Source organism: Flavobacterium microcysteis, assembly GCF_006385255.1.
In the GTDB taxonomy this organism is placed as follows: Bacteria; Bacteroidota; Bacteroidia; order Flavobacteriales; family Flavobacteriaceae; genus Flavobacterium; species Flavobacterium microcysteis.
In genome coordinates this window covers 230,686-288,356 of the sequence record NZ_VFJE01000054.1, presented here as the reverse complement: position 1 = coordinate 288,356, position 57,671 = coordinate 230,686, and the positions used below count along the sequence as shown (strand labels likewise).

The following is a 57,671-nucleotide window of genomic DNA, read 5'->3' as shown; positions in this document are numbered from 1 at the left end:
TTGTAAATTACCTGTAAAATCCAACTGTGCTATCTGATTGAAAAAATTTGCGTTCATTGTTCTGAAATTTTAATGTGTTGTTACTTGTTCTTTGATTGCTTTTAGTTTCTCGTACATATCCGTCCAATAGGCTTTTTGCCGTTTATCGAACTCGGAAAAACTTTTGTCCTTGTGCCTGTACTCCTTGTAATCTGCCGTTATTCTTATGGCTTCGTCAAGGTCTGTAACTTCAATTAGGCAACCGTTTAAATCTGTTATATACATTGCTGTTCGTTTTTAATTTGTGATTTCTGCTATCTTGTCAATCCTGCCGTAGATAAAATTCCGTAGGCTCGTTTTATCGGGTGCGTTGTATTCGTGCCAACTTCCGTACTGTTTCACTACATAGGTTTTTAAAATATCCTCAAACCCAAACCGATAACCCATTAGAGGAATTGCTTTTCTGAAATAGGCGTTTCGGTTTACCGCTTCCGCAATCCAATTTTTATCGGCTCGGCTCAATTTCTCGCCCTTGTTCAGTTTTTCCCTTAACTGATAAGCCTTTGCGGTTTTCAGCGTTTCCAATTCGGGTATCTCGTGGCTGACAAATTTTGTTGCTATTGCTTTCGTTTCCATTGTAACTGCTTTTAAATGTTATGCGTTTATTCTTTGGTATAAACTCCGTTTACATAGTAGCCAAATGACTTTTCCCAAAGACGTACTAAACCGTCCGTGTCTATATAAAAATGCTCTGTACGATTGCAGTAAATAATAAATACGCTTTCGTCTTTGTACTTCTTTTCAAGGCTCTTGGCTCTTGCCAAATTTTTGGCTTCCTCTATGGTTGTCGCTTTCATAATTCAATTTTTTAGTAGGCTACCACCGATTAAGGCGGTAGCCTGTTGTTATTTAATTAAGGTTTAAGATTTCCGCACCGTCCAACGCAAAGGCGGTACATAATTCAAATGCTTTCTGCGATTTCAGTTGAGCTGTTCCGCCCATTACGATACTCTGTAACTTGGCTTCGCTATCCCTGTAATTGCGAACATTCTGAAAGTAGCCTGTAACGGCATTGTACGCTCCGAACAGTGTACCTTTTGTAGTTTCCATTTGCTGTGTGTCGCTCATCATAGCGTAGCCAAATGCGTCATCTACGGTGTTTTTGAACACGGTGGAAACTTCATCTTCCGCACCTTTTTGGAGTAAATCAAGGGTTTCTTTATTCGGGCAAAGTGCCAACTGTATCAACTTTTTAACTTCTCGGTCTGATACTCTGACCTTTGCCCAATCGTTGAAAATGCCCTGTAATTGGTCGCTCAAAGTGTTGGCTAATCCCATAATCTTGTGAGCATTCTCGATACGTTGTTTTGCTCCCGAAGTGTGTTTGATACGCACTACATTGGTCATATTCCGCAAACTTGCGTTTAAGGTATTTTGGCATACGATACGGATAGGCGTAAATGCTGCTGTAATACTTCCGCTTCCGTCGTGGCTTGTGGTTAGGAAGATGTATTTTTCCGTAACATCATCGCCATTACCTACACGGATATAATCGGGTAATTTAGCTGTAATGAAAATCCGTTCCCCTTTGCCCAATGCTCCTGCGGTTTCGTATAAAATACCGTCCCCACCGCCTACGATAGCATCAAAGAAATTAAATGCTTCTCTGTTCTGTACGATGTGGTAATCTTTACCGACTACGCCCAAAACTGCATTGTTATCGGTGCGTATGTTGGCGAAATAGTTAGGTACTTCCAATTCGGTACTGCCTAACTCAATGCCCTGTGCGGTTTCGATAAATCCCGAACCTTTGGTAAATAGTGGGGATTTTACAACTTCGTAATCCAAACCTGCGTGTTTTATAGCTTCCTCGCTTGTCGGGTATTGCTCCACGATTTGCCCCAAACCGTGCCACGCTTTTTGCTGTACTGTGAAAAAACTGTACTTTCCTGTTCTCTCGTTGAAATTTAGATTGTGTGCCATTTTGATAAAATTTTGATGTTAAAAAATGATTGAATACTTGTTTTAGAATGGTAGGTCGTCCTCTGTTCCCTCTGCTGTAAATCCGTCGTTTTCAGATTGTGCAGTAGCTTGTACGGTTTCGGCTCTGTTACTACCTCCGTGCAATTTGATTTGTGAGGTATGGAAATTCAAACCTGCTCTCGCTTCTCCGTCTTTGCCTGTCCACGCCCTTGTGCTTACTCGCCCTGTGAGTTCTACCAAAGTGCCTTTTGTCAGTAGCCTTGCCACGTTTGCACTAATCCAATAGGCACAATCGAAGTAAGCCGTTTGCTCTACCCATTCGCCCTGCCTGTTTTTGTAGCCGTCATTTACCGCTACGGAAAAGTTTACTACCTGTTTTTCGTTCGACAATGTGCGTACTTCCGCATTTCTTGTCAGTCTGCCTGTGATGTTCATTTTTTCTGATTTTTAGTGATTGATATTTGATTTAATTTTTTTTGATTTATTCGGTAATGAGAGGAGGTGCTGTTTCGTTTCATTACCATTTTCAATGCTTATAATTTTCATAACTGACATTTTTTTTATTCGTCCAAAGAGCCGGAGTATGCTATGTTTCGTTTCACGAGCATAAAAGGTTCGTGTTTAGGCGACACAAGGTTTTGGAAAACAAATACTACCCAACGGGTGGAGATTTTTTTCCAAACTTGCTTGACCTTTTGGCGGCGTTAAGAACACGGAAATACCTTTGCTCTTGAAATGGGACAATAGTGCATACAGGCTTCTTTGAATAAAAGAGAATGTGGAAGCCAGGAAAATTGCATTAGAAAATGGTCTGTCTTGAATTGAAATAATACTTTCTATTTCCCTGAATAGATAAATGTTTTAGTGGTTGTAGTGTGGCTCTCAAAGCCACACCTAACAGGTATTTTAAAAATGCCGGAAAGTGGAATGAGCGGAGGGGCGTTTTTCAAATTTCTGTTTCAGAAATAGCCGAAAGCTCTTTTACAGCGAGGGATTGGAAAGGGAGGTAAATGTGCTTTGGCTATAAAAAGTTAGGGCAAAAAAAAACAGAGCCGTCAAGCTCTGTTAAAAAAAATGTTTATGAATTTAATTAGATAGCCATTAAAAATGCTTCTTCCATTGCTTTAAATTTCGGAGTTACCAAATCCATATCCTTACTGATTTTTTGGCTGGTAATCTTCGCATAAATCTGTGTCGTAGATATATTTTTATGCCCCATCATTTTGCTAAGACTTTCGAGAGGTACGCCCTCGGTCAAAAACATTGTTCCGAAAGTATGCCTTGCCGTGTGGAAAGTTACTTTTTGCTCCGTAATAATTTCTGCATTTTCAATCAGCTTAGCGACGTGCTTATTACAAGTAGCATTGGTTGGGATAGGGAATATAAACTCATTACGGGTTGTGCCGATATACTTCTCAATGATACGTTTTGGAATATCCATTAACCGAACATTGGAAGAAACATCTGATTTCTTTCTCCGACTGATAATCCATTGATGCCCGTCAAAGAATGATTGTATATTGCTTCTTTTTAATTTCTTAATATCTGCATAGGCAAGCCCTGTAAAACAACTGAAAATAAACAGGTCTTTTACAACTTCATACCGTTTGTGCGGAGGCTTACTAAGCATTAGTTTCTCAACGTCCTCTTTCAATATGTAACCTCGGTCGGTTTCCTCCATACTGATTTCGTAATCCTCAAAAGGATAATCACGTATCAGCCCTTTTTTAATGGCTAACTCCGCCAAAGCCAAAACAGGCATTGTGTACACCCAAATAGTATTATGGCTTAATTGTAAATCGTAGCGGAGGTAAAAATCAAACTCACGGATAAAATCGTTATTCAATTCACGAAAAGCCATATCTTCCCGATGATAGCGTAATTGTATAAAGTTTGAAAGATGATTGTAGACATAAAGGTACTTATCGTAGGTACTTTGCGAACGTTCTCCTTTATCAACTAACTTTTTAAACTCATCGTTTTGGTCGTTGAAAACTTTTAGTATAGCATCGTCCATTACACCAACGCCCAAAAAGGCGAGCTTCACTTTTTGCGAAGTGGCAAAGCCCTCGTGTTTGAGCATATCTTCGTAAATCGTATCAATACGACCTCGAATGTTGTCTAATTTCTTGTTTACTTTTAATGCTTCTGCACTTTTGCCTAAAACTCTACCGAATTTTAAATCCCAATTTTCTGCGTTAATTTCTAACTTTGTTCCGAAAGTTTTAGCTACTCCGTCAATGGTAATACGTGCCATAATCGGAGCATTACCGTTCTTTTTTGGTTCGTTCTTTTTCAGGTAGAAAAGCAATTTAAACGTTGACCTTTTTGTCTGTTCCATAACCACAATGTTTAATGTTTAAAATTAAATTACATTGAGTTACAAGGAAACATAAAAATGAGTGCAAAAGACTGAAATATAAACAGTTAGATTTGGGTAGTTACCAACTGAATTGGTAACGATTTAGGAACCTAACTTTGTATTTTCAAGCCCAAAACCTATCGGACAGAGAGTTCTCAAAAAGGACTACACTTTTATAAAGCATTGTATAATAACGGGTTTAACCGTTTTGCTTATCTTTGCATTTTAATAATCTTTTTTGTCTAAAAAATTTGACAAGGCGGAACTCGGCGAACTTCAAAAAGAATTTGTAAAAAATAAATATCTGCAAGATGGCAAGCTTCTTATTCGTCAGGACAGTACGGACAAGCTCTCAGCTCTCAAGGGTGATATACTTAACCAAATACGAAGCAGTGAAAATGAAGTGGATGGCAAGGATGCTAAAATTATGAAGCTTGAAAAAGAGCTCGCAGATATGCGTTTTGATAATGTGCAAATCCTAAAAGAAACCAATGCGCTTTTTCCCTCGGTTACTTCCATAGGTGTATATAAAAATAACATTGCGATTCAAAAAGACAGTGTCATTCCAATAACGGCAGTTGTTTATGAAACTTCCGCTAAGCTGGACAAGGAGAATAAAGAAAGGTTTAGGAAATGGCTGAAAGAAAGGCTTTCGGTAAATAATTTGAACCTCTACAGTAAAGACGGTAATTGATTGTCTGATAATTTTAGAGTATTTGTACAACTGAACACTTTATTGAAAGTAGATAGGAATTTAAAACAAAAAGTTTAAATGACTATATACCGGTAGGTTATATAAATGTTCAAATTCTTTTTTGTCTTCAAAAATGCTGGTCTAAAAGTTGTCTTTTTTTATTACTTTTATTTGCACAACAGTCCTATCTATGAAAAAGTACTTCAGCATCTTTATACTCTTTATTTCTTTAAGCGCTTTTGCCCAGGATCCGGTGAAAGATAAGCAGATCAAGCAGGCGCAGGAGAGAGAAGAACAGGAGCGTATCAAGGAAGTTTTAAGCAATGATAAAACTACCAATATCCGTAAAGTGGAAGAAGATCAAAGAAAAAAAGATTCCATAAACGCTACGGTAACGGTAATCGACTCCTTATACAGGGAAGATCAGTTTTATATTGGATTGACTTATGATTTGTTACAGAAGAGGCCAGATGGCGTAAGTCAGAACTCATTTTCTTCCGGACTTCATATCGGTTTTTTAAGAGATTTCCCATTGAACAAAAGAAGAAATGTTGCCATAGGTATTGGTTTGGGCTATTCGATGAACGATTACAGGCAGAATATAAAAATCACTGAAGTTGACGGAAAACCTTTTTATGAGGTGGTTAACGAAAATGATGTGAATTTTGATAAGAATAAATTTGCACTCCATTATATAGACCTGCCAATCGAATTCCGATGGAGGACTTCAACAATTCAAAGCCACCGTTTTTGGAGGATATACACAGGATTTAAGCTCAGCTGCCTAGTGCTTAACAAATCAAAATATGTTCAAGGAAACGAAAAAATCAGAATTTTTGGCAATGATGATTTTAATAAACTGCAATATGGAGCCTATATCTCCTTCGGTTATAATACGTGGAACTTCCATGCGTATTATGGCCTGAATTCGCTGTTTAAATCGGATGCTAAAATCGATGGAAAATCAATCGATATGAATACCGTGAATGTTGGACTGATGTTCTATATCCTATAACCAGAAATAAAGAAGCGCTATCTGAGGTAGTGTCCCTGACAAAAAGCCCGCAATCAATTCTTTGGTATCATGAGCCTTCATCGACAATCTTGATGTGGCCACAACTCCGTTTAACAACACAAAAAATGCAACGAGATAGAGATGGTTGGTCTGCGTATGAAGGCTAAATCCTATCGTAAAAACGGTAATCGCACTAATAGCAATCATGTGAATGCTTGCCTTCAGGTTGATAAAAATAAAAAGAAAAGCCAGAATCGTACTGACCAAAGCTCCAAAGAAAAAGTAATAAAGCTCAGGAATAAGCTCAATTCGGATGCTTTGCGTTATCAGGATATAAAGCAGTATTGTATTTACAACCAAAGGAATTCTACGCTGCGAAATTTCCGAAAGCATAAAAGAATTGGCTTTGCCCAATGTCATCAGAAAATAAAATATTGAAATCGGAATCAGTATTGTCAGGATGATGACCTGTATCGTAATCAAAAAGACTTCCTGATAGGGATGGTATCGATCTGTCAGGAAAAAATAGAGCAGGACTGCATATACCGAAATAAACATCGGATGGAACACATAGGAAACTATAGAAAGCAGTTTTTTCACTAGCTATATTTTCTTCCTCATTCGGGCAACAGGAATATCCAATTGCTCTCTATATTTTGCAATCGTCCTTCTGGCAATCGGATAGCCTTTTTCTTTTAATATGTCGGCCAATTGATCGTCAGGAAGCGGTTTCTGCTTGTCTTCTTCTTCAATGACATTCTGCAATATTTTCTTGATTTCCAATGTAGAGACATCTTCACCCTGGTCATTTTTCATAGCTTCGGAAAAGAATTCCTTAATCAGTTTTGTACCATAGGGAGTTTCTACATATTTGCTGTTTGCCACACGCGAAACCGTAGAAATATCAAGACCAATCATGTCGGCAATATCTTTTAGAATCATCGGTTTCAGCTTGGTTTCATCGCCATCAAGGAAATATTCCTCCTGATAATGCATGATGGCATTCATCGTCACAAATAAAGTTTCCTGACGCTGACGAATAGCATCAATAAACCATTTGGCAGAATCCAATTTTTGCTTGATGAACTGCACCGCTTCTTTCTGTTGGTTTGATTTGTCACGTGATGCTTTGTAGGTCTGCATCATTTCCTGATAATCTTTAGAAACGTGTAGCTCTGGAGCATTTCGTCCGTTTAAGGTTAATTCCAGTTCGCCATCGACAATACGGATCGTAAAATCAGGAACAATGTGTTCAATCATTTTGTTGTTTCCAGTAAAAGCACCGCCCGGTTTTGGGTTTAACTTTTCAATCTCATCGATTGCTTTTTTCAGCTGGTCTTGGGAAATACCATATTTTTGGAGTAATTTATCGTAATGCTTTTTGGTAAAAGATTCGAACTGATTTTCCAAAATATCAATAGCCAAATCAACAGATTCGGTAGGTGTTTTATGTTTTAGTTGCAGTAAAAGACATTCTTGCAGGTCACGGGCACCCACTCCGGAAGGCTCTAATTCGTGGATAATATGCAGGATTCTTTCCACGTTTTTCTCATCGGTATAAATACCTTGAGTAAAAGCCATATCGTCAACAATATCAGGAACACTTCTTCGAATGTAGCCCATATCGTCAATGCTTCCCACTAAAAATTCTGCAATTTCACGCTCCTCATCATTCAGTATAAAAGTATTCAACTGATTGATAAGGTCCTGATGGAAACTCACAGGTGCTGCAAAAGGCATGCTGCGGTCTTCATCATCATCACTATAATTATTTGCCTGTAGTTTATAATCAGGCGTTTCGTCATTACTTAAATATTCGTCGATGTTGATATCTTCAGCATCAATTCTATCATTGTCGAATTCATCATAATCGTCATAATCCTCGTTTTCGAATTCGTCTCTTTCATATTCATCCTCTTCCTTTCCAGCTTCCAATGCCGGATTTTCAACCATTTCTTCTTTTAATCGTTGTTCAAAAGCTTGCGTAGGCAATTGGATTAGCTTCATCAGCTGGATTTGCTGTGGAGATAATTTCTGGGACAATTTAAGTTGTAAAAACTGCTTAAGCATCTATTGAGTTATTTGGTATTTATAGTTCAAATTTAAACATTTTCAACTAAAAATGGCACACGTTAAGATAAACTTGTGCCATTTTTGGTAGGGTTGTGATAATGCATTGATTTTTAAAAAACTCAGCATTTTAAATGCCGCTTTTAATCTATAATATAAGGGTCTACTTCAGATGGATTAACACAATAAGGAGTTAAAGCATATTTTCTTCCAGGGTTCTTAGGATAAGAAGTATTAGGATCTAAAGTTCCAATATTGGTAAAGTAAGGTGAAATAAATACATTTTTCCATACGCCGGAATTATTTCCATAGTTGGTTATATTATACCTGACCTTCCCATCAATATTCAGACTTGCTAAACCAGGGTTATATGTTTTTGTAAATGTAGGCGAAATGAAAGTGTTGTTAGCGCAATTTTGATTTACGACTAGATCGTCATATCGGCCAACAGTTTTCAAGCTGTTGTTAGTGAAACGCTCTCCATGAAAATTACATTGAAACATATTGTATAATTCAAGGCCTGTACTCATGCTTAATTCGTATCGGTTTCCGGATAAATAATTAAAACCGCCGTCCATAAAAAATGCGGCGAGATCTCCATTTTCAAAAACATTGCCATTTACAACTGATGCCTCCATACCTTTGATAAAAACAGCTACACCTTTTCTGTTTGGATCTTTAAAGTCCAGATAAGTACTTGTTGCTCCAATTTCATTATTTATAATCCATCCGTCAACAAAGCTTTGTAAATGTAAGGAACCTAAAAAACCTCTGTCAGTTGAGGAATCATTTCCATAACCAGTTGCTGCTTTTAGGCCATGTAGATTGTTGTTTTCTATCCTTGAAGCCCAAGGAGATCCAAAAACGGCATGTTTAGCACAGTTGACAATATTATTGTTTATCAAAGAGCAGAATTTTCCGCTAAAAATTACCGCTGCATAAAGCCCGGAGCCTGCAGGATTCTCGTAATCACCGTCTATATATAAATTTTCAAGGCTAGCGTTTTCTGTATCGTTTGTAAAATTAAAAATACAATCGTTTAGGCCAGGACTGGCGGTATAAGTCGGACGTATTAATACTGGCATATTAGCAATCCAATTATTTCTTGCGGTCTGTTCTCCAACCAAAGTAAAGCCTGATGGAATAGTTACATTTCTGAATCGATAATAACCTCGTGGAAACATGATTTGAACGCCCGTAACCTTTTCACTTGTGGTAAATGCTACTATTAGTTTGTTTAATTCAGTAGAATAATCTGCGTCTGATTCTCTTCCAAGAATTCCAAACCATCTGACATTAATTGTGGTTCCCTCAATATTTCGTACCCATCTTCCATTTGTTGGATTAGCACCACCTGGAACTATAATTGTGCCGCCATTATCTGTTGCGGTTGTAAAACCGGCTATTCTCCAGACAAAATGACCTCCACCACCATCGTTATTTCCAATGTAGTCTGTGACATAACAAACATCACCATCGTTAGCTCCAATTACTCCCCTTAAATCGTCAATATTCTTAATTACTTGCATTTTCTATGTTTTTAAATTATTTTATATTATTATTTATTTCTTAGATACATTGTAAGTGTATTCTTAAATACTAAGATATAAAATATAGTGAATCAATAAGTTAAAATGAAGTTGTTTAATGGTGCTGGATTTGTTAATTGTTCTGGAGTTGCAAAAAAAATCCCGCTTCTTTCGAAAGCGGGATATAATATATAATATTTTAAGTTTTAAAACTCAGCATTTCCAGGAGTCCTTGGAAAAGGAATTACGTCTCTGATATTTGTCATTCCGGTTACAAACAGTACCAGTCTTTCAAAACCAAGACCAAAACCGCTATGAACTGCTGTTCCAAAACGTCTGGTATCTAAATACCACCAAAGTTCTTCTTCGTCTATACCTAATGTTTTCATTTTTTCAACCAAAACATCGTAACGTTCTTCTCTTTGTGATCCACCTACAATTTCTCCAATGCCTGGGAAAAGGATGTCCATTGCACGTACTGTTTTTCCGTCCTCGTTCAGGCGCATGTAAAAAGCCTTAATGTTTGCAGGATAATCATAAAGGATTACCGGACATTTAAAGTGCTTTTCAACTAAGAAACGCTCGTGTTCAGACTGTAAGTCAGCTCCCCATTCCTCAATAATATATTGGAATTTCTTCTTTTTATTAGGAGTTGAGTTCTTTAAAATATCGATAGCTTCCGTATATGAAACACGTTTAAAATTGTTTTCTAAAACAAAGTTCAATTTTTCAAGCAAAGTCATTTCACTTCTTTCCGCTTGTGGCTTAGATTTTTCTTCTTCCAATAAACGGCCTTCCAAGAATTTCAAGTCGTCAGCACATTTATCCATAGTGTATTTGATTACATATTGGATAAAATCTTCCGCTAAATCCATGTTGTCATCCAAATCGTTGAATGCTACTTCTGGTTCAATCATCCAAAATTCCGCTAAGTGACGGGAAGTATTTGAGTTTTCAGCTCTGAATGTAGGTCCGAAAGTGTAAATCTGTCCTAATGCCATGGCAAAAGTTTCTCCTTCTAACTGTCCGGAAACGGTTAGGTTGGTATGCTTCCCAAAGAAATCTTTTTTATAATCGATATGACCTTCTTCTGTTCTTGGCAGATTGTCTAATGGCAAAGAAGTCACCTGGAACATTTCACCAGCACCTTCTGCATCAGCACCTGTAATTACCGGAGTATTTACATATACGAATCCTTTTTCCTGGAAATATTGGTGTACGGCAAAAGACAATACGGAACGCACTCTCATGATAGCGCCAAAAGCATTGGTTCTTACACGCAAGTGAGCGTTGGCACGCAAAAATTCAAGCGTATGTTTTTTAGGCTGCATTGGAAATTTTTCAGGATCAGAATCACCTAAAATTTCTAAGCTGCGTACCTGAATTTCATATTTCTGACCAGCACCTTTGCTTTCAGTCAAAGAACCTTTTAATGCAACGGCAGCACCAGTAGTAATACGTTTTAACGTATCTGCTGGAGTATTTTCAAAATCAACCACACATTGGATATTATTTATAGTCGAGCCATCATTCAAAGCAATAAATTGATTATTTCTGAATGTTCTTACCCAGCCTTTTACATAAACTTCCTGCAATGTTTGAGCACTATTCAATAGCTCCTTAACTTTTGTGTGTTTCATTTTTAATGTTATAAAATAGTTTTTGATTTATTCCTGCGAGCCAAAAGATAGGCTTTTCGCTCTGAAAAACAGAAGGCAAAGATAGTAAAAAAATCAGTCAACAGCTGCCTATTACGTTACCAAGTCTGTATTCCGTTTTTTTATCTAATTTTACAAAAAAATAAAAATGAAAACCAATATTTTGGTCTCAGATACGCTGTATGTCATCGGGATTGTGTTTGTCATAATTCTCGTGGTTCTCGTATTTTTTCTTATTTACAAATTAAAAAAGGCGAAAGCCCAAAGAAGAGAGTTTGAGGAAAAATACAATACGCTTGAAGTGAAAGTCAATGGACTGAAGCTTGAAACTTTGGAATCGAAACTAAATCCGCATCTTTTTAAAAATATATTGAATTCGATCCAATCGCATGCGTACCAGACGTATCATGCGCTTGACAAACTGGCAAATGTCCTGGATTATATCTTGTATGAAAGCCAGAAAAAATTTGTCTCTCCAAGAGAAGAAATCGAATTTGCGTTAAACCTGATTGAAATCAACAAAATCAAAGTCAGCCCGCTTTTTGAATTGAAAGTAAAAACTAAAATCAAAGAAGCAGAATTGCTATATGAGCAGCCAATTTTAGCGCCTATGATTTCTATCGATTTGATTGAAAATGCATTTAAACATGCCGACTTAAAAAGTCCAGATGCTTTTATTTCTATCGTATTTGAATTTCGTGACAGCTGTTTTTACCTTACCGTTTCCAATAAGATATCAGACCACCGATCCTTAAAAAAAGACAACAGCGGATTAGGTTCAAACACTTTAGACCAGCGTCTTAGAATAATTTACAATAATAATTACAAGCTTGATAAATTTATCGAGGATGATGTTTATATTGCTCACTTAAAAATAGACTTACTTGAATACAAAGCTCAAATGCTTGCTGCTGGACGATGAATTGCCGGGATTGACGTATCTCAAAATGCTTTGCGAACAGATTCCGGAATTGGAAGTCGTAAAAGCTTTTGACAATCCTGAAAAATTGCTTGCCGAAATGGGAGGCCTTGATTTTGACCTGTGCATCACAGATATCGAAATGCCCGGAATTGATGGCCTCAGCGTTGCCAATCTGCTGAAAGATAAGATGGTGATTTTTACGACAGCTTATAAAGAATATGCTGCTGATGCTTTTGATATAGAAGCCATCGACTATATCACCAAGCCGGTAAAGAAAGAACGACTGCAAAAAGCAGTGGCTAAGGCTTTGGAAAAAATCAATAAAAAAGCGACTAACAAGAAATTTGTCCAATTGAATACGGATAAAGGAAAAGCATTGCTGTTTTTTGACCAGATTTTATACATACAGCCTTCGGAAACAGATAGCCGCGACAAGGAAGTATTGATGAAAGACGGAAATGTGATTCTGTTGAAGAACATCACTTTTGCCAAATTGCTTTCTCATTTGCCAAAAGCTGATTTTTGCAGAATCAATAAGAAAGAAATTATTGCTATGAAGGTGGTTAAGTTTTTTGCACATGACGAAATTACGGCTACAATTTTGGACAAAAACGGAAAGAATCTGGTGTTGTTTTTAAGCGATATTTACCGTTCTGATTTCTTGTGTAAAGTCAATATTTGAGTTTTATTACAAAATTTTTCCATCTTGTTACAATAGCCCCAAAGTATTTTACAAAATCAATTTGTAAGAGATTTTCAATACAGATATTTGCAACAACAAATTACTTACCTCATGCAAAAGCACAAAAATTCTATTTTTTATGTTCTTCTGATAGCTGTTTTTTCTGTGATAATCTATTGGTTCCTGGATCAAGGAAAACATTTGGAACATGGAAGGACGATTATTGAAAAAACTTCAGACAAAACGCAGTGGGAAGAATTTATCCTTTCCATGCAGCACAGTTTGCAGCATCCCCTGGCGATTTTATTAGCCCAAATACTTACCATCATTTTAGTAGCCCGATTTTTTGGGTGGATTTGCAGAAAGATTGGCCAACCATCAGTCGTTGGTGAAATTATTGCCGGTATTGTTTTAGGGCCTTCTTTGTTGGGATTGTACTTCCCAGAATTTAAAGAAACGATTTTTCCAGTAGCTTCTCTTGGAAATTTGCAGTTCCTAAGCCAGATCGGATTGATTTTTTTTATGTTTGTTATCGGGATGGAACTGGATTTGAAAGTTCTAAGAAATAAAGCGCATGATGCCGTAGTAATTAGCCATGCCAGTATTATTTTCCCTTTTACGTTGGGAATCGGGTTGGCTTATTTTATGTATGATTCTTTTGCTCCGGAAGGTATCGAGTTTTTGTCGTTTGCGCTTTTCTGCGGTATTGCGATGAGTATCACGGCATTTCCAGTTTTGGCGAGAATCGTTCAGGAACGAGGTATCCATAAGACAAAACTAGGAAGCATCGTAATCACTTGTGCGGCTGCAGACGATATCACGGCCTGGTGTATTCTGGCTGCTGTTATTGCCATCGTAAAAGCAGGATCTTTTGTAAGCTCCTTGTATATCATTGCTATGGCAGTTGCTTATGTTTTCCTGATGATTATAGTAGTAAAACCATTCTTGAAAAGAGTAGGTGACCTGTATTCTTCGAGAAAGACATTAAGCAAACCAGTAGTTGCTATTTTCTTTTTGACTTTGATTATCTCGGCATATGTGACAGAAGTTATCGGAATCCATGCTTTGTTTGGAGCTTTTATGGCGGGCGTGATTATGCCGGAAAGTGGCAAATTTAGAAGCATCTTTATTGAAAAAGTAGAAGATGTTGCCTTGATTGTATTGCTTCCGTTATTCTTTGTTTTTACCGGATTAAGAACAGAAATTGGTCTTTTGGACGACCCGTATTTATGGAAAATAACAGGATTGATTATAGCCGTAGCCGTAGCAGGTAAATTTTTGGGAAGCACATTAGCGGCAAAATTTGTCGGACAAAACTGGAGAGACAGCTTGTATATAGGTGCGTTGATGAATACCCGTGGATTGATGGAGTTAATCGTTCTTAATATCGGATATGAATTGGGCGTACTTTCACCTATGATTTTTACAATGATGGTCATCATGGCTTTGGTAACGACTTTTATGACAGGTCCTGCCTTAGACTTGATTAACTTTATTTTTAAGACCAAAAATTCAATCATTCCTGAAACCATAAGCAACAAGATAAAATATAAAATATTGCTTTCTTTTGCCATTCCGGATAGAGGAATCTCTTTATTGAAAGTAGCCAATAGCTTAGTAAGAAAACAAAATGGCAATGCTATAGTTACAGCAATGCATTTGTCATCCAGTAACGAATTGCACGGATTTGATGCCAGTCATTATGAGCAGGAAGTTTTCAAGCCTATGGTAAATGAAGCAGAAAATCTGGACCAAAAAATCATTACGCTTTTTAAAGCATCGGTAGATATTGATTCGGATATAACCGAGATTGCCAACCAAGGCGAATTTGATTTATTGCTAATAGGGTTGGGGCAGTCTATTTTTGAAGGAACCTTGCTGGGAAGAGTACTAGGATACACTACAAGAATTATAAACCCGGACAGGCTTATTGATAAATTTACAGGTAAAGAAGGATTGTTTGAAAATTCTCCTTTTGATGAGAGAACACGCCATATTATTGCCTACAGCAAGATGCCGGTTGGTATTCTGGTTGATAAAAATCTTGATGAAATTGATCAGGTTTTTATGCCACTTTTCTCTGCAGAAGATCGATTCCTGATAGAATATGCGCAGAAATTGATTCACAATAACGGTTCACAGGTAACAGTGTTGGATCCAACCGGAGAAATAAAAAACAATTCAGAAATTAAGGAGAGCATACGAGCTATTGAACAAATTGCTCCAAACCATATCACCATGTCGGGAGAAAAAACCATGACAAAAGAATTTTTAGAGAAACAAGACCTGATGATTATTAGCCTTGACAGCTGGAAAAAACTGGTTGACTCGCAAAGTGTTTGGTTAAATAATACACCATCTGTGTTAATTATTAAGCCATAAAAGTTTTAAAGTTTTATTTTTGCGTTTGGATTATACTTATAAAGATTACGTTATTATTAATTCTAAAAACCTGCTATGTTGTTCATAGCAGGTTTTATATTTTAAAACGGTCTCTAAAGTCCTAGGTTCAATATTACAGTCAATTTGATAGAAAGGTTGTCTTCAAATCGTGCCAGTTGGTTAGGCCCATATCTGTAAAATCCGGACAAACCAAAAGCTTTATAAATCTGGTTCAATTCGATACCTGATTCAAAATACCCGTCTCGTAGAGTTTTGTAGTTAAGCCCAATATGTTGCTCCGGTTTTTCCATATCACCCCAAGCCATTCTGGAAACCAAAACCAATGAAGGCTTGATTCCTTTAAAAACAGTCACTCTTTTAAAGCCATGCTTTAATTGGAACATCACATATTTGCTTGAGAAAAACTCATTAAAATACATGGTCTCGAAACTGTTTTTTCCGGCAATCGTAATTCTTTCAATCAGATTTTCCTTTGTAAGGCTGTTAGGAGAGGTGTTATAAAGATGCGAGATAGGAACATCGCCTAATGCATAGCCGGCTTCCATTAACAATGCCGTTCTTTGTCCGTTCAGGTAACGCTTTTCATATTCTGCCCTTAAATCGATTTTAGAGAAACCAAAATCGTTCTCAAAAACTTTTGGCAAGGATTGCGTAAACTGGAATGTAAATTTTGGGTATCGCTTTTCAATCTCTAATTTTCCGGTAGGAGTCTGCATATAATCACTAAACGGATTCCATTGTAATGAAACCATTGCCGTTGTCATGTCGTAGTTAGTGTATGATTTGCCATCAACCATGTAGATATAATTGAATTTTGGCTCAATTCTGCTATGGGTAAGCTGCCAGATACTTTCTGTTTTAGGAAGGATTTTGGTTTCAATATACCCTCGCCAGGTCTTATGATTATAGAAAGTACTTAAGTTGATTGGTCGCGGATCATAAATTTTAAAAACCCTTTTGTCGATGGCAAAAGAAGTACTCGCAATTTCTCGTACATCATCCGTATAACCTCCGCCAATCCATGAATTTGAAAAAATACCAACACGCACTGCACCGCCTATACTGTATTTGAAATCACCATCTTTGGTTCCATAGGCTGTATAGCCGTCCAAACGATATTTATTGGAAAACTTTTCATTGGTAATACCTCCCAAACCTACACGGAAACCTTCATAATTATTATAGCTCAATAGATATCGAAGATCCATATCTACAGGACCGATAGGCACATAGCCATTTAGTATTTTTCTTCCCAGGCGAAGCTTTTTTTCAAGTCGCTCTTTTTGGGCAATACTGTCTAAAGCAAAATAGGTTCTTTCGCTACGGACATCCAGGCTGTCTTTTCGGAAACTGTTCCAAAAATCATCGTCTTTTTTGACAGCGTCATCTTTAATTTCAATAGCAATGGCGGCATGTCTTATTTTTACTGGAGTATTGAGTTCTTTTTCAAAGTTGTATGATTTTGAAAGCAAGTAGGTAAAGTCGGAAGCATCTTTTTTTCGATGCGTGTTGTTGTTGTCGAAATCACCTTCAAATTTGATGGTACCGCCCAGAATTCGAATGTCGTCGTCGTTCTTTCCTTTGACAATTTTGAATTCTTTTTGTGTCGGGAACCAGATGTCTTGGTCTGCAAGATATTCAAATTCGTGTGTAGCAGAAATATCCAAAACACCACGGATTCGCATAATTGCTTTTGCAATAGCGTAATTTTCTTTGTCGATATAAACTACACCTTCCAATCCGGAGGACTTCCGTTTTTTCTTGGGTTTGAAATAGATCATATACGTATCCCGATTATCGAGCTTTACCGTATCTAATATTCTAAATCGGTAATCTTTAAACGCATCGGGTGCAATAGGACTATTGTATTTTGTTTCAAACAGTTCATATTTCGAATCATACACTGAAAAAGATTGCAGATTGAAAGCAATAATCTCGTAGATAGGATTTTTGAATCCGGCCATTTTTGTACCCAGAATTGTCTCCTTTAGTTTTTTGCCATTGAATTGGAACTGCGATACTTTTTCCGTCTGGAATAAATGCTGACGGTCTATAATTTTCTTGAACTTATAACTTGTAGAATCGATATTCTTGAATTCTTTTCCCCAATAGCGTTCTACAAATACAGAATCAATACTTCCGTCAATTGAATCCGGATTCGCTGAAACAATCAGTTTGTTATAAGACTTGAATTGGAAACTTAGTAGTTTTTGCTGAGGATCGTTCTTCTTTTTGTTTTTGATGGCTTTGCTTATAATGGCGTTAGCCGGATTTTCATCTGAAGAAAGCAGTATTTCATTTAAGTTTTCTGCTTTGGGCGCAAGCAATACATCATAATATTTTTTATGCCCAACAACAGTTATGGTTTTTGGGCTATAACCAATATAAGATATGGTAAAAGAATTGGTCTGATTTTCATTCAAGAACAGAAACTTTCCGTCTACATCTGTTACCGTTGAAATGTTATTACCGGTTATAGTAGCAAAAGGGAGTGGATTTTTTGTGTTTTCATCCCGCACGATTCCAGAAATCTGAAATTGTGCCTGTACCGAAATCGAAAGAAGAAAAAATAAAAACGTCAGGTGCTTCATAAAGTTATGTAACAGACGAATAGATGGTAGTTTTGTTACACTATGCAAAAGTAATCGACTTCAATAAAAAAAATCCACTATTTAAGTGGATTTTAATATTTAGTAATACAAATAGTGTTATATCGTATTAAACTTTCATGATTTCAGCTTCTTTAGCAGCTAAAAGTTCCTCTATTTTTTTGATAAATGAATTAGTCAGGTTTTGAACTTCATCTTCAGCACTTTTGCAAATGTCTTCTGAAGTTCCTTCTTTTTCTAATTTTTTAATATCAGTATTGGCATCTTTACGCACATTTCTGATTCCGATTTTTGCATCTTCTGCTTCTGATTTAGCCTGTTTAACCAAATCACGACGACGCTCTTCAGTTAATGGTGGTACGCTGATGATAATCACATCACCATTGTTCATCGGGTTAAATCCGATATTTGCTACCTGAATAGCTTTTTCAATCGGTTGAAGCATGCTTTTTTCGTAAGGCTGGATTGTAATAGTTCTTGCATCTGGCACATTGATGTTTGATACCTGGCTTAGCGGTGTAGCTGCACCATAATAATCAACAAATACGCTGCCTAACATAGCAGGACTTGCTTTTCCGGCACGGATGTTTAAAAATTCTTTTTCAAGGTGCGCAATTGAACCTGACATCGATTCTTCAGCACTATCTAATATAAAATCAATTTCTTCAGTCATTTTATCTAGAATTTCAGATTTCAGATTCAGATTTCAGTCTTCCGACAGTTATCCTGATTCTGCTCTCTAATTATACATTAACTACAGTTCCTACGTTTTCGCCTTCGCAGATTTTCAAAAGGTTTCCTTTTTTATTCATGTCAAAAACAACAATTGGCAAGGCATTTTCCTGACTTAGCGTGAATGCTGTCGTATCCATAACATTTAGACCTTTTTTCAAGACATCGTCAAATGTAATGGTATCAAATTTTACAGCATCAGGATTTTTTTCCGGATCAGCCGTGTAAACACCATCCACTCGGGTTCCTTTTAGGATAACGTCTGCATTAACTTCAACACCTCGCAAAACAGCTGCTGTATCTGTCGTGAAATAAGGATTTCCGGTTCCTGCTCCAAAAATTACAATTCGTCCTTTTTCAAGGTGGCGAACTGCTCTTCTTTTGATATACGGTTCAGCTATCGCCTCAATCTTTAAGGCAGTCTGTAAACGTGTCAGCATTCCTTTGTCTTCAAGAGCTCCCTGAAGTGCCATCCCGTTAATCACGGTTGCTAACATTCCCATATAATCACCTTGAACTCTATCCATTCCGTTGCTTGCTCCGGCAACACCACGAAAAATATTTCCTCCTCCAATTACAATTGCAATTTCAACGCCTTTGTCATGAATTTCCTTGATTTCATCTGCATATTCAGCCAATCTTTTTGGATCGATGCCGTACTGTCTGTCGCCCATCAAGGCTTCTCCGCTCAATTTCAGGAGTATTCTTTTGTATTTCATCCGTTGATTTTGTTTTCGCTTAAGTTGTGCAAATATAGTCATAATCTGTTTTTTTGGAATAAGTTGACGAAAAAAAAGTAATTCGTAATTTTGAGCTTATTTTCATGCCGTTAAATTGAGATTATGAAAGAAATTATTAAGAACAGTTTAGAAAAAAGCAATACTTATTTAGAATATAGAAAAGTAGTTGCCGACTTGCTTTTAAATGGGAAATCAACGGGTGATATCCAATCGGATGATTTGTTGCATTATAGCAAATTGAATGAAACAAGAATGAACCGTTTGGAAAAAACGATTACAGTTTCTCCTGAAATTGAAGAAAGACTGAAGCTATTAAGAAAGCACTATATCTGGCTCGTGATTTCTGAAGGTTGGTGTGGTGATGCGGCGCAGCTGCTTCCAATTATGCATAAAATGGAAGTGCTTACAGATCATATCGATTTTAAGATTGTATTCCGTGATGAAAATGAGGCCCTGATGAATAAGTTTCTGACTAATGGTGGGAAATCGATTCCGAAATTAATTGTTCTGGATAAAGAAACTTTGGAAGTTTTAGCAGATTGGGGACCAAGACCCAAAGAAGCATTTGATATGGTCAGAAATTATAAAGAAAAACATGGTGTTCTGGACGAAACAATCAAAACAGAATTGCAGATGTGGTATCTTCATGATAAAGGAATAAGTACTCAAAATGAGCTTTTGGAAATGATGCGACTAATCGAAATTCAGGAATAATGGCAGGCTATCAAGAACAAGGATATGTATATCTTGAAAATTTCTTTTCTGAAACTGAAATTGAGGCGATTGAAAAAATCCTGAGAAAATTTCATGAAAAGTGGCTGGAAGACAATGTGGCCTATTATGAAAAAGGACTATTGAATAGCCATAGTCTTACATCTGGCAATTATCTTAATCAAGAAGAGAAGACGGCACTTTTTCAGTTTATTAGTCAAGACAAGCTACAGGCAATTCTAAAAACGGTTTTTCCAAAAACTCCAATTTTCCTGAATACACAGCTTTTCTTTGATCCTAAAAATAGTGAACAGAAAAACTACTGGCATCGGGATATCCAATATACCGGAATGTCGGTTGAAGAACAAAAAACTGCCATTCAAAATCAAAACGTTGTTCATTTCAGGATTCCAATGAAAAAGGAATCTGGAATCGAGCTTGTTCCTAAAACGCATCGTGAATGGGATTTGCTAGAAGAATTTGAGGTGAGAAATTCCTTGAATGGAGCTGTTCCGAGTGATAATTTAAAACGAGGAAAAGTTATCGGATTGAATCGGGGCGATGTATTGGTTTTTTCTGCCAATATGATTCATAGGGGGATTTATGGGCAGGATCGATTTTCGTTAGATGTACTTTTTTGTGATGATATTCCTCAAATGAGAAATTTCATCGACCGAAATAATTATCCGTCAAAAGAAATTTTAGAAAATCTGAACAATACGGAATTGTTCGAACTTTAAAGTTTATTTAAAGTACCCAGAATATAAATCTTATCCGATGTCGACATGCCACCTGGATTACATCCTGGTTTTCCTTCAGGAATTTCACTTCCTATCTGTTTGTAATACTCCACCCATGCAGGGAAGAACTCATTAGTTCCCGGCTCTTTATAAGTCATTGGAGACAATTCGAAAAAAGGCTTATCGTTGTTGGCCTTTTTAAAAGCATCATAAATCAGTTCTGAACAATAATATTTTCCGTTATCATACACATAGTCGTCATCATAAGGAACGCCAATTTGTTTTAAGGAAAAAGAGATTGCTTCAGGAATCAAACCGATGTGTTTCTTTTTGATACGGCCTATATACATTGGTTTGGATGTGTTTTTTGAAAATTTCTTCAAGGTGTTCAATCGCACTTCCGTTCCGGCTGCTTCAATAATATAAATCGTTTTGTCTTTTATGTATACCAATCCCATATGGCTGAAATCGTGGCCTTGGTAACCTTCTGTTACGGCTTCAATCGCATCACATAAAGGACCGCAATCCATATCCTGAAAAATAAAATCGCCCGTTTTTAAATCGGATGAATTTATTTGGGCATATGAAAAACTAGAATAAAAGAATAGCAGTAAGAGGATCGTTTTTTTCATGGTTATTCTGTTTTTTTAGGAAGAGAATCTACAAAAGCTTCCAGGTCATAACCGTCCTTTACATCATAATTGCCGATTTTTGTCCTGCGTAAAGCGGTAAGATGCCCTCCGGAGTTTAAAGCTTTTCCGAAATCGAAAGCCAGTGAACGAATATAGGTTCCTTTACTGCAGACTACCCTGAAATCAATTTCGGGAAGAGCAATTCGGGTAATTTCAAATTCGTGAATAACAGTTTTTCGTGTTGGAATTTCAACTTCTTCACCATTTCGGGCATGTTCGTACAAGCGGACACCATCTTTTTTCAGGGCTGAGAAAATAGGAGGACGCTGGTCGATTTCACCAATAAACTGTTTTATGGTTTCATGGATCAGTTCTTCTGTGATATGGTCAGTAGGGAATGTTTCGTTGATTTCCGTTTCCAAATCATAAGAAGGCGTTGTTGCGCCAACCGTAATGGTTCCGGTATATTCTTTTTCCTGTCCTTGTAACTCGGAAATCCTTTTTGTGAATTTTCCTGTACAGACCAAAAGCAGTCCGGTAGCCAGCGGATCAAGAGTTCCGGCATGGCCAATCTTGATTTTTTTTAATCCCAGCTTGCTTTTCAAGGCCCATTTTAACTTGTTAACCGCTTGAAAAGAGGTCCAGTTCAAAGGCTTGTCTATCTGTAAAACCTGTCCGTCTTGAAAATCTTGTGCTGTCACTGGGAAGTTATTTTATGTAGATGAAATAAATTAGGAGCAATGTTCCGGCTACTATTCTGTAATAGCCCCACGGTTTGAAACCGTATTTTTTGATAACTCCTATAAAGAATTTGATGGCAATAATCGCAACGATAAAGGCGATGATATTTCCAATAACAAATAATTTCATATTGTCGCCAGATTGTGTCAACAACTCATAACCTTTTAATCCTGAAACCTTGTAGGTTTTCAAAAATACAGAATAGCAGGTCACGGCAAGCATTGTTGGAACGGCCAAAAAGAATGAAAACTCGGCAGCAACCTGTCGTGTCAGTCCTTGTTGCATGCCGCCGATGATTGAAGCAGCTGAGCGGCTTGTTCCCGGCATCATTGCCAGACATTGCCAAAAACCAATAGTGACTGCTTTTTTTATCGAAATGTCTTCTTCTTCAGCAACAACAGGGTTTTTGAAATAGTTGTCAATAAAAAGCAAGATAAAACCTCCAACAATCAATACGATTGCAATCGGGATAGGATTACCTAATACGGCATCGATATAATCGTCAAAAAGATAACCTAAAATTAGCGCTGGAACTACTGCCAAGGCTAATTTGATATAAAAGTTCAGCTTGCTGAAATTGAAAAATTTTCTCCAGTATAAAACTACAACAGCCAGAATGGCGCCAAATTGTATAGAAACCTGAAATAGTTTTGTGAAATCGTCTTCTTGGATTCCAAAATAGGAACTTGTGAAAATCATGTGTCCAGTAGAAGAAACAGGCAGGTATTCTGTTAGGCCTTCAACGATGGCGATTAAAATTGCTTCGATTAAATCCATTCTGTTAGGTAAGATTGTCAATTATCAGATTGTTATTCCGCTGGACGAAATAAGAAATCCAATCTATTTTTTAGGATTTTTTAAAATGGCGTAAATCGTAATTCCAAAACCAATCAGTACGGTTGTAGGAGCCAGACGGATTCTTCTGAAATCAAAAATCTTATCGCTAAAAACAGCTGGGTCATGGCTTCCACCTCCCGACATCAGGATAAATCCAAGCGCAATAACACCAATCCCTATCAATAAAAATTTATAGTTTACCTTGTCGAAAAGGAACTCGTTTTTTTGTGTATTTGTTTCTTTAGTACTCATAATTTTAAGTCAAAAGTTAATAGCCAGAAGCCAAAGTTTTTATGCGGAAATCCAAAATCCAAAATCCAAAATCTCAAATCAAAGATCAAAAATCAGAAATCTCAAATCAAAAAACCAATATTAATACAAATCGTCTGTACGCAAATTCAAGAATCGCTGTGTTGCAAAAAAAGTACTGAACCATGTAATCAGGATTCCGACAACCAAAACGCCAACCAAAACCAAACCTATCATCATTTGGTCTTCCATGATTTTCAGATTCGGGAAATTAGTTTCTACATAATACAATACGCCCATTAAAGCGAAAATGGCCAAAAGAGAACCTATAATTCCCAATTTGATGCTTCGCCAGATAAAAGGCTTGCGGATAAATGATTTTGTTGCTCCAACCATCTGCATCGTTTTAATAATGAAACGGTTTGAATAAATGGACAAACGCATTGAGCTGTTAATTAGCAAAACCGCAACCAAAGCCAAAAATCCGCTGGCAATCAAAATCCAAAAACTGATTCTTTGGATGTTGTCATTTACCAGATTTACTAAGACTTTATCATAAACAATGTCAGAAACCATTGGATTGTTAACAATCTTTGATTCAAATTTCTTGATACTGTCTGTTACTATATAATCTGCTTTTAAGTGAATATCGAATGAATTCTCCAAAGGGTTTTCACCCAAAAATGCCATAAAATCTTCCCCAATAATATCCGTATGCTGCTTGGCCGCTTTGTCTTTGGTTACAAATTCGTAAGATTTTACAAATTTTGATGTCTTTAATTGAGTATCAAACGCATTGATAATGCTATCGTTAGCCTCATTTTTAAAATAAACCGACATGGCGATTTCTTCCTTAAAGTCATCCGACAATTTCTTTGAATTGATTACAAATAACCCTAAAATTCCCAGTAAAAAGAGTACCAGGAAAACGCTCAATACCACGGAAAAATAAGAAGAAATAAGTCGTCGCTTTTGAAATTTTTCAAATGATGAAGCCATAGTTTTGATTTAATGCTGTAAAAATAATAAAGATTTCTTTAAACACAGTTTATAACGCTCAAAGTTTTGACTTTCGTACAATAAACGTAAATTTGCTACCTTGAATTGATTTTTTTTGTATATAGCAAAATAACTCTCTGAACATTAACCTTAAACCTAAAGATCTTAGCGACTTAGAATCTGATACGATGAAATACAATCCTAACGAAATTGAAGCCAGATGGCAAAAATACTGGGCAGAAAACGGAACCTTCCACGCAGAAAATAATTCTGATAAACCAAAATACTATGTTTTGGATATGTTTCCTTATCCTTCTGGGGCAGGTCTCCATGTAGGGCATCCGCTCGGATATATTGCATCTGATATTTATGCAAGATTTAAAAGACACCAGGGATTTAATGTTCTGCATCCGCAAGGCTATGATAGTTTTGGTCTTCCGGCTGAGCAGTATGCTATCCAGACAGGGCAGCATCCAGACAAGACAACCAAAGAAAATATTGCCCGTTATAGAGAGCAGTTAGATAAGATTGGTTTTTCTTTTGACTGGAGCAGAGAAGTAAGAACATCCAGTCCGGAATATTATAAATGGACTCAGTGGATTTTTATTCAGCTGTTCAATTCTTGGTATGATAAAGATGCGAATGAGGCAAGAGATATAAGAACCCTTATTCTTGAATTTGAGGAAAATGGTAATGAAAAGGTAAATGCTGTTGCTGATGATGCTATTCCTGCTTTTTCTGCCAAAGAATGGAAATCCTATTCCAAAGAAGATCAAGAAAGAATTTTATTGAAATACCGTCTTACGTTTTTGGCAGAAACAGAAGTAAACTGGTGCCCGGCATTGGGAACTGTTTTGGCAAATGACGAAATTATAAATGGCGTTTCTGAAAGAGGTGGACATCCGGTGATCCGTAAAAAAATGACGCAATGGAGCATGAGGATTTCAGCTTATGCAGAACGTTTGCTTACAGGTTTGGAAACCATCGATTGGACAGAATCTTTGAAAGAAAGCCAAAGAAACTGGATAGGAAAATCAGTTGGAGCTTCTGTAACTTTTAAAGTAAAAGACTCTCAATTTGAAAGAAATGCAGTAGATTATATTTTGAGCGGCGACGAAACAAACAATCATGCGATTGAAGTTTTTACAACCCGTCCTGATACGATTTTTGGTGTAACCTTTATGACTTTGGCTCCAGAACATGATTTGGTAGCAAAAATCACTACGCCGGAACAAAAGAAAGCTGTTGAAGCGTATGTTGAAGCGACTTCCAAACGTAGTGAACGTGATAGAATGGCCGATGTAAAGACTATTTCAGGTGTTTTCACAGGAGCTTATGCAGAGCATCCGTTTACAAAAGAAGCCGTTCCGGTTTGGATTGGTGACTATGTGTTGGCGGGATATGGAACTGGAGCTGTTATGGCTGTTCCTTGTGGTGATGAGCGTGATTATGCCTTTGCCAAACATTTTAATATTCCAATTAAAAATATTTTTGCAGGAGCTGATATTTCAGAAGAAGCCTATACTTCAAAAGATAATGTAGTGATTGGCAATTCAGATTTCCTAAACGGACTGGATTACAAAAAGGCTACTAAAAAAGCAATTGAAGCACTGGAAGAATTAGGGCAAGGAAAAGGAAAAACCAATTATCGTTTGCGTGATGCTGTTTTTTCACGCCAGAGATATTGGGGTGAGCCTTTCCCGGTTTATTATGTGAACGGATTGCCACAGATGATTGAAGCGCAGCATTTGCCGATTCGTCTTCCGGAAGTAGAAAAATATTTGCCAACAGAAGACGGACAACCACCTTTAGGAAATGCATCAGAATGGGCATGGGATACAAAAAATGCTACAGTTGTTAGCAATGAATTGATAGACGATGTGACTGTTTTTCCTTTAGAATTAAATACGATGCCGGGCTGGGCAGGAAGCTCTTGGTACTGGCTTCGTTATATGGACGCACATAATGAAGAGGAGTTTGTTTCTGAAGAAGCTCAAAATTATTGGCAAAATGTCGATTTATATATAGGAGGTAGCGAGCATGCTACTGGCCACTTGTTGTACTCCCGTTTCTGGAACAAATTTTTGAAAGACAGAGGTTTTGTTAACCAAGAAGAACCGTTCAAGAAATTAATCAATCAGGGAATGATTTTGGGAATGAGTGCTTTGGTTTACAGAATTTCCGGAACCAATACTTATGTTTCTAAAAATATCAAAAATAATTACGAAACGGAAGGACTTCATATAGATGTAAGTCTTGTGAATGCTTCTGATGAAATTGATATCGAGAAATTGAGACAATGGCAGCCTCAATTCAATGATGCAGAATTTGTAACAGAAAACGGAAGATTTTTTGTAGGCAGAGAAGTAGAGAAAATGTCCAAACGTTGGTATAATGTTGTCAATCCGGATGACATTTGTAATGAATACGGAGCTGATACATTGCGTCTATATGAAATGTTCTTGGGGCCGTTAGAGCAAGCCAAGCCATGGAATACTGCCGGAATAACAGGTGTTTTCGGATTCTTGAAAAAGCTTTGGAAGTTGTATTTTGATGATAATGGTTTGATTGTAAATTCAAATCCTGCTTCACCGGAAGCATTGAAAACGTTGCATAAGACAATCAAAAAAGTACAGGAAGATATCGAGAACTTCTCGTTCAACACTTCGGTAAGTTCTTTTATGATTGCTGTAAATGAATTGACGGCAATGAACTGCCATGAGCGTTCTATATTGGAGCCGTTAGCCGTTGTAATTTCGCCTTATGCGCCTCACATCGCTGAAGAATTATGGGAAAGATTAGGACATAAAGAAAGTATTTCTGCAGTTCCTTTTCCACGATTCAATCCGGAATACCTGATAGAAAACAATAAAGAATATCCGGTGTCGTTTAACGGAAAAATGCGTTTTACAATTAACCTTCCATTGAATTTGACTGTAAAGGAAATTGAAGACATTGTAATGGCTGATGAAAGGACCATCAAACAATTGAATGGCAAAACGCCTAACAAGATTATCATCGTTCCAGGAAAAATCATCAATCTTGTAGGTTGATTTTAAGAGAATATTAGCACTGACAAAGTTTCAGTATTGACAAAACCTCGCTATATTGGCGAGGTTTTTGTTTATAATTAGATATCAAAAAACAAAAAAAATGATTGGATATTATATCTTAATAGGTGTTATCGCATTGGTCAGTTGGGCTGTTAGTGCCAAGCTGCAAAGCAAATTTGAGTTTTATTCGAAAGTACATTTACGCAACGGAATGAGCGGTGCGGAAATTGCTGAAAAAATGTTGCAAGATCATGGCATCACAGGAGTACGAGTAATTTCAACTCCCGGTAGATTGACAGACCATTATAATCCTGCAGACAAAACGGTAAACCTGAGCGAAGCAGTATATAATCAAAGAAATGCTGCGGCTGCGGCTGTTGCTGCTCACGAAGTAGGACATGCCGTACAGCATGCCCAGGCTTATGAGTGGTTGAATATGCGTTCTAAGTTAGTTCCGATTGTGAACGTAACTTCTGGAATGTCGCAATGGGTGGTGATTGGAGGATTGATTCTTGGGGCAGCTACCGGTTTTGTGGGAGGCTTCTATATCGCAGTAGCGGGTCTGGTTATGATGGCATTTGCCACTCTCTTCAGTTTTATTACGCTTCCGGTGGAATATGATGCTAGTAACAGAGCTTTGGCTTGGTTAAAAAATAAAAATATGTTGAGCCAACAAGAATATGCGGGTGCTGAAGATTCATTGAAGTGGGCCGCACGAACTTACCTTGTAGCTGCGATTGGTTCATTAGCTTCGCTACTGTATTGGGCACTTCAGGTTTTTGGAGGCAGAAGAGACTAATGAATTTAAGATTTAATGATTTAAGATTTTAGGTCTTGTGGAATAATTAAAATGATCCGTGTTTAACAAAGCACGGATTTTTTTGTTTGTAGTTCTCATGTCTGTAAAAATTAAAGGTATTCTGAACTAGTAGCTTAAACTTGGTATTTAACTTACCCGCAAATCACCTATGACTACACACCAAAAATCCCAAATCTAAAATCATAAATCTAAACTCTCCAATCATAAATCCCAAATCAAAAATCTCCAAATCTACAACTGTATCTGTCTCTCTATCTGCTGGTCTAAAGAGATAAAGGTTTCTGTTCTGGAAACGCCTTCTATAACCTGTATTTTGGTGTTTAATAATTGCATCAGATGTTCGTTATCACGACAGATGATCTTGATAAGAATTGACCAGTTTCCTGTAGTATAATGACATTCCAAAACTTCAGGGATTTTTCGTAATTCACGAACCGCTTCCGGATTTCGGGCTGCTTTGTCCAAATAGATTCCAACAAAAGCCATCGTGCTATAACCCAGGACTTTTGCATTGACTACAAATTTTGACCCTGAAATAACCCCAGATTGTTCTAGTTTTCGAAGACGCTGATGGATAGCAGCTCCGGAAATACCTATTTTATTCGCAATCTGAAGTATTGGCTTTCGGGCATCTTCCATTAGGTCACGAAGGATTTCTTTGTCGATACCGTCAATTTCTATTTGTAAGGAATTAATCTTCATGAGTTTTGATTTGTAACTGAATTGAGGAATTTCAGTTTTAGTTTAATCAAAAATATGAATTTATGTTTGAATTTTGGAAGATTAATGCCGCAGATTGCACAGATTTCTGTTGGTTAATCAGTGGAAATCTGTGTAATCAGTGGCTAAATATTTTTTTATCCGGCTACATGCATCGGATTATAACCCATATAAGGAACTTCTTTTTCATTGAAAGTAACGCCGTAGTTTTCCAGTTCTTTCAAAATCGGAAGATAAACTTCTCTGCGTATTGGTAATTGAACACCTGGAGTTTTGATGTTTCCGTTCAAAATCTGCAAAGTAGCTATGGCTACAGGAAGACCTACAGTCTTTGCCATAGCGGTATAAGTCTGGTCATCGCCTATGCAAACCATAGTGGAATCAATCTGTTTTTCTTTGCCGTCAAGCACGTAGCCAAATTTGTGATACATCACAATCATGTCTTTGTCATGTTTTTCCAACGACCAGCTTTCGCTTAATATTTTTTCAAGAATTTGTGCCGGAGTAGCATTTTTCAAGCCGACAATTTTTTTGTTATTGAACAAGTCGAGTTCTAATAATTTGTCCCATTTGATATCGTCCTGATCTATCTTTAAAATCAATCGTAATTTGATTTCTACAGAATCGGTTGGATGGTAAGGCAAGAAAGAGTTTGTGAACTCACGATAAGTCATGTTTTCGGAATTTTCCATAACATAGCTATCGTCCGTCATTCCAAGCTGCACGAACATATTCCACGCTTTTGAAAAACCTACACGACGAATCGTTCCTCTATACAAAGTTAGGGCGTCATCAAGACCGTATACACTTCTATATTTTAAGGAGTCGCGATTGGCATAACCTTCAAATCGGCCATAGCCTTCAACTTCCATAAACTCAGTTCTTCTAAATAATTTATGATATGGGATATACTTATAAGTACCTTCCTGAATAAATTTAGCGGTACCGCCTTGTCCGGCCAATACCACGTTTCTTGGATTCCAGGTGAATTTATAATTCCAAAGATTATTATCAGATTCTGGAGCCACAAGTCCACCACAAAAAGATTCAAAAAGAATAATTTTGCCTCCCTTATCACGAATTTCGTCTATCACTTTCATGGCACTCATATGGTCTATCCCCGGATCGAGTCCTATTTCGTTCATGAAAACCAAATTATTCTCTTTGGCTTGGGCATCCAAACTTTGCATGGCTTCACTGATATAGGAAGCCGTAACCATGTGTTTTTTGTAAGTGATGCAATCTTTTGCCACTTCAATATGCATGTGTGCAGGAAGCATCGAAATGACGATATCTGCTTTTTGGATTTCTTCTTTTCTCTGACTTTCATTAAAGATGTCGAAAGCAATTGCAGTAGCATTTTTATGGTTTTTGGTTTTTCTCTGAGCCAGTTCTAGTGAAAGGTCGCCAATAGTTAAGTGTAGGTTTTCTTCTTCTGATTTGTTTAGAAGATATTGTATTAGTGAAGAAGCAGACCTTCCGGCCCCAATAATTAGGATATGTCTCATAAAAAACCGTAAAATTTTAATAATAACACAAAAGTAGGTATTTGTTATATTTTAAAAAACTTAATGTCGGTTTGATTGTCATAAAGTTTTCAAGATGCTTAACTTTGTGGTAAATTTAAATCAACAATGGATAGGAAGATTATTTCTGCAGCGGCAATTTTAGGTTTTGTCGCTATCATATTAGGTGCATTTGGTGCGCATGCTTTGAAAAAAGTTCTTGATGTTGAGCAATTGGTTTCTTTTGAAACCGGAGTACGATATCAAATGTACCACGCCTTATTTCTGCTATTTCTTGGAAGCACTAAGTTGGTGTCTGACAAGACCAAAAAAAATATTTACTACTTAGTCCTATCAGGCGTTTTGTTGTTTTCTGGTTCTATTTATCTTTTGGCTACCAGAAATATAACAAACGTAGATTTTAGCGTTATAGGATTTATAACACCAATAGGTGGATTGCTTATGATTATAGCTTGGGCTTTACTTTTTTTAAATATCCTAAAGGGAAAAGCATAAAGTTTTATCAAATATATTCAATCTGAAATTTAATTTTTACTTTTGCCAAATAATTTTAAACACAACTCAATTAGAATTCTATGGATAATTACACCCAGTTTACGAAAACGATTTCGCTAGAGAAATATGGAATCAAGAATGTTGAAGAAGTAATTTACAATCCTTCTTATGAAATGCTGTATGCGGAAGAGTTAAATTCAAACCTTAAAGGGTTTGAAAAAGGGCAGTTGACAGAGTTAGGAGCAGTAAATGTAATGACGGGTGATTTTACAGGACGTTCTCCAAAAGATAAATATATTGTTCAGGATGATGTTACTAAAGATACCATTTGGTGGACATCGGATAAGGCTGTTAATGATAACAAGCCAATCAGCCAACAAACTTGGGAGGCTTTAAAAAAGACGACTGTAGATCAGCTTTCAGGCAAAAAACTATATGTGGTTGATGCATTTTGCGGAGCCAATGAAAATACAAGACTAAAAGTAAGATTTATTGTTGAGGTAGCATGGCAGGCACATTTTGTAAAAAATATGTTTATCCGCCCAACAGAAGAAGAGCTTGAAAATTATGGAGAGCCTGATTTTGTGGTAATGAATGCTTCAAAAACTGAATTTTCAGATTATAAGGCACATGGCTTGAACTCAGAAGTATACATTGCTTTCAACCTTACTGAAAAAGTTCAGGTTATTGGAGGTACGTGGTACGGAGGAGAAATGAAAAAAGGACTTTTCGCCATGATGAACTATTACCTTCCATTGCAAGGAATCGCTTCAATGCACTGTTCTGCTAACAAAGGAAAAGATGGCGATGTTGCTGTTTTCTTCGGATTGTCCGGAACTGGAAAAACGACGCTTTCAACAGATCCAAAACGTGAATTGATTGGTGATGATGAGCATGGATGGGATAATGATGGTGTTTTCAATTTTGAAGGCGGATGTTATGCAAAAACAATCGACTTAAGCAAAGAAAACGAGCCGGATATCTATAATGCTATCAAAAAAGATGCATTGCTTGAAAACGTAACCGTTGATGCAGACGGCAAAATTGATTTCAAAGACGGTTCTGTAACTCAAAACACAAGAGTTTCATATCCTATTTACCATATTGATAATATTGTGAAGCCAGTTTCTAAAGCTGGACATGCTTCAAAAGTAATTTTCCTTACGGCAGATGCATTTGGAGTTATGCCTCCGGTAGCGAAACTTTCGCCAGAGCAGACTAAATATCACTTCCTTTCTGGATTTACGGCAAAATTAGCAGGTACTGAAAGAGGAGTAACTAAGCCAGAACCTACTTTCTCAGCTTGTTTTGGAAAAGCATTCCTTTCGCTTCACCCAACGCAATACGGTCAGGAATTGGTGAAAAAGATGGAAGAGCACAATGCTACAGCTTATTTGGTAAATACGGGCTGGAATGGTACAGGAAAAAGAATTTCTATCAAAAATACAAGAGCGATTATCGACAGAATTTTAGATGGTTCGCTTGAAAAAGCGGAGACTGCTACGTTGCCGATTTTCAATTTTGAAATCCCAACTGCTTTAGAAGGAGTTGACTCTGATATTCTTGATCCAAGAAAAACGTATGCTGATGCGTCAGAATGGGAAACTAAAGCTCTTGATTTAGGAAAGCTGTTCGTAAAGAACTTTGCACAATATGCTACTAATGAAGAAGGTCAAAATCTGGTAAAAGCGGGCCCTCAGGTTGACTAATCCTGGATTATAAGATACTAAAAAACCCTGCATTCGCAGGGTTTTTTTGGTTAAAATCTCTCCCTTTAAGTTTTATTCTTTAATTATTTTCAAAGTTTTTACTCCAACACCTGAAATAACTTTAATTAAATATGTTCCTGAAGTTAAGTGTGAAACATCAATAGAGTTTTCATTGTTGTTGATGTTTTTAGTTGCCACTTTTTGCCCTAATAAATTATAAATTGATACAGCAGTAATTTCTTTATCAAATGAAAGATTTAATAAATCTCTAACTGGGTTTGGATATACTTTTAATTCATTAATTGCAAAATCTTCAGTGGAAAGTGTTGAGGAATAACATAAAATAGAATTGAATGAGTTTTTATCAACATTGGTTTCGTCTCCAAGTTGACCATAATTATTTCTACCCGTTGACTTTATAAAATTAGCGGTATTTTTCACCAAAACATGGTCTGTTCCTGCTGATACATCAGCATTGTCTGAAGATGTTCCTACTTGTGCCGGTCTGCTTTTTATTTGTGCAGAAATACCATTTCCTAGCTCTCCATATAAGCCCTCTCCCCAACTCCAAAGTGTACCGTCTGTTTTAATTGCATAAGTAAAAGAACGTCCTGCTGCTATTTTTTGCCAATCAGTTGATACGCCTATTTGTTCAGGACTAGTTCTGTCTGTTGTGGTACCATTTCCCAGCTGACTCCCGGAATTTGCTCCCCATGCCCAAAGTGTACCGTCTGTTTTTATGGCTACAGAATGATATCCATTGGAAGAAATTTTTTGCCAATTAGTATCAGTTCCAACTTGAGTAATGCTATTAAGAGAAACTATAACATAACCTAAGCCCAACTCTCCGTTTGCATTATAACCCCAACTCCAAAGTGTACCATCTGTTTTGATGGCTAAATTATGGTCATTTTTAGTAGCTATTTCTTGCCAATTAGCTGTGCCTAATTGTATTGGTGTTGATTTATTTACTGAAGTATTATCGCCTAATTGCCCATAATGATTTCTACCACTACCCCATAAAGTACCATCTGTTTTTAATGCTATAAAATGTTCTTCTCCGGCATTAATATTTTGCCAATTAGTTGCAGTGCCCACTTGTGTTGGGGTAGTTACAGTAGTTGCTGCTCCTTGTCCTAATTGCCCATATTGATTTCTTCCCCAAGACCAAAGTGTGCCATCAGCCTTAATGGCATAAGATGTTCTTAAGCTTGTAGCTATTTTAACCCAATTGTTTGCTGTACCAATTTGTGTTGGAGTGTTTTTATTTACCGTAGTGCCATCGCCTAATTGAGAATAATCATTTCTTCCCCATGCCCAAAGCGTTCCATCATTTTTAATTGCTAAAGAGTGATCGTAACCAGCACTCATACTTTGCCAGCATTGTGCAGACATTTGTAATGATAAAAATAATAATAGAATTGTAATTGTTCTTTTCATTGTTTTTCTGTTTTCATCTGAATTCATTTCAGATGTTGTTATGTGATTGTTTGTAGATTTGGTTTTAAAATATTTTTGATTCGCTTAGTGTGATTGTTTTTAAAATTCAAAAATCTGGCAAATGTAAAAATATCCTTCTGTGCTTTGAAGTTGATTCATTTGGCAAATCTAATTAATAAAAAAAGTAAATTTTAAGCGATGAACATTCGTTGAGAATTGTAGGACATTCGTTTGTGATTTTCGTTTTCCCGAAAAATAAAACCCTAAATTCAGTAGAATTTAGGGTTTTATATATATTGAAATTTTATTTTTATTTTGCTTCTTTATTTGCTTTTGCAATATACTTCTCTAAAGCCATAGTCATAGATGGAGCTTCAGGAGACGGAGCCATGATATCGACTCTTAGTCCGTGATCCAAAGCTTCTTTTTGCGTAGTGCTTCCAAAAACAGCAATCCTGGTGTTGTTTTGTTCAAAATCAGGGAAGTTCATGAACAAAGACTTTATTCCTGTTGGGCTGAAAAATGCCAAAACATCATAATAAACATCGGCTAAGTCTGACAAGTCACTCATTACTGTTTTGTAAAAAGTAGCTTGTGTCCAGTTAACTTTTAAGTTGTTTAGTGTTTGTGGTGCATCTGCATTCAGCTGATCTGAAGCTGGCAAAAGAAACTTCTCGTCTTTGTATTTCTTAATTAGCGGAGATAAATCTGCGAAATCTTTCTGTCCTACATAAATCTTTCGCTTTCTGTAGATTACATATTTTTGAAGGTAAAAAGCAATGGCCTCTGACTGGCAAAAATATTTCAAATCTTCAGGAATCTTATATCTCATCTCTTCTGCTACTCTGAAAAAATGATCGATGGAATTTTTGCTAGTTAAGATGATGGCTGTAAAATTGTTCAAGTCAATTTTTTGCTGTCTCACGTCTTTTGCGCTAACGCCCTCAACGTGGATAAAAGGCCTGAAATCAATTTTGACTTTGTGCTTTTGTTGCAACTCAAAATATGGAGAGTTTTCTACTTTAGGCTCTGGCTGCGAAACCAAAATTGTTTTCACTTTCATAGTTGACGTTTTCTTGTGTACTACCTTTTTGTAAACCAATAATACATGAAATAATAAGGTGCTATTTCAAGTGCGCAAAGATACAAAATAAAATAAAACAACTTGCCGATAATCAAATTTTGATAAATTTTTAAAGAAAGAAGATAAGTAAGTATGTTTATTAACAAAATGATAGCAATAAGGAAATATATTAATAAATCTATTGGTGTATCGTTATAGAACAAAATTACATTTAAAGGAAGGATGCAAAGTCCTATATAAGTTCTGTAACTAACTTTTTGCAAATTAAACTGTTCACTAAATTCTTCAATATTAAAAGAAGTAGCTATAATCTTCTCTATGAGGTATTTAGAGAGTATGAAAATGCTCAATAACGTAACGATTTGAACATAAGTTATCCAGTCTGTTTTTGAAGTATATCCAAAATAGCTCAGGATAATCTGAATAAAAAACGCAAAGGAAATGACTTGCACTACAAACAGCGAAATCGTAAACCAGTTCATAAGGTTGCCGCTGTCTCTGTAAATCTTGATGTATTTGTCGCTGTATGCCAATCTTGAAAAATCAGAAAAACGACCTTCGAAAACGCCTTTTGTGGCAGCAATAAGTACAAAGCAAAGCACAAATAGGACAGTTGCCCAATCTCTGCTTTCCAAAATCCTCGGCTGTAAAACGATTTCTAACATGGCGTAAAATTAGTGATTTTTATTACTTTCTTTTTTTATTTTTTTTCGGAAATGCCTCTTCAATTATTATCAAGAAATTGGAGTGTAAGAAGCGAAAAAAAGGAACAGGCCAAAAGCGAATAAACCCCATGAAATTTAAGAAAAGCAGAGATTATTATAATTTTATTATGAATCAGCAACCATAAAAAGTTTACTTTTGTCATGAAATTATGCAAATATGAATGACGGCATTGTTATAATTCCTACTTATAACGAAATTGAAAATATCGAAAGTATCATCAGGACTGTATTTTCTTTGCAGAAGCCATTTCATGTTTTGATTATTGATGATAATTCTCCAGATCATACCGCACAAAAAGTAATTGCGCTTCAGGAAGAATATCCTGGACGTCTTTTTTTAGAACAACGAAGTAAAAAGTCGGGCTTAGGTACTGCTTATGTGCATGGTTTTAAATGGGCACTTGAGCGTGAATACGAATACATTTTTGAAATGGATGCTGATTTCTCGCACAATCCGCACGATTTAGAAAAGTTGTACGATTCCTGCCGTTTTGGTATTTATGATGTCGCTATCGGTTCTCGATATGTTACAGGAGTAAATGTTGTAAATTGGCCTTTAAGTCGTGTTTTGCTTTCCTATTTTGCTTCGGTATATGTTAGATTGATTACCGGAATGGAAATTCGTGATACGACAGCCGGATTTGTATGTTACAAAAAAAATGTCTTGAAAAGCATTAACCTGGATAAGATAAAATTTATAGGTTATGCGTTCCAGATTGAAATGAAATATAGGGCGTATGCCAGAAAATTTAAAATTGTTGAAGTGCCAATTATTTTCACTGACAGGACAAAAGGGCAATCGAAAATGAGTAATTCTATTATTAAAGAAGCCATTTTTGGAGTTATCGTCTTACGAATAAAGAAAATGTTCAACAATCTGTAAGGAATTTTCCATACAGTTTTAATGCGCAAAAAAAACAAAGAAAAGAAAGATGAAAAGTGTTTTGATTAAGAATGCCAAAATAGTAAATGAGGGGACTATTTTTGAAGGAGACGTTTTAATTGAAAACGAATTTATTGTTGAAATTGCGGAAACTATCAGCGCAAAATCATCATCAACAAAAATCATCAATGCCGAAGGGAATTATTTGATTCCGGGAGCCATTGACGATCAGGTGCATTTTCGTGAGCCTGGCCTAACACATAAAGGGGATATTGCTTCGGAATCGCGTGCAGCTGTTGCAGGAGGGATTACCTCTTTTATCGAAATGCCCAATACAAATCCTCAGGCATCAACTATTGAGTTACTTGAAGATAAATTTAAGATTGCTTCCGAAAAATCGGTAGCAAACTATTCTTTTATGTTTGGTGGGACCAATGATAATTTGGACGAAATACTGAAAGTAAACCCAAAAACAGTAGCCGGACTAAAAATATTTTTAGGGTCTTCTACAGGAAACATGCTTGTGGATAATGAAGAGGTTTTGGAAAAAATCTTTTCTAGTACTCCTTTGCTGATTGCTGTACATTGCGAAGATGAGACTACAATTAAAAATAATCTTGCAAAATACAAAGAAGAGTACGGTGATGACATTCCTATGAAATTTCATCATCTGATTCGAAGTGAAGAAGCGTGTTATTTATCGTCTTCCAAAGCGATAGAATTGGCTAAAAAAACAGGAGCAAGACTGCATGTTTTCCATCTTTCGACTGCGAAAGAAATGAAGCTTTTTACCAATAAGATTCCTTTAGAAGAGAAAAAGATTACTGCTGAAGCTTGTATACATCATCTTTGGTTTACCAATGAGGATTATGACAAAAAAGGCAGCCTGATTAAGTGGAATCCTGCCGTAAAGACCCAAGCGGATAAAGATGCGCTTTGGGAAGCTTTGCTTGATGACAGAATTGATGTCATTGCTACTGACCATGCTCCACATACTTTAGAAGAAAAGAAAAATCCATATACATCAGCACCTTCTGGTGGGCCTCTTGTGCAGCATGCGGTTGTCGCCATGTTTGAAGCTTTTCATCAGGGAAAAATTTCTGTTGAGAAAATCGTAGAAAAAATGGCCCATAATCCTGCAAAAATTTTCAAAATCGAAAAGAGAGGTTTTGTTAAGGTAGGCTATTATGCTGATTTGGCGATTGTCAATGCCGGTTTGCCATGGAGCGTTAAAAAAGAAAATATCCTATACAAATGTGGCTGGTCGCCATTTGAAGGATATACCTTTAAGTCGAGAATAACCCATACATTTGTAAATGGAGAACTGGTCTATAATAATTTCAAGGTGAAAGATGTACATCCGGGAATGCGATTGGAATTTGACCGTTAATAAAAGGGTATGAAAAAGTATTTTTTATTGTTGGTTTTGCTAAGTATGGCATCCTGTCAGCAAAAGGCAATTGAAGAACCTGCTAATCTTATTCCGAGAGATAAGATGAAGCAGATTATCTACGATCTTTCCTTGCTTCAAGGAATTAAAGGCGTCAGTCCGGCAGCTTTGGATTCCAATGGCATCAATCCGGCAACCTATGTTTATAAAAAATATAAAATCGACAGTCTTCAGTTTGCAAAAAGCGACCAGTATTATGCTGTCGAAAACATCAAGGAATACGCGAAAATGTATGAAGATATCAGCAAGTTGGTAGGAGAAGAAAAGATGCGTATTGACAGCCAGCTAAGCAAAGAAGCGGATACAACTAAAACCATAGAAAGGAGTAATATGGTTAAGGCAAATAAAGATAGCGCTAAACAGTAACGGAGACTTTAGAGATATAATTAGGAATGTCCTCAAATTCAAAATTGAGGGCATTTTTTATTTTAGAGTTGTCAAATTCAGATTGCGTGTGCAGTGAGATGGCAGTTGCTTTCGATAACATTCTCTTTTTGAAAAAAAGTGTAGAAATCAGCCAATCGATTCTCCATGCCAGTCCTGTTACCCAAGGTTTTAAATATACGGATGGTTTTTTTTTGCCCAATGCTGTTGCAATAAGATCTGAGAGTCTATGGTAAGTAATGCTTTCCGTAACCAGGATAAAGCGTTCTTTCTGGATATTGCTTTTCATGAGCTGATACATGGATCTTGTCACATCTTCTACGGTTACAAATCCTGTAGAACCTTCTGTATAATATTTCAACCCTTTTTTTATTCGCTGGAATATTTCGGCACTTCCACTGTTCCAAAAACCGGGTCCGAGTATAATGCCTGGATTCACAATAGCAACAGGAAGTCCTTCTTGCTGTCCGCGCCATACTTCCATTTCAGCGCCAAATTTGGATATGGCATAATCACTTCGGGGTATTTCCGGATTCCATTCGGTTTCTTCCGTAATAACAGTCTCGTGTCCCTGAAGGTCGCCCAATGCTGCAATAGAACTCACATAGCAAAGTTTTTTGACCTGATAAGCCAGACACAGGTTAACGATATTTGCCGTGCCTTCAATGTTTGTCTTGCGTAGCTGTTCTTCATCGTCCGGATTAAAAGAAATAAACGCAGCACAATGGTATACATAATCAATACTCTCAAATGCTTTTTCAAGGGAAGGAATGTCGGTAAGGCAACCTTGTATCCAGTTTATTTTCTCAAAAAGAGCCAACCGGTCTTTCCATTCAAAAAGCGCCTTTGTTTGCTGTATGTTTTTTTCATTCCTGTAGAGTGCCCTCACTTCTTCTCCATTCTCAAGAAGAAGGAGCAAAAGATGTGAACCTACTAATCCGGTAGCGCCTGTTACTAAAACCATAGTTGCAAATATAAGGAGATTGTTCAATAATGTGCCAGAATGATAAAGCTACAATTTCTTTTGGATTGTGTGCAAATAAATTAGAAATGAGAGTCATTCGGATTTTCTAATTACTTCAATACCCTTATCTTTGCGCAAATTAATAGAAAAATGAAAAATTTAGTTGAAGAATTAAAGTGGAGAGGGCTGTATCATGATAGCATGCCCGGAACAGAAGAACAATTGCTTAAAGAAGCAACGGCTGCCTATATCGGATTTGACCCTACAGCAGACTCATTGCATATTGGAAGCATGGTTCAAATCATTCTCCTTGTTCATCTAAAGAATTTCGGGCACCAGCCAATTGCTTTGGTAGGCGGTGCTACAGGAATGATTGGAGATCCATCTGGAAAATCTGATGAAAGAAACCTGTTAAATGAAGAAACATTGGCCAAAAATGTAGCCGGAATCAAAAGCGTATTGTCGCGTTTTCTGGATTTTGGTACTGAAGGTAAAAATGCTCCTCTCATGGTTAATAACTATGATTGGATGAAAGAGTTTTCATTTATTGATTTTGCCCGCGAAGTAGGAAAACGTATCACGGTAAACTACATGATGGCAAAAGATTCTGTAAAAAAGAGATTCAGTGGAGAAGGAGAAGGTATGTCGTTTACAGAATTTACCTATCAATTAATCCAAGGATACGATTTCTATCATTTATATAAAAACTACAACTGTCTGTTGCAAATGGGCGGTTCTGACCAATGGGGTAATATTACAACCGGGACAGAATTGGTACGAAGAATGGGTGGTGAAAATGCAAAAGCGTATGCTCTGACGACTCCGCTGATTACAAAAGCTGACGGTTCAAAGTTTGGTAAATCAGAAGGCGGAAATATCTGGTTGGATGCAGACAAGACTTCGGTATATAAATTCTACCAATTCTGGGTTAATGCAACCGATGCAGATGCAGAAAAATACATCAAGATTTTCACATTCCTGGATAAAGATACTATTGAGGCTTTGATTGAAGAGCACAGACAGGCGCCACATTTGCGTATTCTTCAGAAAAAACTAGCAGAAGAAATCACGGTTTTTGTTCATAGCAGAGAAGAATTGGAAAAAGCAATCCAGGCATCAAACATTTTGTTTGGAAATGCAACTTCAGAAGATTTAAAGCAACTGGATGGAGCTACTTTCCTTGAAGTTTTTGATGGAGTTCCACAGGCAGAAGTTGCAAAAGGAGACATCGAAAACGGAATCGATATTGTTTCATTACTGAATGAAAAGACAGGATTTTTAAAATCGAATGGAGAGGCGAGAAGAGCCTTATCTGAAAACTCAATATCTGTAAATAGAGAAAAGGTAACCGAAGAATCTCAGGTTTCATCAAAAGATCTGATTAACGGTCAATTTATCCTTTTACAACGAGGAAAGAAAAATTATTTTGTGATAAGAGCTGTCTAAGCGTTTCATATAACTTAATTAAAGGAGACTTCACGGTCTCCTTTTTTTATTTATAAATGTTAAATATATCAGAATATTTCTTAAATTTGAGAAAAGGATTACAAACGATGTTTGTAATACAATAGTCAATAGTTGGATTTCAAAGAGATCCCCAAAAATTATCTTGTTTCAGCTAATTCAAAGACTATGGATATATCTAGACATTTTCAAAATACTATTTTGAAAGCCAGTTTTCTTTTTTGTCTGCTAGCATCGGACGGTGTTTTCTCGCAAACTTCTCAGGTGGATGAAAACGAAAAAAAAGAAGCCACAACCTATCCTAAGTTCTCAGTTAAAGGACTTTTTCAAGGGCAATATGCTGCTAGCCTGAATACCGATGTGGATATTAATGGACTGCATCATTCTGATGGAGAAGAAGTGAGTAATTCATTTCTTGTCAAACGGGGCCGTTTACAGGTAAAGGCAATCATTAGTGATCGTACTGATGTAACGATGTCGGTCAATCTCGCAGACTTTAAATCCGACCCCAAAAACAAGGTGTTGGAAAATGCTTATATTTCCTATAAGCTGAGTGATAAGATAAGTTTGACGGCTGGGCAGTTCAGACCCTTTTTCGGACTTGAAAATACCTACCCGATTGATATTGTCAAATCTATTGATTTTTCAAACCAATATTATGAATTCGGGAATAATGGTTGGGAGAGTTTCCAGATTGGAGCTTCTGTTTCGGTAAGAGATTCTATTGGAAGGATGCCTATTCAATACGGTCTTACCGTATTTAACGGAAATGGAAGAAACCAAAACAATGATAAAGACAACGGTAAGCAATATGCTGGTCGGTTTCTTTTTCGATTGTCTGAGAAAAATAATGTCAATCTGGGTTTAAACGGAGGATTAGGACAGGTTTTCCATAAAGATGTCTATGCCGTGGGTTTTGATGTTACTTCCGATTTCCACTTGTCAGAGAAATTTTTGTTAGAGTTGCAACTTGAAGCGAAACAGGGTACAAACCATAATCTGTTTTTCAATATGCTGCCTGCAGAAAGGTTATATGCTCTGAATAGATATCAGACAAGAGGGTTTTATTTTCTTCCAAATTTGAGGTATGAAATTCAATACAGAAGATTAAGTTCTATAGAATTTTCCTGCCGCTATGAATATCTGGATTCCAGTTATAGGGTCAATTCCAATCTAAGACAAACATGGTTGCCTATGCTGAGCTTTGAATTTTTAAAAAGCTACAATGCCCGTATACAGCTGGCCATGCAGATAGACGATTATAAAAGGAATGTTCCAGATACTCCTACCTATGATAACAAGCTGTTTATTCTTCAAGTCCAAAGTCGTTTTTAGCTAAAATATATTTATCATGAAAGAAATAAAACTCTCCCGTTTGGCCATTACCGTGCTATTTGGTGCGGCGATTTGGCTTTCTCCTGTTCCGGAAGGAGTAAAACCGGAAGCATGGCATTTACTGGCAATTTTTCTTGCTACAATTTTGGGAATAATTCTCAAGGCTGCTAGTATGGGAACGATGTGTATGATGGCTATAGCTGCTGTTGCATTGAGCGGTGTTTTGGCTCCCGGCAATCCTTCAAAATCAATTTCCCTTGCGCTTCGAAGCTTTGGCGATAAGGTAATCTGGCTGATTGGAATTTCATTTTTTATTGCAAGAGGATTTATCAAAACCGGACTCGGTAATAGGATTGCCTATCTTTTCGTAAGGGTTTTTGGGAAAAGTTCTTTAGGACTCGCCTACGGATTGGGTTTGGCTGATTTGGCTTTGGCACCTGCAATTCCAAGTAATACGGCCCGTGGAGGCGGAATTATTTATCCAATTATGAAATCCATGTCCATAAGTTTTGATTCGGTTCCTGACAAGCCTGAAACACATAGAAAACTAGGCTCGTTTCTTACGCTGAATAGTTATAATATGAACCTGATTGCTTCTTCTATGTTTCTGACCGGAACAGCAAGTAACCCAATGTGTCAAAAATTTGCTGCAGATTTGGGCATTCGTATTACATGGATGTCTTGGGCAATTGCCGGAATTGTACCAGGCCTTGTTGCTTTTTTTGTGATTCCTTTGGTTTTATATAAAGTATATCCTCCTGAGTTGAAAAAGACAGGAGATGCGCCAGCGCTTGCCAAACAAAAGTTAGCAGAAATGGGGCCGGTTACAAAAAACGAATGGCTGATGCTTTTGGCTTTTGCAGTATTACTGTTTTTATGGATTACCGGAGATTTATTCGGTATTGATGCCACTACGACAGCTTTTCTTGGGTTGGTGCTTTTGCTATTGACATCTGTGCTTACATGGGAAGATGTCAAAGCAGAAAAAGGAGCCTGGGATACCATCGTGTGGTTTGCAGTTTTGGTAATGATGGCCAGTTCTCTCAATGAGCTGGGTTTTATAGGTTGGTTTAGTGAATTGATAAAGACTAAAATCGGAGACCTGAGTTGGCAGATTGCCTTTCCGGTCATTATGATTGTCTATTTCCTGAGCCATTATCTTTTTGCGAGTGCTACGGCTCATGTTGCTGCGATGTATGCTGCATTATTAGGAGTTGGAGTTTCCATAGGAATTCCGGGACTGCTGTTGGCATTTATGTTAGGATTCTGCGGATCGTTTTATGGAACGCTGACACACTACGGACATGGCCCGGCACCGGTTTTCTTCGGAAGCGGATTTGTAGATATCAAGAATTGGTGGACAAAAGGTCTGATTACTGGCGTAATCATGCTCATAATTTATATGGTAGTTGGAGGCCTGTGGATGAAAGTTATCGGTTATTATTAAACCGCTAGAGTACCATAAGGTTGCATCCACGAATATCTGAATTATCAAAACGACCCAATACTTCAAATGAATTGTTGGGTTGTTTTTTACCCAGATCTTGCGTGGCAATAAAAGAACAGGAGTTGATATTGGCGAGATCAATTACATTTATTCCACCGGTTTTTCCATCTTCAATATACGATAGTGCATCTTCGGTATCGCGAATAAGTACTTGCATCCAGTTTGGGCATTCAAAGATTCCGTTACCAAGAGAATAGGCTTGTGACAGCAGTTCTGTCATTCCATATTCAGAATGGATGGCATCGACTCCAAATCCTTTACAAAGCAGTTCGTGAAGTTCTTCCCGAATCATTTCCTTGCGTTTTCCTTTCATGCCTCCGGTTTCCATAATGATTGTATTTTTCAATTGGAAATTTTGCTTCTCAATCAGGTCGAGAAGGGCGTAGGTCACACCGATTAGGATTATGTTTTCTCCGGCTTCATCAAGCTGAAGCAGTTTTTGAATCAGGTCATCATAATTGCTGAGGTAAAAACCGCTTTCCGGATGGTTGGACAGCTTAATCAGGTCGTCAACCATATAAATAAGCGAAGAGCCTTCTCTTTCCAAATAGGATGGAAGCAAGGCAAGCACTGCATAATTTTCAATATTCCCATAAAATTGCGAGAACCCTTTCCGATAGCTTTCTTCGTATAAAGTGATATCGGTAACAAGATGCCTGCTTGTTGACATTCCCGTTGTTCCAGAACTTGTAAAAGTTTCCTGAATTTTTTCTTGAGATGATAAAACCTCGTGACTTTTAAAAAATTGTATTGGCAAAAAAGGAATCTGCTCTAATGATTTTACCTGCTGCTTTTCAACATTCAAAAACTGGCAGAATTCACGATATACGCTATTGTTGTCGTATTGGAATCGGAATACTTTCAGGGCTATTTTTTCAAACTGCTTATTGTTGGAAATACTGAATATGTCTGACGCTGGAATCAATGGGAATTGTTTTTGACAAAGGTAATTATTTTAAAAACAAACCCCGATAGGATTTTATTCCATATCGGGGTGAAAAATAATACAGTTTTGTTTTAAACTATTTTTTGACCAGCTTGGATGTAATTGTTCTTCCGTCTCCGGTTTGTACGGTAACGATATACATTCCGTTTTTATAATTGGAAAGGTCAATATCAAAAGAGTTTGCATCTAGCTCTTTTGATAGCATGGTTTTTCCATCAATAGAAGTAACCAGAATGTTTCGGATAGGCTGGTCGTATTCTATCGTTGCTTTTTGCGTAGCAGGGTTTGGATACAAAAGCAATTTTTGTGGGACTTTGGTGTCTGTTATTAGCTTTTGGACATCTTTGGTGTCTGCCGATGCTGGTTGCCTTCCCACAAATGTGCCTGAGCAACCTTGTATATAGCCTCTAAATCTTGAGCCATTTGCAGAATAAAAGCCTTTTTTAAGCGTAATGGAATTTTTCGCATGATATATTCCTACAGCTCCCGAATTAATCGTATTGTGAGCCGTAATCGTATTTGATGTTTCCCTATTGTCCTGATTTCCGAAAGCAACATCATCACCTGGTGAGGTTAATGTTATGTCTGGAACACAACAGTTTTGTTGTCCGGAAGGCAATACGGTAACGTCTATTGATACGGGACATTGAATAGTCTGTCCGGGATTTGGCGTAAAGAAATATTGTGTTGTTCCCACTACGCTCGTATTGATAGTAGCCGGACTCCAAGTGCCTTGGATATTATTGCCTAAAGTTGCCGGAAGTGCAGGAGGAATACTGTTATAGCATAATGTTCCTATTGACGGTAGCCGTAGGACTTCCATTGTGTAAAACAGATAAGCATGAGTTGTTCCGTTAGTATTGGCGTAATTTATTGTAAAGTTGTCTATCGGATTAGAGCACAACCAATGAACATCCGTATTGGGTGGCGTACCGGCCGATACTGTAACGCCACTTGTCGTAGCGCAGCATCCGGCAGATGCAGTCACTCCACTGAATGTAATGTTTGAAAAGCTAAAGGAGTCGTTCCAGTTTCCGTAATTGATGTCATATACACGAAAGCGGGTTATTATTACTTTTTCCGGGAAAGTGAATGTCAAATCCTTTGATGGAGCATTATTCCATGCGCCTGTTGTCTGAAATACGGTAGGATTGGTAGGAATGCTGTAGAACACCATGTTCAATCCTGATCCGGTAGCCATTACATTTAAGGTTCCGCCAGAATACGTTGCAGTAATGCCCGTCGTATTTACCGGCACATTATCCCATATAATCTGTTCTTGAGAATGTAGCTCTGAATGAAAAGAGCCTGCTAAAAAACAAAAGAGGATAATCTGCCATATTTTTGGTTTTTTGTATAGATTTTCCACATTTATTGTTTTAAGTTTTTCACCATCTCTTTTAATTCCTTAATTTCTTTGTTCTGTTGAATCAGATACAACGTAAGTTCTTCAATCTTTTCTTGTTGGATTTTTGCAATTTCTCCCAATTCAATTCCTTCCTCTTTTACTTGTTTGGCAGAAGGAACGTTTGGCAAATGGCCATTGCTTTCAATGTATTTTTCTACTTCTTCCAATGATTTCAGTTTATAGTCTTCAGTGAAAACGTAATCAGCCCAGTCAGATTGCAGGTTGATTCTCACCTCTTCAGTAAGGATACCGCCTTCTACAATCAGTCTGTAATGCGAAATGTTTAATCCTCCTGCGAAATTTGGGAATGCTCCGAAATCATTTCCAATACCTACTTTCCCATTTAATTTGATGAGGTATTTTGAGAAATCACCCCAAATTAATGGCGTTACATTATAAGCATTATTGATATGGAGCTTATTGCTGTCTGTTTCACCATAACCCGCATAGCTTCCAATTAAAACATTGCCTTCTCCTGTCGCTTTTGCACCCGAGTAGGCTCCAATGAAAGTATTGGTATTTCCTTGATTTGACGTTCCGCTGGCATATCCTACATAAACGTTATGCCTTCCTTCATAATTATAAGATCCGGCGCTGGCACCTATAAAGGTATTCGAACTACCTATGCCATTATTGATTCCGGCCTGATGTCCAAAAAAGGAGTTAGTATCTCCTGAGACATTTTTAGCGCCTGCCAAATGCCCAAAAAATGAATTGTAAGCATTTTCGGTAAAGCGTCCGGCCTGATAGCCGTAAAAAGCATTTTCTTTTTCAACGGTTCCTGCATCGAGGCCTCCGCTGGTTAATAAGTTAGTCGAAGCGACATTTTGCGAATTTGCAGAAAAGATTCCGCCAAGCAGGAATCCTGCACATAGGGTTTTTGTTAAGTTCATAATACTAGTGATTTAAGGTTTAACCTAAAATTAACACTATTTGTATTATAAAAAAATATTTAATATGCTGTAAATGAGATAATTTGTTATTTAAATTTAAAAACTTGGTTTAAAATAATATTGGAAAGTTTTGAGAGAGAAATTTTAACGTTTGGTTGTATTTGTTCAAAATGCCATTGAAAATTAGATTGATGATTTCATTTTGCGATTATTGAAATAAAAAGGCATCTCGAATGAGATGCCTTTTTTATTTTGTGAGAAAGGATTAATTATTTAATAACTAATTTTCTTGTAGCAGTTTTTCCTTCTTCTGTTATCTTAACGATATAAACACCACCTTTTAGATTAGAAACATTTACTTGATCAGTAGCTGTAGTGTTTATTACTTGTTTTCCTAAAATATCGTAGATGGCAACTGTTTTTTCAATGTTAGCATCTGAAGTGATGAATAGTTTTCCGTCTGTTACAGGGTTTGGATAAACTTTAAGCCCAGCGATATTGTTTTCTTTAACACCTAATGCATTTCCTGTTAGCTTAACATCATCAATCCTAAATCCGATATTTGAGATAGGGTTTTCAAATTTTATTCTCAGATTGGATGTAGCTGGAATTGTGCCAGAAGCCGTAATTAAAGTCCAGACTGAGGTTCCGCTTCCGGTTGGTCGTGTATAAGTTAGAGGTGTCCATGTTGTTCCGTCTGTACTTACGTTTACTGTCAATTCATTGCTTCCTGCATTGGTGCCTTTTTGATGACCAAAGGATAAAACCATATCAGAATAATTAAGAGTGTTTATTCCTTCAATGATAAAAGTTTTTGCAGGAGTAGTTCCTCCTAGAAAAACACATCCGTTCCCAGAAGCGCCTGCATAGGTGTCAGAAGGAGTCGAATTTCTCATGTCTGCCGTTCCTGAAAAAAGTATCGGGCTGCTATTTTGAAAGGTATGTGCTGCTATGGCTGTCGTTGTTGTTGGGGCTCCCATATTTTCTGTAAATATGGTTGTTTGTGAATAGCCATTTCCAAAAGAAACCGCCAGTAATAAAATGTAAAATTTCCTCATGTTTTTGTTATATTTTTAGATTAAGAGGCAATAATACAAAAAAAAAGCATCCCAATTGGGATGCTCTATATTATTTTGAAAGAAACTAATTACTTGATAACTAATTTTCTTGTAGCAGTTTTTCCTTCTTCAGTGATTTTAACGATATAAACACCACCTTTTAGGTTAGAAACACTTACAAAATCTGTAGCTTTAGTGTTTACTACTTGTTTTCCTAATACATCATAGATAGCAACTGTTTTTTCAACATTTGAATCTGTAGTGATGAATAATTTTCCGTTTGTTACAGGGTTTGGATAAACTTTAAGTCCAGCGATGTCGTTATCTTTAACTCCTAAGCTACAAGTGTTAGCAGCTGTTGCAGAGTTTCTAGGAGCTGGTGCAGCAACTGTGAAATCAGCAGCATTATCATTTGTGTCTGCACAACCATTGTTGTTTCTGATTGCAGCTGTAGAGTTTGTTAATACAGCAGTCGCAGCAGATCCTTCAAAACCATTTGCACTACCGTATCCTACTTTGTCAATTATTTGAGAACCAGTTGGATTAGCAGTAGCTTCAGCAACAGTTGTGTTTACTAAGATAACTTTACCGTTAGTACCAGCCATTGCAAAGCCAGGTATTGGAGCTGGGCTTGCTCCACCAGAAACTGTACAACCACATGTTACACCATCTAAATCCGGAGTTGGCAAAGCTAAAACTGGAGTTGTTCCAGCTGCTTGCTGAATTAAATAATATTTTCCAGGTTGTATTGTAACGTTTGGAAGAGTTTGAACAGCCCATGATGTACCTGCAGCCGAAGCATACTGAACAGACCAGCCATTTAAACTTTGAGGAGCCGTTCCTCTATTGTATAATTCAATAAAGTCGTTCGTGTATACTGCTCCATTATTTCCACCACCACCATAAACTTGGCTAATAACTACTTGTGCAGAAGCCGAAACTGATACAAAAGCAACAGATAATAAAATGTAAAGTTTTTTCATGTTAACTTGTTTTTTGTTATAAAAATGTACTGCAAAGATAGGAACTATTTGTCAGAGACAAAAATATCTGTGTAAATTTATGGTTAAATGTAAAATTTAAGCTGGATTGCAACTATTTGACTATTAGCTTTCTAGTAGCAGTTGCGTCACCTTCTTTAATTTTTATGATATAAACGCCTGGTGAAAGAGAGGAAACATTAAGCTCTTTTGAGGTCACAACAGACTGTAAAACTTTTTTGCCAAGTACGTCATAAATGGCGATTTCCTTGTCTAAAGTTGATTTTGAAGTAATATAAATCTTACCATTACTGACAGGATTTGGGTAAAAACTCAATCCTTCAATGGTACTTTCCTGCGTTTTTCCGTTAGTAGCCGGCCTTGACTCTTGAGCAGAAACTCTTGCAGAGAAAAGGAACAGGAAGAAAAAGATAGTATAAAAGTATTTTTTAGCCATCGCCTAGATTTGGTATTGTAAATATATAAAAGATATTTCAATAATTATACCAAAAAAAATGCCTTTCAAACGAAAGGCATTTTTGTCAGATTTAAATCTTTATATTATAGACCCATCCAGTTCATCCAACTTGGCTTAGTAGCTCCGTTTCCGGCTCCTGTAGCTGTAGTTGTAGCGTTGAATCCGGCAGCCATATTACTTGCTGTAGTTACACCAGTGATTGTGATGTTGCTTAATGGATGTGCTGTGAAGTAATTTTGAGAATCAGTTCCATCAAAGTTAATTCCAAAACCTGATCCAGAAGCTGTACTGCTGAAGTTAGCAATGTAAACATTAGAGATAGTAGCATAAGTTCCTCTTCTCAACCACATTCCACCTTCTTTAGGTACATTTGCAAGTCCTCTTCCAATAAGGGTTACATTGCTCAATGTTGGGTTAGAAATTGGAGCCAAAAGTGGGTTAGTTTGGTTGTTGTCAGCTTCTATACCACGGCTGTCAGCAGAAAGACCTGTTGCAGACGATTGATCAGAATATAAGTAAGAAACAGTTCCGTTCCATCCTTCAGTCCAGTCAAAAGAATCATCCTGACATCCGATAGCAGCCAAGTTAGTAGCGTTTACAGAACCACCAAACCATTCGAAACCGTCATCAGAACCTTGATAAACTAAAATGTTGTTTACAGTTGTTCCTGAACCTACAGCGTAGAAAGTAACTCCATTGAATTCTGCATCCTCATTGATTAGGTTACCAGAATATTTTACAATGATGTGAGAAAGTATACCTGAGTTATCAGCTGGATTAGTACCACCATAAGTCAATCCTGTAACCTCTGCAGTTACGTTTGTTCCTAAGTTTGTTATTGCGTTACCACAAATTACAAGTCCTCCCCAATCTTGTGGAGCTGGGTTAGCGCTGTTAGATGTGAATACGATTGGATTAGCAGCAGTTCCCTGAGCGATAATCTTAGCTCCTTTTTCAACTGCTAAGAAAGCAACTTCTTCAAATGAAGCATCAGCTTCGATCTTTGTTCCTGCAGGTATTGTTAATGTAACTCCTGGCTTAACATAAGTAGAACCTCTCAAAGTGTAAAGTGTTCCTGCATTAAGCGTCATGTTCTGTGTAATGTTACCACTCAAGATGCCTGTTTCTGGAACAGTTGGACCGTCGTTACTGTCGTCACTTGAACAACCTGTAAAAAGTGTACCTAAGATAGCTAGGCTAAATACTAGTTTTTTCATTTTCTAAAATATTATGTTGTTTATTTAGTTGTGCAAATATGGCGAGAGGGATTGTCAATGCAGTTAAGCAAGTATTATCTAATCTTTATTTTAAAATAGAATAATTGTAAATTTAATGTTACTCTGATTTAGGTCTTTAGCTTGCGCAAATTAAAAAAGGCTGTCTCATAACAAGACAGCCTTTTTTAATTGCAATGTGTATTTTTTAAAATAGATTGTATTTGATTCCTAAGCTAAAATCAAGTCCTGTTTTAAAGGAATAAGTAGTAGCATCTCCCTGTGCATTCTCCTGGTATCTTTCAATTTTGCTATCCAAAAGGTTTTTAACATTGAAACTGATGTTTAGACGATCACCAATTGCAGCGCTTGAAATAAGGTTAAGAGTAGGGATTCCTTTTTCCATTACGTTTCCACCAGTTTGGATGTTACCAAGAGAGTAGATTCTGTCATGAAAATAGTTTCCAACTAATGAAATGGTTGGCTTAAATGTTCCGCTTTCAATTCTATACGTAATATCAGCATTTACTAAAAGAGGAGATGCTCCTTGCAATCCGTCTTTTTTGTCGTTAAAACTTACGCTGACAGTGTTGTTAGTTTCAGAAGCAACTTTTTCAGAATCTAGTTTTTGCTCAGAATACATATAGGTAAAGTTGAAACCTGCTGATAAATTTTGCTTGTCTTCAACATTCCAGATGTTTTTACGAACCTCAAATTCAGCTCCAACAACAAAAGCATTATCTCCTGCATTTACGAAAGTGTTATCGTTCAAAGCAGAATTCAAACGTGCTTTACTGATTGGGTCAACGATGTATTTTCCAAAACCGGTAATAGAGATCAATTCTTCCTTGTTAGGGAACATTTCCCATTTGATGTCAACATTATAATTGTCTGATGGATTCAAAAAGGCATTACCAACAGTACTTTCTCCAACTACTTCAAATCTAAAAGGTGCTTTTTCAATGAACTGAGGCAATGTGTATGTTTTACTAACGGCTGCACGAAGATTTTGTTTGTCGTTTAAGCTGTACTTTAAAGTAGCTACTGGAAGAATGTACAATTCATCAATTTTTGCATCATCAAAGTTTACATTTGGTAATGAAATGTTTGTATCCCATTTCATTGTTTGCAATACTTTTTCAGCTCTAACACCAACAGTGTACGTCAATTTTTCTGATGGAGAATATTCAAAATTAACCAATCCAGAGTGTACGTCTAAATCTGCTGAATAAGTAAACGGTTTAAGACTTCCAGCATTTCTTGAAGTTAGGATTTTGAACGTATTGTCGATGTTAGTTGAGTTTGACTGATTAGTGCCATTCAAGAAATCATCGATTGTGCTTTCTGATGTATTAACACTTCCGTTGATTCTGAAGTTGAATTGTGTTGCTTCAAAATCTCTGGTTTTCATTTTTCCATTGTATCCAAAAGAAAGTTTTCCTTTATAGTCTTGTCCTTCGCCTTTGAAAAGCTTGTATGAAAAAACAGCTTTTGCAGCTACTTCATTTTCTTTAAGCGATTGGAAATATCTGTTGTTTGTAGACTGTGAGTTGGTATTGAATGTAAATCCATTTATTCCTTCAAGCAATGTACTTGTGATTCTATCCGGCATGTCAGAATTTACGATTCCGTAAGATCCACCCCAGTTAAGTTCTAATCTGTCGCTTAGAGCATTTTTTCCTAAAAGCTGATTTACGAATAATTTGTTTTGCTCAGTAATTGTCTGTCTTGTAAAACTGTTTGTGCCGTTTTCATTGAAAAAGTCATATTCATTAACGTCACTTTTAGATGAGTTTACAAAAACACTGTTTAATTTTAAAGAGTGATCTGAATTTATCTTATAAGCAAGATTCACCATTCCGGTTGTTTTTGTAACATACTCGTATTTATTCACATTATAGAAATCTTCAATGATGTTGTCATTTGTATTTCCAATGTTTCTCTGAGATCCTTTTTTAAGGTTGTAGCCATTTTCAAAAGAAGCCGTTGCAAAAATGTTCAATTTGCTTTCTTCTCCAATGTTAAAGCTAGTTCCTCCATTAATTCCAAAGTTGATATCAACAGGGTGATTTTCTAAGTTAGGAACCCATCTGTTTTGGAATTGGTAAGTAGTAACGCTGTTTGGTTTTTTTACATTGTAAAAACCAGACTTTTGAATTCCATCCGCAACTTTAAAATTGGTATTAAAAGCATTGTTGTTTAAGCCGCTTCCAATTTCAATGTTTAATTTTCCTTTTCCATTGTGTTCTTTTGAAACGATGTTTATGTTAGCACCGCCTACATCACCATAAGAATCTGGATAATATGTTTTGCTTACGCCTACAGACTGGATTACATCAGTAGAGAAAAGATCCAATGCAACGTTTTTATTGGTTGGCTCGTTTGAAGGCAATGGAAGTCCGTTTAGAGTAGTACTGTTGTATCTGTCTCCCAATCCACGAACAAAAATACCGCTGCTTCCTTCTTGTTTTGAAATACCCGTAACTTTAGTTACAGCTGCCGCAGCATTGCTTACACCTTTACGTGCCAATTCTTGCGCTCCGATACTTTGTGTGATATTTACCGCCTTTTGTTGCTCCATAAGCAAAGCAGTTTCTTTTTCTCTGCTTTGTACCGATTCAATTACGACATCTTCTAATGTCACACTTCCGGAACTTAATGCTTTGTTTACCGTTTTTGTTTCGCCTGCCTTAATCGTTACAGTTTCTTCTTGCGACTCATAACCTAAAAAGGCAAAAACCAGTACATGAGTTCCCGGTTTTACAGTTAAAGTATATTTCCCATCGATATCCGTTTGGGCTGCAGTAGTTGTTCCTTTAACAGTGACTGTTGCGAACGGCAACGTTTCGTTATTCAAATCCTTATCAGTAATTACTCCTGAAATCGTACTTTTGCTTTGTGCAAAACCAAGAGTGCTAAGCAGTAAAGTGATGAATAATAATTTAATTTTCATTGTGTGTGTTGTTTAAATTTGCGCAAAGGAACGGTCGTTTTGTAAAGCTGATGTTAGCGACTTGTTACTTTTAAGTTTCATTAACTTTACTAAATTGTTACGATATTAAATTACAGTTAACACATGTAATCCTTTTGTTTTATATTTACATTTACAACCGCTAAACGCAAATTTTTTCCTAAAGATGAAAAAGAAAGACATTAAGATTTTATTGGTTGATGATGAGCAAGATATCCTCGAAATTGTAGGATACAATCTTTCACAAGAAGGCTATCAAATTGTAACGGCCAGCAATGGGAAAGAGGCAATACTCAAGGCTAAAAAGGAGTTGCCGCACCTAATTATCATGGATGTGATGATGCCGGAAATGGATGGAATGGAAGCTTGTGAAAATATCAGAAAGCTGCCTGAGCTAAGCAACGTAATTATTACGTTTCTAACAGCAAGAAGCGAAGATTATTCGCAAGTAGCTGGACTGGATGCCGGAGCTGATGACTATATCTCTAAACCAATTAAGCCAAAATTGTTGGTAAGCAAAGTAAAATCGCTGTTAAGAAGGTTAAAAGAGGAAGAACAAAATTCGGAAACCCTAAATGTGGGTGGTATCGAAATCAACAGAGAAGAATACAAGATTATCCAGGACGGAAAAGAAATCATATTGCCAAGAAAAGAATTTGAATTGTTCTACCTATTGGCATCTAAACCTGGAAAAGTATTCAAAAGAGAAGAAATTCTGGACAAAGTTTGGGGTAACGAAGTAATCGTTGGCGGAAGAACCATTGATGTCCACATCCGAAAATTAAGAGAAAAAATCGGAGAAGAATTGTTCAAAACCATAAAAGGAGTTGGCTATAAATTAGAAGTTTAATGTCCGTAAGTTTCAAGAAAACATACCGTTTTGCGGTAAAATCATCGCTGTATATTACCTTTTTCTCTACCGGAATGGTGGGAATTCTTACTAGCCTGTTTTTTGATTTTTCTTGGAAGTTCTGCCTTATTTTTGCTTTGTGCATTGCTGTTTTCTCTTTCTTCGTTTTACAATACCGCGTAGAAAGATTTATCTACAGAAGAGTGAAAAAGATTTATGATGATGTTTCACTCCTCGAATCTACTAATTTCAGATCGCAGCCTATTACTACCGATATGGCTACGCTGACCAAGCAGGTGAAAAAATTCGCCACCGATAAAAAACTTGAAATCGAAACTCTGAAAGTCCGTGAAGAATACCGAAGAGAATTTATCGGAAATGTATCCCATGAGTTAAAAACACCATTATTTACCGTGCAAGGTTACCTTTCAACGCTTTTGGATGGCGGAATGAAAGACAAAACCATTCGTAAAAAATACCTTCAGCGTGCCGAGAAAGGAGTCGAAAGACTAATCTATATCGTGCAGGATTTGGATATGATTACGAAATTGGAAGCTGGTGAATTGAATCTGGTGAATACACGATTTGATATTTTGGAAGTCATACAAAATGTTTTCGATTTGCTGGAGATGAAAGCATCTGAGAAAAACATCTTACTGATGTTCGATTTGAAATATGTAAAACCTATTTATGTATATGGCGACAAGGAAAAGATTCAACAAGTAGTTACAAACCTTGTCGTCAATTCCATAAAATACGGTAAAGAAGATGGTACTACCGAAGTTAGTGTTGAAGATCTTGTCAACAATAAAGTCATTGTCCGCATTATGGATAATGGCGACGGTATCGAAAAACAGCATATCCCAAGACTTTTTGAGCGTTTCTACAGAATAGACAAAAGTGGCGCCAGGAGTGAAGGCGGCTCAGGATTGGGTCTTTCTATCGTAAAGCATATTATTGAGGCTCACGACGAAAAAATCTATGTCGAGAGTCAGGTAGGTAAAGGATCAGAATTTTCATTTACCCTCGAAAAGACAAAATAACTTATTCCAGGTTATTGCGGTTCCAAAGTTTTTCAATCCTTTAAACAGGTCGATTTCCAAAAGATTTTCAATCTTGAAATCTTCTTGTTTCGCAAAAGGAACCAATCCTTCTTTCTTTAATTTTTTGGCAAGATATTCTTGTTCGTATTGTCCCGGAGTCGGGATAAAAAATGCTTTTTTTCCAAGCTGTGCCAGGTCCATAATTGTAGTGTATCCGGAACGGCATAGCACAATTTCGCTTTCGTTGAATGTGTTTTCCAGCTGCTCCGTATTCATGAAGTTGTAATACGTCACATTGCTTACTTGCTCAATTTTTTGTTCAGGCTCAATTTTTCCTTTGATAAAAACTACTTTTCCTTTGAATTGCCCCATTTCCTGGGTTAGCTGGGCTTCAAGCATGCCTCGTTGTGGCTCAGGTCCTGATAAGATGACCATCAGGTCGTACTTCTTATCGGTTGGTTTTCTGTGAAGTCGGCTTAACGGGCCAATATATTTTATGTTCTCTTCCGGATTTTCAAGATGGCCTAATTTTCCAGAAAGATTGGGTTTGGTTTCAACATCAGGAATCCAGCACTGATTGAATTTTTTAATGATATGCTGATGTACTTTGCTGGAAATCCATGTTGTGTTTCCGGTCAATACATTTAGCTGATGCGTAATAAAAACAGAAGGTATTTTTTTGGAGTACACGCCAAGTCTGTTGTCTGAAATAATTCCGGCAATATCGTATTCATCAATCCATTGGCGGATGGTCTTTTTCTCTTGGAGAATAGCATCAATCATTTTTGGGGAATTCTTGATCATTTTCCATTTAAAAAAGGCGCCATTTTTGGCATATTCGATGTGGTAAGATGGCAGTTCCAGGCTTTGCAGGTGCGGAAATTCTTTTTGGAGCATTTGCAGCGCAACTCCATCGGAAGCTATAATCGGAATATAGCCGTTATTTTCAAGAGCTTCTATAATAGGAATGCATCTTGTGGCATGACCCAGGCCCCAATTTAATGGAGCCACTAATATTTTTTTTGAAGACATGGCTTTTCGATCCTGCTGTTAAAAGTTTAAAAATAGTCAATACTGTCTGGCTTCTGCTTAGTTTTTTGCCAGTTCATTTTATAAAGTTGGCAAAAAAGAACGGTTACAATTGATGATAAAAGCCCAAATTGTAGCTTCAAATCCGGAATTAAATTTGAAGCAAGATAAAAGTAATTCAGTTCTTATATATTTCCTTAATTTTACCAAAATTTTAAATTAAGCCGTGGGAAGTAAAAATAAGCTAAAACGATTTAAAGAGAACGCCACTTTTGGTAATGTTTTTCAGCCGACTAGAGAAGAAGTAGTGGGCGGCGAATTTCCTTTGAAAGGAAAATGGAACGCCTCTTTTTTTAAAAATGACAATCCGCTTGTTCTGGAATTAGGCTGTGGAAAAGGAGAATATTCCGTTGGATTGGCAGAAAAATATCCAAATAAAAACTTTGTAGGAATCGATATCAAAGGTGCCCGTTTCTGGCGTGGTGCAAAAACTGCCGTTGAAGAAGGTATGCACAATGTTGCTTTTGTAAGAACGCAGATTGAATTGATCGACTATGTTTTTGGAGAAAATGAAGTAGATGAAATCTGGATTACTTTTCCGGATCCGCAAATCAAATACAAGAGAACAAAACACAGGATGACCAATTCAGAATTCCTGCAACTCTATAAAAAAATATTAAAGCCGGACGGTGTCGTAAATCTGAAAACAGATAGCGAGTTTATGCACGGCTATACGCTTGGATTGCTGCATGGAGAAGGGCATGAAGTTTTGTATGCGAATCATAACGTTTACAAAAATGAAGGAAGCCCAGAGGAAGTGACAAGCATCCAGACATTTTATGAGAAACAATATTTGGAGATTAATAAGGCAATTACCTATATTAGATTTAAAATAAAATAATATGGCAATTGCAATGGCGCTGTTGTGGGGAATTTTTCTATCGGCTGTTGGAAT

General features: G+C 36.9%; 55 protein-coding genes (2 of these 55 only partly in view). 21 read left to right on the top strand and 34 right to left on the bottom strand.

Annotated features, from left to right (window positions below):
- The 7 genes from FJA49_RS10285 to FJA49_RS10250 form a co-directional block, all read right to left on the bottom strand.
- A protein-coding gene (locus FJA49_RS10285; protein WP_123852535.1) for a PRTRC system protein E crosses the window boundary here: on the bottom strand, nucleotides 1–57 show its beginning. 468 nt of this gene lie to the left of the window's left edge; only the first 57 of its 525 coding nucleotides appear in the window; it begins with the start codon at nucleotides 55–57; its stop codon lies beyond the left edge, outside the window.
- A gap of 12 nt (nucleotides 58–69) precedes the next feature.
- Nucleotides 70–264 carry a hypothetical protein gene (locus tag FJA49_RS10280; RefSeq protein ID WP_123852536.1) on the bottom strand — a complete coding sequence of 65 codons (195 nt, stop codon included), beginning with the start codon at nucleotides 262–264 and terminating at the stop codon, nucleotides 70–72.
- 12 nt (nucleotides 265–276) lie between these two features.
- Nucleotides 277–615, bottom strand: coding sequence for a molybdenum ABC transporter ATP-binding protein (locus tag FJA49_RS10275; RefSeq protein ID WP_123852537.1), 339 nt, complete (start codon nucleotides 613–615; stop codon nucleotides 277–279).
- Nucleotides 616–641: 26 nt separating this feature from the next.
- Nucleotides 642–836, bottom strand: coding sequence for a DNA-binding protein (locus FJA49_RS10270; RefSeq protein ID WP_123852538.1), 195 nt, complete (start codon nucleotides 834–836; stop codon nucleotides 642–644).
- Nucleotides 837–888: 52 nt separating this feature from the next.
- The gene (locus FJA49_RS10265) at nucleotides 889–1,962 is read right to left on the bottom strand and encodes a DUF932 domain-containing protein (RefSeq protein WP_123852539.1); all 1,074 of its coding nucleotides are present in this window, start codon (nucleotides 1,960–1,962) and stop codon (nucleotides 889–891) included.
- A 42-nt stretch (nucleotides 1,963–2,004) separates the two neighbouring features.
- Nucleotides 2,005–2,397: a single-stranded DNA-binding protein gene (locus FJA49_RS10260; RefSeq protein ID WP_123852540.1), complete on the bottom strand. Its 393-nt coding sequence runs from the start codon at nucleotides 2,395–2,397 to the stop codon at nucleotides 2,005–2,007.
- Between the two features lie 655 nt (nucleotides 2,398–3,052).
- Nucleotides 3,053–4,303 (bottom strand): site-specific integrase, encoded by a 1,251-nt coding sequence (locus tag FJA49_RS10250; RefSeq protein ID WP_123852541.1) that lies wholly within the window; start codon nucleotides 4,301–4,303, stop codon nucleotides 3,053–3,055.
- Between the two features lie 259 nt (nucleotides 4,304–4,562).
- Between FJA49_RS10250 and FJA49_RS10245 the strand changes: the two genes are divergently transcribed.
- Together FJA49_RS10245 and FJA49_RS10240 are read left to right on the top strand one after the other, a co-directional pair.
- Entirely contained in the window at nucleotides 4,563–5,018 is a 456-nt protein-coding gene (locus FJA49_RS10245) for a hypothetical protein (protein ID WP_233590119.1), read from the top strand.
- A gap of 190 nt (nucleotides 5,019–5,208) precedes the next feature.
- The gene (locus FJA49_RS10240; RefSeq protein WP_140000882.1) at nucleotides 5,209–6,033 is read left to right on the top strand and encodes a porin family protein; all 825 of its coding nucleotides are present in this window, start codon (nucleotides 5,209–5,211) and stop codon (nucleotides 6,031–6,033) included.
- Here the strand turns inward: FJA49_RS10240 and FJA49_RS10235 are convergent.
- The 4 genes from FJA49_RS10235 to asnS form a co-directional block, all read right to left on the bottom strand.
- Nucleotides 6,028–6,633, bottom strand: a complete 606-nt coding sequence (locus FJA49_RS10235; RefSeq protein ID WP_140000881.1) for a hypothetical protein — start codon at nucleotides 6,631–6,633, stop codon at nucleotides 6,028–6,030. The genes FJA49_RS10240 and FJA49_RS10235 overlap by 6 nt on opposite strands.
- Nucleotides 6,634–6,636: 3 nt before the next feature.
- Nucleotides 6,637–8,103: an RNA polymerase factor sigma-54 gene (gene rpoN, locus FJA49_RS10230; protein WP_140000880.1), complete on the bottom strand. Its 1,467-nt coding sequence runs from the start codon at nucleotides 8,101–8,103 to the stop codon at nucleotides 6,637–6,639.
- A gap of 143 nt (nucleotides 8,104–8,246) precedes the next feature.
- Nucleotides 8,247–9,632, bottom strand: coding sequence for a hypothetical protein (locus FJA49_RS10225; protein ID WP_140000879.1), 1,386 nt, complete (start codon nucleotides 9,630–9,632; stop codon nucleotides 8,247–8,249).
- Nucleotides 9,633–9,838: 206 nt separating this feature from the next.
- Nucleotides 9,839–11,272, bottom strand: coding sequence for an asparagine--tRNA ligase (asnS, locus tag FJA49_RS10220; RefSeq protein WP_140000878.1), 1,434 nt, complete (start codon nucleotides 11,270–11,272; stop codon nucleotides 9,839–9,841).
- 166 nt (nucleotides 11,273–11,438) lie between these two features.
- On the opposite strand from asnS, the gene FJA49_RS10215 reads away from it, so the two are divergent.
- The 3 genes from FJA49_RS10215 (at nucleotide 11,439) to FJA49_RS10205 (ending at nucleotide 15,276) form a co-directional block, all read left to right on the top strand.
- Nucleotides 11,439–12,212: a sensor histidine kinase gene (locus FJA49_RS10215; RefSeq protein ID WP_140000877.1), complete on the top strand. Its 774-nt coding sequence runs from the start codon at nucleotides 11,439–11,441 to the stop codon at nucleotides 12,210–12,212.
- On the top strand, nucleotides 12,175–12,894 hold the full coding sequence (locus tag FJA49_RS10210) for a LytR/AlgR family response regulator transcription factor (protein WP_140000876.1): 720 nt from the start codon (nucleotides 12,175–12,177) through the stop codon (nucleotides 12,892–12,894). The genes FJA49_RS10215 and FJA49_RS10210 overlap by 38 nt, the downstream gene beginning before the upstream one ends.
- A 111-nt stretch (nucleotides 12,895–13,005) precedes the next feature.
- Entirely contained in the window at nucleotides 13,006–15,276 is a 2,271-nt protein-coding gene (locus FJA49_RS10205; RefSeq protein WP_140000875.1) for a cation:proton antiporter, read from the top strand.
- A 113-nt stretch (nucleotides 15,277–15,389) separates the two neighbouring features.
- On the opposite strand, the gene FJA49_RS10200 is transcribed toward FJA49_RS10205, so the two are convergent.
- The 3 genes from FJA49_RS10200 to pyrH all read right to left on the bottom strand — a co-directional run bounded on the left by FJA49_RS10200 (nucleotide 15,390) and on the right by pyrH (nucleotide 19,357).
- Nucleotides 15,390–17,888, bottom strand: a complete 2,499-nt coding sequence (locus FJA49_RS10200) for a DUF5686 and carboxypeptidase-like regulatory domain-containing protein (protein WP_140000874.1) — start codon at nucleotides 17,886–17,888, stop codon at nucleotides 15,390–15,392.
- A 127-nt stretch (nucleotides 17,889–18,015) separates the two neighbouring features.
- Nucleotides 18,016–18,579, bottom strand: coding sequence for a ribosome recycling factor (gene frr, locus FJA49_RS10195; protein ID WP_140000873.1), 564 nt, complete (start codon nucleotides 18,577–18,579; stop codon nucleotides 18,016–18,018).
- 70 nt (nucleotides 18,580–18,649) lie between these two features.
- The gene (pyrH, locus tag FJA49_RS10190) at nucleotides 18,650–19,357 is read right to left on the bottom strand and encodes a UMP kinase (protein WP_140000872.1); all 708 of its coding nucleotides are present in this window, start codon (nucleotides 19,355–19,357) and stop codon (nucleotides 18,650–18,652) included.
- A gap of 123 nt (nucleotides 19,358–19,480) precedes the next feature.
- On the opposite strand from pyrH, the gene FJA49_RS10185 reads away from it, so the two are divergent.
- Nucleotides 19,481–20,092 carry a thioredoxin family protein gene (locus FJA49_RS10185; protein ID WP_140000871.1) on the top strand — a complete coding sequence of 204 codons (612 nt, stop codon included), beginning with the start codon at nucleotides 19,481–19,483 and terminating at the stop codon, nucleotides 20,090–20,092.
- Nucleotides 20,092–20,829, top strand: a complete 738-nt coding sequence (locus FJA49_RS10180) for a phytanoyl-CoA dioxygenase family protein (protein ID WP_140000870.1) — start codon at nucleotides 20,092–20,094, stop codon at nucleotides 20,827–20,829. The genes FJA49_RS10185 and FJA49_RS10180 overlap by 1 nt, the downstream gene beginning before the upstream one ends.
- Here the strand turns inward: FJA49_RS10180 and FJA49_RS10175 are convergent.
- From FJA49_RS10175 to FJA49_RS10155, 5 genes are all read right to left on the bottom strand, one after another.
- Nucleotides 20,826–21,461: a YiiX/YebB-like N1pC/P60 family cysteine hydrolase gene (locus tag FJA49_RS10175; RefSeq protein ID WP_140000869.1), complete on the bottom strand. Its 636-nt coding sequence runs from the start codon at nucleotides 21,459–21,461 to the stop codon at nucleotides 20,826–20,828. The two genes, FJA49_RS10180 and FJA49_RS10175, sit on opposite strands and share 4 nt — an antisense overlap.
- 2 nt (nucleotides 21,462–21,463) lie before the next feature.
- Nucleotides 21,464–22,162 (bottom strand): tRNA pseudouridine(55) synthase TruB, encoded by a 699-nt coding sequence (truB, locus tag FJA49_RS10170; RefSeq protein ID WP_140000868.1) that lies wholly within the window; start codon nucleotides 22,160–22,162, stop codon nucleotides 21,464–21,466.
- Between the two features lie 7 nt (nucleotides 22,163–22,169).
- The gene (locus FJA49_RS10165; protein ID WP_140000867.1) at nucleotides 22,170–22,979 is read right to left on the bottom strand and encodes an undecaprenyl-diphosphate phosphatase; all 810 of its coding nucleotides are present in this window, start codon (nucleotides 22,977–22,979) and stop codon (nucleotides 22,170–22,172) included.
- 63 nt (nucleotides 22,980–23,042) lie between these two features.
- Nucleotides 23,043–23,291, bottom strand: a complete 249-nt coding sequence (locus FJA49_RS10160) for a DUF3098 domain-containing protein (protein ID WP_140000866.1) — start codon at nucleotides 23,289–23,291, stop codon at nucleotides 23,043–23,045.
- Between the two features lie 120 nt (nucleotides 23,292–23,411).
- Nucleotides 23,412–24,287 (bottom strand): cell division protein FtsX, encoded by an 876-nt coding sequence (locus FJA49_RS10155; protein ID WP_140000865.1) that lies wholly within the window; start codon nucleotides 24,285–24,287, stop codon nucleotides 23,412–23,414.
- A 188-nt stretch (nucleotides 24,288–24,475) separates the two neighbouring features.
- Here FJA49_RS10155 and leuS point away from each other — a divergent pair, with 188 nt between their 5' ends.
- Nucleotides 24,476–27,340 carry a leucine--tRNA ligase gene (leuS, locus tag FJA49_RS10150; RefSeq protein ID WP_140000864.1) on the top strand — a complete coding sequence of 955 codons (2,865 nt, stop codon included), beginning with the start codon at nucleotides 24,476–24,478 and terminating at the stop codon, nucleotides 27,338–27,340.
- Between the two features lie 100 nt (nucleotides 27,341–27,440).
- Nucleotides 27,441–28,139, top strand: coding sequence for a zinc metallopeptidase (locus FJA49_RS10145; RefSeq protein ID WP_140000863.1), 699 nt, complete (start codon nucleotides 27,441–27,443; stop codon nucleotides 28,137–28,139).
- 252 nt (nucleotides 28,140–28,391) lie between these two features.
- On the opposite strand, the gene FJA49_RS10140 is transcribed toward FJA49_RS10145, so the two are convergent.
- Both FJA49_RS10140 and FJA49_RS10135 read right to left on the bottom strand, forming a co-directional pair.
- Nucleotides 28,392–28,862 carry an Lrp/AsnC ligand binding domain-containing protein gene (locus FJA49_RS10140; protein WP_140000862.1) on the bottom strand — a complete coding sequence of 157 codons (471 nt, stop codon included), beginning with the start codon at nucleotides 28,860–28,862 and terminating at the stop codon, nucleotides 28,392–28,394.
- A 155-nt stretch (nucleotides 28,863–29,017) separates the two neighbouring features.
- Nucleotides 29,018–30,388 (bottom strand): saccharopine dehydrogenase family protein, encoded by a 1,371-nt coding sequence (locus FJA49_RS10135; RefSeq protein ID WP_140000861.1) that lies wholly within the window; start codon nucleotides 30,386–30,388, stop codon nucleotides 29,018–29,020.
- Nucleotides 30,389–30,514: 126 nt separating this feature from the next.
- Between FJA49_RS10135 and FJA49_RS10130 the strand changes: the two genes are divergently transcribed.
- Both FJA49_RS10130 and pckA read left to right on the top strand, forming a co-directional pair.
- Nucleotides 30,515–30,901, top strand: a complete 387-nt coding sequence (locus tag FJA49_RS10130; RefSeq protein WP_140000860.1) for a DUF423 domain-containing protein — start codon at nucleotides 30,515–30,517, stop codon at nucleotides 30,899–30,901.
- Nucleotides 30,902–30,981: 80 nt separating this feature from the next.
- Complete coding sequence (gene pckA / locus FJA49_RS10125) at nucleotides 30,982–32,610, top strand: phosphoenolpyruvate carboxykinase (ATP) (RefSeq protein WP_140000859.1); 1,629 nt, start codon at nucleotides 30,982–30,984, stop codon at nucleotides 32,608–32,610.
- Between the two features lie 72 nt (nucleotides 32,611–32,682).
- On the opposite strand, the gene FJA49_RS10120 is transcribed toward pckA, so the two are convergent.
- The 3 genes from FJA49_RS10120 to FJA49_RS10110 all read right to left on the bottom strand — a co-directional run bounded on the left by FJA49_RS10120 (nucleotide 32,683) and on the right by FJA49_RS10110 (nucleotide 35,799).
- Entirely contained in the window at nucleotides 32,683–34,077 is a 1,395-nt protein-coding gene (locus tag FJA49_RS10120; RefSeq protein ID WP_140000858.1) for a T9SS type A sorting domain-containing protein, read from the bottom strand.
- A 283-nt stretch (nucleotides 34,078–34,360) separates the two neighbouring features.
- Nucleotides 34,361–35,113, bottom strand: coding sequence for a uroporphyrinogen-III synthase (locus tag FJA49_RS10115; protein WP_056072518.1), 753 nt, complete (start codon nucleotides 35,111–35,113; stop codon nucleotides 34,361–34,363).
- A 20-nt stretch (nucleotides 35,114–35,133) separates the two neighbouring features.
- Nucleotides 35,134–35,799 (bottom strand): DUF4271 domain-containing protein, encoded by a 666-nt coding sequence (locus FJA49_RS10110; protein WP_140000857.1) that lies wholly within the window; start codon nucleotides 35,797–35,799, stop codon nucleotides 35,134–35,136.
- A 217-nt stretch (nucleotides 35,800–36,016) separates the two neighbouring features.
- Between FJA49_RS10110 and FJA49_RS10105 the strand changes: the two genes are divergently transcribed.
- From FJA49_RS10105 to FJA49_RS10095, 3 genes are read left to right on the top strand one after another with little or no spacing between them, the layout of a single operon-like run.
- Nucleotides 36,017–36,742 carry a polyprenol monophosphomannose synthase gene (locus tag FJA49_RS10105; protein WP_140000856.1) on the top strand — a complete coding sequence of 242 codons (726 nt, stop codon included), beginning with the start codon at nucleotides 36,017–36,019 and terminating at the stop codon, nucleotides 36,740–36,742.
- Between the two features lie 49 nt (nucleotides 36,743–36,791).
- Complete coding sequence (locus tag FJA49_RS10100; RefSeq protein WP_140000855.1) at nucleotides 36,792–38,132, top strand: dihydroorotase; 1,341 nt, start codon at nucleotides 36,792–36,794, stop codon at nucleotides 38,130–38,132.
- 9 nt (nucleotides 38,133–38,141) lie between these two features.
- The gene (locus FJA49_RS10095; protein ID WP_140000854.1) at nucleotides 38,142–38,558 is read left to right on the top strand and encodes a DUF4296 domain-containing protein; all 417 of its coding nucleotides are present in this window, start codon (nucleotides 38,142–38,144) and stop codon (nucleotides 38,556–38,558) included.
- Here the strand turns inward: FJA49_RS10095 and FJA49_RS10090 are convergent.
- Entirely contained in the window at nucleotides 38,548–39,540 is a 993-nt protein-coding gene (locus tag FJA49_RS10090; RefSeq protein WP_140000853.1) for an NAD-dependent epimerase/dehydratase family protein, read from the bottom strand. The two genes, FJA49_RS10095 and FJA49_RS10090, sit on opposite strands and share 11 nt — an antisense overlap.
- A 150-nt stretch (nucleotides 39,541–39,690) precedes the next feature.
- Between FJA49_RS10090 and tyrS the strand changes: the two genes are divergently transcribed.
- The 3 genes from tyrS to FJA49_RS10075 all read left to right on the top strand — a co-directional run bounded on the left by tyrS (nucleotide 39,691) and on the right by FJA49_RS10075 (nucleotide 43,786).
- Nucleotides 39,691–40,986 carry a tyrosine--tRNA ligase gene (gene tyrS / locus FJA49_RS10085; RefSeq protein WP_140000852.1) on the top strand — a complete coding sequence of 432 codons (1,296 nt, stop codon included), beginning with the start codon at nucleotides 39,691–39,693 and terminating at the stop codon, nucleotides 40,984–40,986.
- A gap of 186 nt (nucleotides 40,987–41,172) precedes the next feature.
- The gene (locus tag FJA49_RS10080; RefSeq protein ID WP_140000851.1) at nucleotides 41,173–42,339 is read left to right on the top strand and encodes a porin; all 1,167 of its coding nucleotides are present in this window, start codon (nucleotides 41,173–41,175) and stop codon (nucleotides 42,337–42,339) included.
- A 16-nt stretch (nucleotides 42,340–42,355) separates the two neighbouring features.
- Nucleotides 42,356–43,786 (top strand): anion permease, encoded by a 1,431-nt coding sequence (locus FJA49_RS10075; protein WP_140000850.1) that lies wholly within the window; start codon nucleotides 42,356–42,358, stop codon nucleotides 43,784–43,786.
- A gap of 4 nt (nucleotides 43,787–43,790) precedes the next feature.
- On the opposite strand, the gene FJA49_RS10070 is transcribed toward FJA49_RS10075, so the two are convergent.
- From FJA49_RS10070 to FJA49_RS10035, 8 genes are all read right to left on the bottom strand, one after another.
- Nucleotides 43,791–44,771, bottom strand: a complete 981-nt coding sequence (locus FJA49_RS10070; protein WP_140000849.1) for a LuxE/PaaK family acyltransferase — start codon at nucleotides 44,769–44,771, stop codon at nucleotides 43,791–43,793.
- Nucleotides 44,772–44,868: 97 nt separating this feature from the next.
- Complete coding sequence (locus FJA49_RS10065) at nucleotides 44,869–46,161, bottom strand: 3-coathanger stack domain-containing protein (protein ID WP_140000848.1); 1,293 nt, start codon at nucleotides 46,159–46,161, stop codon at nucleotides 44,869–44,871.
- A 2-nt stretch (nucleotides 46,162–46,163) separates the two neighbouring features.
- Complete coding sequence (locus FJA49_RS10060) at nucleotides 46,164–47,093, bottom strand: hypothetical protein (protein ID WP_140000847.1); 930 nt, start codon at nucleotides 47,091–47,093, stop codon at nucleotides 46,164–46,166.
- 269 nt (nucleotides 47,094–47,362) lie between these two features.
- Nucleotides 47,363–48,151 (bottom strand): T9SS type A sorting domain-containing protein, encoded by a 789-nt coding sequence (locus FJA49_RS10055; RefSeq protein WP_140000846.1) that lies wholly within the window; start codon nucleotides 48,149–48,151, stop codon nucleotides 47,363–47,365.
- A gap of 89 nt (nucleotides 48,152–48,240) precedes the next feature.
- Nucleotides 48,241–49,134: a lamin tail domain-containing protein gene (locus tag FJA49_RS18495; protein WP_140000845.1), complete on the bottom strand. Its 894-nt coding sequence runs from the start codon at nucleotides 49,132–49,134 to the stop codon at nucleotides 48,241–48,243.
- Between the two features lie 112 nt (nucleotides 49,135–49,246).
- Entirely contained in the window at nucleotides 49,247–49,588 is a 342-nt protein-coding gene (locus tag FJA49_RS10045; RefSeq protein ID WP_140000844.1) for a T9SS type A sorting domain-containing protein, read from the bottom strand.
- Nucleotides 49,589–49,692: 104 nt separating this feature from the next.
- The gene (locus tag FJA49_RS10040; RefSeq protein ID WP_140000843.1) at nucleotides 49,693–50,826 is read right to left on the bottom strand and encodes a hypothetical protein; all 1,134 of its coding nucleotides are present in this window, start codon (nucleotides 50,824–50,826) and stop codon (nucleotides 49,693–49,695) included.
- Nucleotides 50,827–51,031: 205 nt separating this feature from the next.
- Complete coding sequence (locus tag FJA49_RS10035; RefSeq protein ID WP_140000842.1) at nucleotides 51,032–53,776, bottom strand: TonB-dependent receptor; 2,745 nt, start codon at nucleotides 53,774–53,776, stop codon at nucleotides 51,032–51,034.
- A 184-nt stretch (nucleotides 53,777–53,960) separates the two neighbouring features.
- Here FJA49_RS10035 and FJA49_RS10030 point away from each other — a divergent pair, with 184 nt between their 5' ends.
- Together FJA49_RS10030 and FJA49_RS10025 are read left to right on the top strand one after the other, a co-directional pair.
- Entirely contained in the window at nucleotides 53,961–54,644 is a 684-nt protein-coding gene (locus FJA49_RS10030; protein ID WP_121375988.1) for a response regulator transcription factor, read from the top strand.
- Nucleotides 54,644–55,687, top strand: a complete 1,044-nt coding sequence (locus FJA49_RS10025; RefSeq protein ID WP_140000841.1) for a sensor histidine kinase — start codon at nucleotides 54,644–54,646, stop codon at nucleotides 55,685–55,687. Before FJA49_RS10030 ends, FJA49_RS10025 begins: the two co-directional genes overlap by 1 nt.
- Here the strand turns inward: FJA49_RS10025 and FJA49_RS10020 are convergent.
- Complete coding sequence (locus tag FJA49_RS10020) at nucleotides 55,661–56,719, bottom strand: glycosyltransferase (RefSeq protein ID WP_140000840.1); 1,059 nt, start codon at nucleotides 56,717–56,719, stop codon at nucleotides 55,661–55,663. The two genes, FJA49_RS10025 and FJA49_RS10020, sit on opposite strands and share 27 nt — an antisense overlap.
- A 223-nt stretch (nucleotides 56,720–56,942) precedes the next feature.
- On the opposite strand from FJA49_RS10020, the gene trmB reads away from it, so the two are divergent.
- Together trmB and FJA49_RS10010 are read left to right on the top strand one after the other, a co-directional pair.
- Complete coding sequence (trmB, locus tag FJA49_RS10015) at nucleotides 56,943–57,617, top strand: tRNA (guanosine(46)-N7)-methyltransferase TrmB (protein WP_140000839.1); 675 nt, start codon at nucleotides 56,943–56,945, stop codon at nucleotides 57,615–57,617.
- A gap of 1 nt (nucleotide 57,618) precedes the next feature.
- Nucleotides 57,619–57,671 carry the 5' end (the start) of a LysE family transporter gene (locus FJA49_RS10010; RefSeq protein ID WP_140000838.1) on the top strand. Its footprint extends 574 nt past the window's final position, so only the first 53 of its 627 coding nucleotides appear in the window; the start codon lies at nucleotides 57,619–57,621; its stop codon lies off the right edge, out of view.

Excerpts from the sequence above, each read along its gene's own strand:
- asnS (WP_140000878.1), bottom strand. The coding sequence starts at position 11,272 with ATGAAACACACAAAAGTTAAGGAGCTATTGAATAGTGCTCAAACATTG.
- pckA (WP_140000859.1), top strand. The coding sequence starts at position 30,982 with ATGGATAATTACACCCAGTTTACGAAAACGATTTCGCTAGAGAAATAT.
- FJA49_RS10145 (WP_140000863.1), top strand. The coding sequence starts at position 27,441 with ATGATTGGATATTATATCTTAATAGGTGTTATCGCATTGGTCAGTTGG.
- FJA49_RS10200 (WP_140000874.1), bottom strand. The coding sequence starts at position 17,888 with ATGAAGCACCTGACGTTTTTATTTTTTCTTCTTTCGATTTCGGTACAG.
- FJA49_RS10120 (WP_140000858.1), bottom strand. The coding sequence starts at position 34,077 with ATGAATTCAGATGAAAACAGAAAAACAATGAAAAGAACAATTACAATT.
- FJA49_RS10275 (WP_123852537.1), bottom strand. The coding sequence starts at position 615 with ATGGAAACGAAAGCAATAGCAACAAAATTTGTCAGCCACGAGATACCC.
- FJA49_RS10140 (WP_140000862.1), bottom strand. The coding sequence starts at position 28,862 with ATGAAGATTAATTCCTTACAAATAGAAATTGACGGTATCGACAAAGAA.
- FJA49_RS10225 (WP_140000879.1), bottom strand. The coding sequence starts at position 9,632 with ATGCAAGTAATTAAGAATATTGACGATTTAAGGGGAGTAATTGGAGCT.
- FJA49_RS10055 (WP_140000846.1), bottom strand. The coding sequence starts at position 48,151 with ATGAGGAAATTTTACATTTTATTACTGGCGGTTTCTTTTGGAAATGGC.
- FJA49_RS10130 (WP_140000860.1), top strand. The coding sequence starts at position 30,515 with ATGGATAGGAAGATTATTTCTGCAGCGGCAATTTTAGGTTTTGTCGCT.
- FJA49_RS10205 (WP_140000875.1), top strand. The coding sequence starts at position 13,006 with ATGCAAAAGCACAAAAATTCTATTTTTTATGTTCTTCTGATAGCTGTT.
- leuS (WP_140000864.1), top strand. The coding sequence starts at position 24,476 with ATGAAATACAATCCTAACGAAATTGAAGCCAGATGGCAAAAATACTGG.
- FJA49_RS10155 (WP_140000865.1), bottom strand. The coding sequence starts at position 24,287 with ATGGCTTCATCATTTGAAAAATTTCAAAAGCGACGACTTATTTCTTCT.
- FJA49_RS10135 (WP_140000861.1), bottom strand. The coding sequence starts at position 30,388 with ATGAGACATATCCTAATTATTGGGGCCGGAAGGTCTGCTTCTTCACTA.
- FJA49_RS10215 (WP_140000877.1), top strand. The coding sequence starts at position 11,439 with ATGAAAACCAATATTTTGGTCTCAGATACGCTGTATGTCATCGGGATT.
- FJA49_RS10045 (WP_140000844.1), bottom strand. The coding sequence starts at position 49,588 with ATGGCTAAAAAATACTTTTATACTATCTTTTTCTTCCTGTTCCTTTTC.
- FJA49_RS10030 (WP_121375988.1), top strand. The coding sequence starts at position 53,961 with ATGAAAAAGAAAGACATTAAGATTTTATTGGTTGATGATGAGCAAGAT.
- FJA49_RS10260 (WP_123852540.1), bottom strand. The coding sequence starts at position 2,397 with ATGAACATCACAGGCAGACTGACAAGAAATGCGGAAGTACGCACATTG.
- FJA49_RS10165 (WP_140000867.1), bottom strand. The coding sequence starts at position 22,979 with ATGGATTTAATCGAAGCAATTTTAATCGCCATCGTTGAAGGCCTAACA.
- FJA49_RS10060 (WP_140000847.1), bottom strand. The coding sequence starts at position 47,093 with ATGAACTTAACAAAAACCCTATGTGCAGGATTCCTGCTTGGCGGAATC.
- FJA49_RS18495 (WP_140000845.1), bottom strand. The coding sequence starts at position 49,134 with ATGAAAAAACTTTACATTTTATTATCTGTTGCTTTTGTATCAGTTTCG.
- FJA49_RS10175 (WP_140000869.1), bottom strand. The coding sequence starts at position 21,461 with ATGAAAAAAACGATCCTCTTACTGCTATTCTTTTATTCTAGTTTTTCA.
- FJA49_RS10090 (WP_140000853.1), bottom strand. The coding sequence starts at position 39,540 with ATGGTTTTAGTAACAGGCGCTACCGGATTAGTAGGTTCACATCTTTTG.
- FJA49_RS10185 (WP_140000871.1), top strand. The coding sequence starts at position 19,481 with ATGAAAGAAATTATTAAGAACAGTTTAGAAAAAAGCAATACTTATTTA.
- FJA49_RS10160 (WP_140000866.1), bottom strand. The coding sequence starts at position 23,291 with ATGAGTACTAAAGAAACAAATACACAAAAAAACGAGTTCCTTTTCGAC.
- FJA49_RS10080 (WP_140000851.1), top strand. The coding sequence starts at position 41,173 with ATGGATATATCTAGACATTTTCAAAATACTATTTTGAAAGCCAGTTTT.
- FJA49_RS10105 (WP_140000856.1), top strand. The coding sequence starts at position 36,017 with ATGAATGACGGCATTGTTATAATTCCTACTTATAACGAAATTGAAAAT.
- FJA49_RS10025 (WP_140000841.1), top strand. The coding sequence starts at position 54,644 with ATGTCCGTAAGTTTCAAGAAAACATACCGTTTTGCGGTAAAATCATCG.
- rpoN (WP_140000880.1), bottom strand. The coding sequence starts at position 8,103 with ATGCTTAAGCAGTTTTTACAACTTAAATTGTCCCAGAAATTATCTCCA.
- FJA49_RS10035 (WP_140000842.1), bottom strand. The coding sequence starts at position 53,776 with ATGAAAATTAAATTATTATTCATCACTTTACTGCTTAGCACTCTTGGT.
- FJA49_RS10280 (WP_123852536.1), bottom strand. The coding sequence starts at position 264 with ATGTATATAACAGATTTAAACGGTTGCCTAATTGAAGTTACAGACCTT.
- frr (WP_140000873.1), bottom strand. The coding sequence starts at position 18,579 with ATGACTGAAGAAATTGATTTTATATTAGATAGTGCTGAAGAATCGATG.
- tyrS (WP_140000852.1), top strand. The coding sequence starts at position 39,691 with ATGAAAAATTTAGTTGAAGAATTAAAGTGGAGAGGGCTGTATCATGAT.
- FJA49_RS10095 (WP_140000854.1), top strand. The coding sequence starts at position 38,142 with ATGAAAAAGTATTTTTTATTGTTGGTTTTGCTAAGTATGGCATCCTGT.
- FJA49_RS10180 (WP_140000870.1), top strand. The coding sequence starts at position 20,092 with ATGGCAGGCTATCAAGAACAAGGATATGTATATCTTGAAAATTTCTTT.
- FJA49_RS10075 (WP_140000850.1), top strand. The coding sequence starts at position 42,356 with ATGAAAGAAATAAAACTCTCCCGTTTGGCCATTACCGTGCTATTTGGT.
- FJA49_RS10240 (WP_140000882.1), top strand. The coding sequence starts at position 5,209 with ATGAAAAAGTACTTCAGCATCTTTATACTCTTTATTTCTTTAAGCGCT.
- FJA49_RS10270 (WP_123852538.1), bottom strand. The coding sequence starts at position 836 with ATGAAAGCGACAACCATAGAGGAAGCCAAAAATTTGGCAAGAGCCAAG.
- FJA49_RS10115 (WP_056072518.1), bottom strand. The coding sequence starts at position 35,113 with ATGAAAGTGAAAACAATTTTGGTTTCGCAGCCAGAGCCTAAAGTAGAA.
- FJA49_RS10250 (WP_123852541.1), bottom strand. The coding sequence starts at position 4,303 with ATGGAACAGACAAAAAGGTCAACGTTTAAATTGCTTTTCTACCTGAAA.
- FJA49_RS10265 (WP_123852539.1), bottom strand. The coding sequence starts at position 1,962 with ATGGCACACAATCTAAATTTCAACGAGAGAACAGGAAAGTACAGTTTT.
- FJA49_RS10020 (WP_140000840.1), bottom strand. The coding sequence starts at position 56,719 with ATGTCTTCAAAAAAAATATTAGTGGCTCCATTAAATTGGGGCCTGGGT.
- pyrH (WP_140000872.1), bottom strand. The coding sequence starts at position 19,357 with ATGAAATACAAAAGAATACTCCTGAAATTGAGCGGAGAAGCCTTGATG.
- FJA49_RS10110 (WP_140000857.1), bottom strand. The coding sequence starts at position 35,799 with ATGTTAGAAATCGTTTTACAGCCGAGGATTTTGGAAAGCAGAGATTGG.
- FJA49_RS10100 (WP_140000855.1), top strand. The coding sequence starts at position 36,792 with ATGAAAAGTGTTTTGATTAAGAATGCCAAAATAGTAAATGAGGGGACT.
- FJA49_RS10040 (WP_140000843.1), bottom strand. The coding sequence starts at position 50,826 with ATGAAAAAACTAGTATTTAGCCTAGCTATCTTAGGTACACTTTTTACA.